The organism is Paenibacillus sp. J31R122 (genome assembly GCF_056269185.1).
This window is the reverse complement of sequence record NZ_JBWDNM010000002.1, coordinates 1-57,671: the sequence shown is the minus strand read 5'-3', so window position 1 is coordinate 57,671 and position 57,671 is coordinate 1. Positions and strand designations below refer to the sequence as shown.

Annotated in this window: 59 protein-coding genes (1 of these 59 running past the window's edge); 5 read left to right on the top strand and 54 right to left on the bottom strand. The window is 44.9% G+C overall.

What is annotated here, in order from left to right; genetic code table 11:
* The 23 genes from AC0YN7_RS03350 to sucC form a co-directional block, all read right to left on the bottom strand.
* Positions 1-93 carry the 5' end (the start) of a flagellar basal body-associated FliL family protein gene (locus AC0YN7_RS03350; protein ID WP_475808544.1) on the bottom strand. 375 nt of this gene lie to the left of the window's left edge, so 93 of the gene's 468 nt are visible here — the first part of the coding sequence; its start codon is at positions 91-93; its stop codon lies beyond the left edge, outside the window.
* On the bottom strand, positions 90-317 hold the full coding sequence (locus AC0YN7_RS03345) for a flagellar FlbD family protein (protein ID WP_475808543.1): 228 nt from the start codon (positions 315-317) through the stop codon (positions 90-92). Before AC0YN7_RS03345 ends, AC0YN7_RS03350 begins: the two co-directional genes overlap by 4 nt.
* A gap of 57 nt (positions 318-374) precedes the next feature.
* Positions 375-1,193: a flagellar basal body rod protein FlgG gene (gene flgG / locus AC0YN7_RS03340; RefSeq protein ID WP_475808542.1), complete on the bottom strand. Its 819-nt coding sequence runs from the start codon at positions 1,191-1,193 to the stop codon at positions 375-377.
* A gap of 134 nt (positions 1,194-1,327) precedes the next feature.
* Positions 1,328-1,705: a TIGR02530 family flagellar biosynthesis protein gene (locus AC0YN7_RS03335; RefSeq protein ID WP_475808541.1), complete on the bottom strand. Its 378-nt coding sequence runs from the start codon at positions 1,703-1,705 to the stop codon at positions 1,328-1,330.
* Entirely contained in the window at positions 1,702-2,226 is a 525-nt protein-coding gene (locus AC0YN7_RS03330) for a flagellar hook capping FlgD N-terminal domain-containing protein (protein ID WP_475808540.1), read from the bottom strand. Before AC0YN7_RS03330 ends, AC0YN7_RS03335 begins: the two co-directional genes overlap by 4 nt.
* Positions 2,227-2,267: 41 nt before the next feature.
* Positions 2,268-3,623, bottom strand: coding sequence for a flagellar hook-length control protein FliK (locus AC0YN7_RS03325; RefSeq protein ID WP_475808539.1), 1,356 nt, complete (start codon positions 3,621-3,623; stop codon positions 2,268-2,270).
* Positions 3,624-3,672: 49 nt separating this feature from the next.
* The gene (locus tag AC0YN7_RS03320) at positions 3,673-4,584 is read right to left on the bottom strand and encodes a MotE family protein (RefSeq protein ID WP_475808538.1); all 912 of its coding nucleotides are present in this window, start codon (positions 4,582-4,584) and stop codon (positions 3,673-3,675) included.
* Between the two features lie 31 nt (positions 4,585-4,615).
* Positions 4,616-5,062, bottom strand: coding sequence for a flagellar export protein FliJ (gene fliJ / locus AC0YN7_RS03315; protein ID WP_475808537.1), 447 nt, complete (start codon positions 5,060-5,062; stop codon positions 4,616-4,618).
* An 8-nt stretch (positions 5,063-5,070) separates the two neighbouring features.
* Positions 5,071-6,390: a flagellar protein export ATPase FliI gene (fliI, locus tag AC0YN7_RS03310; protein ID WP_475809094.1), complete on the bottom strand. Its 1,320-nt coding sequence runs from the start codon at positions 6,388-6,390 to the stop codon at positions 5,071-5,073.
* The gene (locus tag AC0YN7_RS03305; protein ID WP_475808536.1) at positions 6,383-7,225 is read right to left on the bottom strand and encodes a FliH/SctL family protein; all 843 of its coding nucleotides are present in this window, start codon (positions 7,223-7,225) and stop codon (positions 6,383-6,385) included. Before AC0YN7_RS03305 ends, fliI begins: the two co-directional genes overlap by 8 nt.
* Complete coding sequence (gene fliG, locus AC0YN7_RS03300) at positions 7,218-8,231, bottom strand: flagellar motor switch protein FliG (protein WP_475808535.1); 1,014 nt, start codon at positions 8,229-8,231, stop codon at positions 7,218-7,220. The genes AC0YN7_RS03305 and fliG overlap by 8 nt, the downstream gene beginning before the upstream one ends.
* Positions 8,232-8,241: 10 nt before the next feature.
* Entirely contained in the window at positions 8,242-9,810 is a 1,569-nt protein-coding gene (gene fliF / locus AC0YN7_RS03295) for a flagellar basal-body MS-ring/collar protein FliF (RefSeq protein ID WP_475808534.1), read from the bottom strand.
* Positions 9,811-9,853: 43 nt separating this feature from the next.
* Positions 9,854-10,156 carry a flagellar hook-basal body complex protein FliE gene (fliE, locus tag AC0YN7_RS03290; RefSeq protein ID WP_475808533.1) on the bottom strand — a complete coding sequence of 101 codons (303 nt, stop codon included), beginning with the start codon at positions 10,154-10,156 and terminating at the stop codon, positions 9,854-9,856.
* A 22-nt stretch (positions 10,157-10,178) separates the two neighbouring features.
* Positions 10,179-10,628, bottom strand: coding sequence for a flagellar basal body rod protein FlgC (gene flgC / locus AC0YN7_RS03285; protein ID WP_475808532.1), 450 nt, complete (start codon positions 10,626-10,628; stop codon positions 10,179-10,181).
* A 3-nt stretch (positions 10,629-10,631) separates the two neighbouring features.
* The gene (flgB, locus tag AC0YN7_RS03280; RefSeq protein ID WP_475808531.1) at positions 10,632-11,048 is read right to left on the bottom strand and encodes a flagellar basal body rod protein FlgB; all 417 of its coding nucleotides are present in this window, start codon (positions 11,046-11,048) and stop codon (positions 10,632-10,634) included.
* A 218-nt stretch (positions 11,049-11,266) separates the two neighbouring features.
* Positions 11,267-12,037, bottom strand: a complete 771-nt coding sequence (codY, locus tag AC0YN7_RS03275) for a GTP-sensing pleiotropic transcriptional regulator CodY (protein ID WP_475808530.1) — start codon at positions 12,035-12,037, stop codon at positions 11,267-11,269.
* 26 nt (positions 12,038-12,063) lie between these two features.
* Positions 12,064-13,464, bottom strand: a complete 1,401-nt coding sequence (gene hslU / locus AC0YN7_RS03270) for an ATP-dependent protease ATPase subunit HslU (RefSeq protein WP_475808529.1) — start codon at positions 13,462-13,464, stop codon at positions 12,064-12,066.
* Between the two features lie 80 nt (positions 13,465-13,544).
* On the bottom strand, positions 13,545-14,090 hold the full coding sequence (gene hslV, locus AC0YN7_RS03265; protein WP_475808528.1) for an ATP-dependent protease subunit HslV: 546 nt from the start codon (positions 14,088-14,090) through the stop codon (positions 13,545-13,547).
* A gap of 86 nt (positions 14,091-14,176) precedes the next feature.
* Entirely contained in the window at positions 14,177-15,511 is a 1,335-nt protein-coding gene (gene trmFO / locus AC0YN7_RS03260; RefSeq protein ID WP_475808527.1) for an FADH(2)-oxidizing methylenetetrahydrofolate--tRNA-(uracil(54)-C(5))-methyltransferase TrmFO, read from the bottom strand.
* 1,106 nt (positions 15,512-16,617) lie between these two features.
* Positions 16,618-18,723: a type I DNA topoisomerase gene (gene topA, locus AC0YN7_RS03255; protein ID WP_475808526.1), complete on the bottom strand. Its 2,106-nt coding sequence runs from the start codon at positions 18,721-18,723 to the stop codon at positions 16,618-16,620.
* Positions 18,724-18,751: 28 nt separating this feature from the next.
* Positions 18,752-19,885 (bottom strand): DNA-processing protein DprA, encoded by a 1,134-nt coding sequence (gene dprA / locus AC0YN7_RS03250; protein ID WP_475808525.1) that lies wholly within the window; start codon positions 19,883-19,885, stop codon positions 18,752-18,754.
* 273 nt (positions 19,886-20,158) lie between these two features.
* Complete coding sequence (gene sucD / locus AC0YN7_RS03245) at positions 20,159-21,094, bottom strand: succinate--CoA ligase subunit alpha (RefSeq protein WP_475808524.1); 936 nt, start codon at positions 21,092-21,094, stop codon at positions 20,159-20,161.
* A gap of 59 nt (positions 21,095-21,153) precedes the next feature.
* Positions 21,154-22,314 carry an ADP-forming succinate--CoA ligase subunit beta gene (sucC, locus tag AC0YN7_RS03240; protein WP_475808523.1) on the bottom strand — a complete coding sequence of 387 codons (1,161 nt, stop codon included), beginning with the start codon at positions 22,312-22,314 and terminating at the stop codon, positions 21,154-21,156.
* A gap of 348 nt (positions 22,315-22,662) precedes the next feature.
* Between sucC and AC0YN7_RS03235 the strand changes: the two genes are divergently transcribed.
* On the top strand, positions 22,663-24,237 hold the full coding sequence (locus AC0YN7_RS03235; RefSeq protein WP_475808522.1) for a YifB family Mg chelatase-like AAA ATPase: 1,575 nt from the start codon (positions 22,663-22,665) through the stop codon (positions 24,235-24,237).
* An 82-nt stretch (positions 24,238-24,319) separates the two neighbouring features.
* Here the strand turns inward: AC0YN7_RS03235 and AC0YN7_RS03230 are convergent, their stop codons facing one another.
* The 8 genes from AC0YN7_RS03230 to rplS form a co-directional block, all read right to left on the bottom strand.
* Complete coding sequence (locus AC0YN7_RS03230) at positions 24,320-25,099, bottom strand: nucleotidyltransferase domain-containing protein (protein ID WP_475808521.1); 780 nt, start codon at positions 25,097-25,099, stop codon at positions 24,320-24,322.
* A gap of 191 nt (positions 25,100-25,290) precedes the next feature.
* Positions 25,291-25,713, bottom strand: coding sequence for a YraN family protein (locus AC0YN7_RS03225; RefSeq protein WP_475808520.1), 423 nt, complete (start codon positions 25,711-25,713; stop codon positions 25,291-25,293).
* Positions 25,703-26,014, bottom strand: a complete 312-nt coding sequence (locus tag AC0YN7_RS03220; RefSeq protein WP_475808519.1) for an EscU/YscU/HrcU family type III secretion system export apparatus switch protein — start codon at positions 26,012-26,014, stop codon at positions 25,703-25,705. Before AC0YN7_RS03220 ends, AC0YN7_RS03225 begins: the two co-directional genes overlap by 11 nt.
* Positions 26,011-27,948, bottom strand: a complete 1,938-nt coding sequence (locus AC0YN7_RS03215; protein ID WP_475808518.1) for a hypothetical protein — start codon at positions 27,946-27,948, stop codon at positions 26,011-26,013. The genes AC0YN7_RS03220 and AC0YN7_RS03215 overlap by 4 nt, the downstream gene beginning before the upstream one ends.
* Before the next feature lie 268 nt (positions 27,949-28,216).
* Entirely contained in the window at positions 28,217-28,858 is a 642-nt protein-coding gene (locus tag AC0YN7_RS03210) for a ribonuclease HII (RefSeq protein WP_475808517.1), read from the bottom strand.
* 10 nt (positions 28,859-28,868) lie between these two features.
* Positions 28,869-29,744 (bottom strand): ribosome biogenesis GTPase YlqF, encoded by an 876-nt coding sequence (gene ylqF, locus AC0YN7_RS03205; protein WP_475808516.1) that lies wholly within the window; start codon positions 29,742-29,744, stop codon positions 28,869-28,871.
* Positions 29,745-29,757: 13 nt separating this feature from the next.
* Entirely contained in the window at positions 29,758-30,381 is a 624-nt protein-coding gene (gene lepB, locus AC0YN7_RS03200) for a signal peptidase I (RefSeq protein WP_475809093.1), read from the bottom strand.
* A 225-nt stretch (positions 30,382-30,606) separates the two neighbouring features.
* A complete protein-coding gene (gene rplS / locus AC0YN7_RS03195) occupies positions 30,607-30,948 on the bottom strand; it encodes a 50S ribosomal protein L19 (RefSeq protein ID WP_475808515.1) in 342 nt (113 codons plus the stop codon).
* A 203-nt stretch (positions 30,949-31,151) separates the two neighbouring features.
* On the opposite strand from rplS, the gene AC0YN7_RS03190 reads away from it, so the two are divergent.
* A complete protein-coding gene (locus tag AC0YN7_RS03190; protein ID WP_475808514.1) occupies positions 31,152-32,588 on the top strand; it encodes a CAP-associated domain-containing protein in 1,437 nt (478 codons plus the stop codon).
* A 354-nt stretch (positions 32,589-32,942) separates the two neighbouring features.
* Here the strand turns inward: AC0YN7_RS03190 and trmD are convergent, their stop codons facing one another.
* From trmD to AC0YN7_RS03100, 18 genes are all read right to left on the bottom strand, one after another.
* A complete protein-coding gene (gene trmD / locus AC0YN7_RS03185; RefSeq protein WP_475808513.1) occupies positions 32,943-33,692 on the bottom strand; it encodes a tRNA (guanosine(37)-N1)-methyltransferase TrmD in 750 nt (249 codons plus the stop codon).
* A gap of 3 nt (positions 33,693-33,695) precedes the next feature.
* On the bottom strand, positions 33,696-34,220 hold the full coding sequence (rimM, locus tag AC0YN7_RS03180; RefSeq protein ID WP_475808512.1) for a ribosome maturation factor RimM: 525 nt from the start codon (positions 34,218-34,220) through the stop codon (positions 33,696-33,698).
* Between the two features lie 134 nt (positions 34,221-34,354).
* Complete coding sequence (locus AC0YN7_RS03175; RefSeq protein WP_053375695.1) at positions 34,355-34,585, bottom strand: KH domain-containing protein; 231 nt, start codon at positions 34,583-34,585, stop codon at positions 34,355-34,357.
* Between the two features lie 25 nt (positions 34,586-34,610).
* A complete protein-coding gene (gene rpsP / locus AC0YN7_RS03170) occupies positions 34,611-34,883 on the bottom strand; it encodes a 30S ribosomal protein S16 (protein WP_053375694.1) in 273 nt (90 codons plus the stop codon).
* A 33-nt stretch (positions 34,884-34,916) separates the two neighbouring features.
* Positions 34,917-36,293 carry a signal recognition particle protein gene (gene ffh / locus AC0YN7_RS03165; RefSeq protein WP_475808511.1) on the bottom strand — a complete coding sequence of 459 codons (1,377 nt, stop codon included), beginning with the start codon at positions 36,291-36,293 and terminating at the stop codon, positions 34,917-34,919.
* 17 nt (positions 36,294-36,310) lie between these two features.
* Positions 36,311-36,682 (bottom strand): YlxM family DNA-binding protein, encoded by a 372-nt coding sequence (ylxM, locus tag AC0YN7_RS03160; RefSeq protein ID WP_475808510.1) that lies wholly within the window; start codon positions 36,680-36,682, stop codon positions 36,311-36,313.
* Between the two features lie 176 nt (positions 36,683-36,858).
* Complete coding sequence (gene ftsY, locus AC0YN7_RS03155) at positions 36,859-37,860, bottom strand: signal recognition particle-docking protein FtsY (RefSeq protein ID WP_475808509.1); 1,002 nt, start codon at positions 37,858-37,860, stop codon at positions 36,859-36,861.
* Positions 37,861-37,903: 43 nt separating this feature from the next.
* Positions 37,904-41,479, bottom strand: a complete 3,576-nt coding sequence (smc, locus tag AC0YN7_RS03150) for a chromosome segregation protein SMC (protein ID WP_475808508.1) — start codon at positions 41,477-41,479, stop codon at positions 37,904-37,906.
* A 134-nt stretch (positions 41,480-41,613) separates the two neighbouring features.
* Positions 41,614-42,318 (bottom strand): ribonuclease III, encoded by a 705-nt coding sequence (gene rnc, locus AC0YN7_RS03145; RefSeq protein ID WP_475808507.1) that lies wholly within the window; start codon positions 42,316-42,318, stop codon positions 41,614-41,616.
* Positions 42,308-43,549, bottom strand: a complete 1,242-nt coding sequence (gene fabF, locus AC0YN7_RS03140) for a beta-ketoacyl-ACP synthase II (RefSeq protein ID WP_475808506.1) — start codon at positions 43,547-43,549, stop codon at positions 42,308-42,310. Before fabF ends, rnc begins: the two co-directional genes overlap by 11 nt.
* A gap of 150 nt (positions 43,550-43,699) precedes the next feature.
* Positions 43,700-43,933, bottom strand: a complete 234-nt coding sequence (locus tag AC0YN7_RS03135) for an acyl carrier protein (protein ID WP_102712222.1) — start codon at positions 43,931-43,933, stop codon at positions 43,700-43,702.
* Positions 43,934-44,021: 88 nt separating this feature from the next.
* On the bottom strand, positions 44,022-44,771 hold the full coding sequence (fabG, locus tag AC0YN7_RS03130) for a 3-oxoacyl-[acyl-carrier-protein] reductase (protein ID WP_475808505.1): 750 nt from the start codon (positions 44,769-44,771) through the stop codon (positions 44,022-44,024).
* Between the two features lie 28 nt (positions 44,772-44,799).
* A complete protein-coding gene (fabD, locus tag AC0YN7_RS03125; RefSeq protein ID WP_475808504.1) occupies positions 44,800-45,723 on the bottom strand; it encodes an ACP S-malonyltransferase in 924 nt (307 codons plus the stop codon).
* Positions 45,724-45,816: 93 nt separating this feature from the next.
* Positions 45,817-46,803 carry a beta-ketoacyl-ACP synthase III gene (locus AC0YN7_RS03120; protein WP_475808503.1) on the bottom strand — a complete coding sequence of 329 codons (987 nt, stop codon included), beginning with the start codon at positions 46,801-46,803 and terminating at the stop codon, positions 45,817-45,819.
* Between the two features lie 9 nt (positions 46,804-46,812).
* Positions 46,813-47,802 carry a phosphate acyltransferase PlsX gene (gene plsX, locus AC0YN7_RS03115; RefSeq protein ID WP_475808502.1) on the bottom strand — a complete coding sequence of 330 codons (990 nt, stop codon included), beginning with the start codon at positions 47,800-47,802 and terminating at the stop codon, positions 46,813-46,815.
* Positions 47,786-48,382, bottom strand: a complete 597-nt coding sequence (fapR, locus tag AC0YN7_RS03110; RefSeq protein WP_475809092.1) for a transcription factor FapR — start codon at positions 48,380-48,382, stop codon at positions 47,786-47,788. The genes plsX and fapR overlap by 17 nt, the downstream gene beginning before the upstream one ends.
* A 219-nt stretch (positions 48,383-48,601) precedes the next feature.
* A complete protein-coding gene (gene rpmF / locus AC0YN7_RS03105; protein WP_475808501.1) occupies positions 48,602-48,775 on the bottom strand; it encodes a 50S ribosomal protein L32 in 174 nt (57 codons plus the stop codon).
* Between the two features lie 38 nt (positions 48,776-48,813).
* Positions 48,814-49,338, bottom strand: a complete 525-nt coding sequence (locus AC0YN7_RS03100; protein WP_475808500.1) for a YceD family protein — start codon at positions 49,336-49,338, stop codon at positions 48,814-48,816.
* A 160-nt stretch (positions 49,339-49,498) separates the two neighbouring features.
* On the opposite strand from AC0YN7_RS03100, the gene AC0YN7_RS03095 reads away from it, so the two are divergent.
* The gene (locus tag AC0YN7_RS03095; RefSeq protein ID WP_475808499.1) at positions 49,499-50,746 is read left to right on the top strand and encodes a nucleotidyltransferase; all 1,248 of its coding nucleotides are present in this window, start codon (positions 49,499-49,501) and stop codon (positions 50,744-50,746) included.
* A 41-nt stretch (positions 50,747-50,787) separates the two neighbouring features.
* Here the strand turns inward: AC0YN7_RS03095 and AC0YN7_RS03090 are convergent, their stop codons facing one another.
* Positions 50,788-51,837 carry a S16 family serine protease gene (locus tag AC0YN7_RS03090; RefSeq protein WP_475808498.1) on the bottom strand — a complete coding sequence of 350 codons (1,050 nt, stop codon included), beginning with the start codon at positions 51,835-51,837 and terminating at the stop codon, positions 50,788-50,790.
* A gap of 196 nt (positions 51,838-52,033) precedes the next feature.
* Between AC0YN7_RS03090 and AC0YN7_RS03085 the strand changes: the two genes are divergently transcribed.
* Complete coding sequence (locus AC0YN7_RS03085; protein WP_475808497.1) at positions 52,034-53,263, top strand: nucleoside recognition domain-containing protein; 1,230 nt, start codon at positions 52,034-52,036, stop codon at positions 53,261-53,263.
* Positions 53,264-53,308: 45 nt separating this feature from the next.
* On the opposite strand, the gene coaD is transcribed toward AC0YN7_RS03085, so the two are convergent.
* From coaD to AC0YN7_RS03070, 3 genes are all read right to left on the bottom strand, one after another.
* Positions 53,309-53,812: a pantetheine-phosphate adenylyltransferase gene (gene coaD / locus AC0YN7_RS03080; protein ID WP_475808496.1), complete on the bottom strand. Its 504-nt coding sequence runs from the start codon at positions 53,810-53,812 to the stop codon at positions 53,309-53,311.
* The gene (gene rsmD, locus AC0YN7_RS03075) at positions 53,799-54,392 is read right to left on the bottom strand and encodes a 16S rRNA (guanine(966)-N(2))-methyltransferase RsmD (protein WP_475808495.1); all 594 of its coding nucleotides are present in this window, start codon (positions 54,390-54,392) and stop codon (positions 53,799-53,801) included. The genes coaD and rsmD overlap by 14 nt, the downstream gene beginning before the upstream one ends.
* A 125-nt stretch (positions 54,393-54,517) precedes the next feature.
* Positions 54,518-54,643: a hypothetical protein gene (locus AC0YN7_RS03070; protein ID WP_475808494.1), complete on the bottom strand. Its 126-nt coding sequence runs from the start codon at positions 54,641-54,643 to the stop codon at positions 54,518-54,520.
* Between the two features lie 596 nt (positions 54,644-55,239).
* On the opposite strand from AC0YN7_RS03070, the gene AC0YN7_RS03065 reads away from it, so the two are divergent.
* Positions 55,240-57,003 (top strand): multicopper oxidase family protein, encoded by a 1,764-nt coding sequence (locus AC0YN7_RS03065; protein ID WP_475808493.1) that lies wholly within the window; start codon positions 55,240-55,242, stop codon positions 57,001-57,003.
* A 221-nt stretch (positions 57,004-57,224) separates the two neighbouring features.
* Here the strand turns inward: AC0YN7_RS03065 and AC0YN7_RS03060 are convergent, their stop codons facing one another.
* Positions 57,225-57,407, bottom strand: a complete 183-nt coding sequence (locus tag AC0YN7_RS03060) for a hypothetical protein (RefSeq protein WP_475808492.1) — start codon at positions 57,405-57,407, stop codon at positions 57,225-57,227.
* Positions 57,408-57,671 lie beyond the last annotated feature (264 nt).

Genomic DNA, 57,671 nt, shown 5'->3' with positions numbered 1-57,671 from the left:
ATTAAAGATTGATTTGAATAAAATAATAGAAACAATCGCGATTAAGGTTATGGCTAACAAAATAGTTATTAACCAAGGCATCATTCTTTTCATCTCGATGGACCCTCCGTTTGTTCATTCATCTGGGCCGCCGCAATAAGGCCAATCGTACGAAGAAACTGCTCGTTAAGCAACAACAGTTCAGCTGTCTTTTCTTTAACAACCAGCTTCTTTCCTGTCGTAAGCGTTATAACCGTATCTGCTGCTTCCTCTACCATTTCAATCAAAAGGGCATTAATTGTTACTTTTGTTCCGTTTAAACGCGTTACCGTTATCATCAGTTACCCCCTCACACCTTGGGGAGGCTAGCAAGCCTCCCATTGGTTAAGACTTATCTATCGTTTTAAGTTAACAACCTCTTGTAAAATTTCATCTGATGTCGTAATGATACGAGAATTCGCTTGAAATCCACGTTGTGCTACGATCATTTCTGTGAATTCTGCTGTCAGATCAACGTTCGACATTTCAAGCTGACCAGATATGATTGCACCAGTACCAAGTTCAGGATCACCAGCGAAAGTCATAAAGTCTTCAATTAATGCATCAGGATTTGCATTCGCTGTAACGCGGTACATATTGCCTCCGAGCTTCTCCAATCCGCTAGGATTAACAACTTTAACAATACCTAATTGCGCGATTGCTTCCGTTCCATCAGCTGTTACACCCATAATGGTACCGTCTTGGCCTATGGAGAATGCAGTCACTGCTTCATCTAGGACGATTGGTTCGCCATCTACAGATAGAACAAAATAACCATCACCAGTTACTAGCTGTCTATTGGCATCCAATGTAAAATTACCAGCGCGAGTAATTAGAATTTCAGCCTCTTCATTGGCTCTTACTGCGAAAAAACCATCGCCATCGATACGTAAATCTGTCGGTTGGTTGGTTGTCATCGCGCTGCCTGCCGTATGAACTGTATCTATGGAACCAATCGATACACCCAATCCGATTTGCTTCGCGTTAACGCCCCCACGTTCACCTTCTGCAGGAGCTGTCACACCGGCAACCGTCTGACTAAGAATATCTTTGAACATAACGCGGCCTGCTTTAAAGCCTACTGTATTTACGTTTGCGATGTTGTTACCAATTACATCAAGCTTTGTCTGAAAACCACGCATACCTGAAACGCCCGAATACATCGATCTTAGCATTGATCTTGTTCCTCCTTAAAAGTTTTGTGTAGCAAAACTTACTTCGAAAGCAAAACTTACTTCGTAAGCTTCGCAACCTAGATGTTAGCTGCTTCAGTCGGTCGGCAGCCTAAGGCCTCCAATTAGGTCCAGCCTTACGATAAAATGATTGCACTGTCGATTTGAGTAAATAGATTGCTTTGCATTTGTCCGCCATCCATAGCCGTCACAACCGTACGGCTTGGCACGTTGACAATCATCGCAATATCTCGAAATACAATTAACGAGTCCTGTGCTCCCTTAGATGCCGCCTTCTCGACTGCGTCCATTATTTTCGTCAACGATTCAGGCTGGAGCTTAATTCCGCGTTGCTGCATCCGTAATTCAGCATGATGACTGAACTTAAGCACTTTAGCGTCCAGCATATCTCGGAATTCATTCGATTGAGGCACGCGGCCTGCAGTTGATTTTGCTGCTTGAAGCGGTGTAGACTTTACCGGAAATAAATGACCAATCTTCACTCTGTCACTCACGGTGTCTCAGCCCCTTCCTCAGAATCGTTTGAATTTGAGGAATCCGTATCGGTTTCACTATCATTTCCATCTGACGATGATCCGTCACCTTCACCAGACCCCGCCTTCGTTTCCGATATAGAGGTCACATAATCAAGCGCTATTTCTTCCGCTCCTACTGAAGCATATAATACGCCTTCTTTTGAAAGGATCGAATCAACTACCCCTGTTGCTTTAACAATTTCTCCAGCTTCATTATACTCATTCCACTCAATCGTTTTACCGATCAAGCTTGAAGCTGAACCTATATTTTGACGCATTAATTGAAGCTCAGTCGACATATTCATAAGTTGCTCTACGGATGTAAATTGAGCCATTTGGGCAATGAATTCTTTGTCCTGTAGCGGTTGCATAGGATCCTGATTACGCAGCTGTGTTACAAGGATGCTAAGAAACTGATCTTTCCCTAGCGTATCTGTCTTCTTAGCAGCTGCGGCTTGAACATTGGATACATTATAGTTTGGCCATACTACGCTTGCCATTTCTGTTCACCTCCATTCTTACGAATAAAATGGATGATCGATTAAGCCTTCACATTTATAGCTCTACCATATCCAAGGCCCTGTACTGCAGCTTGCTCAACCAACTCCGTTTCAAATACGGTTTCATTTGATCTTTCAGTACCTGTAGACGATTGCTGGTTAGTAAATTTCTGCTGACCGTTGCCTTGACCTGGGTGCTGTTGTGAAAGACCTGTTGCTAGTTGTCCTTGTGACACTTCAAGCTTATCAACCATTAAGCCTTGTGCTTGCAAAGCAGCTCTCAGCTGAGACATCTGGTTATCCAGCATGTCTTTTGCCATCGCTGTATCCGTTTGGAAAATAGCTGTTAATAATCCATTTTGCATCGTAATACGTACGTCAACCTGGCCTAAATGCTCAGGGAACAGCATAATCTTCGCCTCAGAGACTCCGTTTAATGTAGTCAAATCAAACTTCTGAACAATCATCCCCGTCATCGAGTTAGCAAACTCATCCGCAAAAACATAGGAGGTTGCTGTCTTAGATACTAAAGGAGCAAGTCCACGTGTAGTATCAGATGTATTTGCTGTCAAGTGTGCTAAAGCTAGATCATCAGGAAGCATTGGCTGTGAATCTGCCTCTGCAGTTAACTCACCGCTAGCGGCTGTAGCAGATATGTATGCTGGGTGAATGACTTGCTGTGATAGTCTCTGTAGCATTGAGCTAACCTCTGCTTGCGGTACAGATTGTGCAACAAACATTTGTTGCGCGATCGGCGCAGACTTCACTTCAGATTTCAGAGCGACGGCTGAATCACCTTCCAAAAGAGCTGCTAAAGCTTGCAGCTGTTGCCCAATAAGTGCCATGGGCTCCTTTTGCTGAACATGCTTCACAGTTCCTTGCTGAAGCAATGCTTGAAGATGTAGCAGCGTATCTTGCAAGCTGCTCTTCACGCTGGTTGCCGAAACATCCGTTTCCACAGCGAAGCTGCCATCTTCGCTAACTGCAACCTTAGTAGGTTGTTGAATAGCTGCAACTGGAACACCCATTAGAGAAAGTAAAGCTAACATTTGATCGAGAGCTGCTTCAAGCTCAACAATATTCTGTTCATCAGCTGCTTGCAGCTTCTCTTCTTCTATTGCCGGAGTTTCTAATTGCTCTATTAAACCGTCAATGATAGACATTAATTCAGATAAAGTTGGCGCAACGATTGTTCCTTCGACTGCACTCAAAATTGGCTGAGCGACATTCATCACCAATGAAGCTGATTGAGCTGACTCTGTCGTTACGGAAGTCTCATTGTTTATTTGTTGCACAAGAGCTTTTTGAAAAACAACACCGTCAGCACTTTTGCTTTGTTGGCTGCTGCTAGCTGACTGCGCTTGGCCAGACACGGCTTGCGGAATCATCATTTCCATTTTTTCACCTCCTTTCAAATCTAAGATTCAGAAGGATTCTTTAAAAAAACTAGTTGCCAGGCATCAGCTTAGTTACAAGCTGTGCTGTTGTTGTTTCATTAAGTGCAGCCATTTCAGCAATAATCGTTGAACGAGTATTGTTGTCTACTCCGTTTAAAATTCGAAGCACCTTGCTTGGACTGACATCCACCATTTTGATTAACAGCTCAGCTGCGCTTTTGGGATCCATTGCTGTAAATGTTGCACTTAATTGCTCCTGATCTAGTTGTGAAGATGCCGCTTTAGTATCTTTTGGTTTTTGACTGTCCAATCTAGCTTGCAAAGCTGAAATCTGCAAATCCTTGGCTGTCACATTATCCTTGAGCATCATTGCCGCGTCAGCTGCCGTTTGTGGATTCATCTTTTCCATAATTCGAACCCTGTCATCTGCGCGCATCGAGGAGAATACAAGAACCATTTCCTCAAGCGTCATACTCTGTAAGATAGGCGCTGCCTTACTTGGCGTTATTTTAGAGAACATACTTGCCAATTCTTGAATTTTCGCTTGATATTGCTCATCCTCAAGCAACTGCTCATCATTGACTCTCTTTAACTGAGCATTATCGCTCTCCAAATCCTTATACGCTTGCTCTAATGATGCCTTTGTTTGTGTTGCCTGAGCCAGTTCATTCTCGACAGCTGTTAATTTCGTTTGCAGATCCGCTATCTTTGCTGACATGTTTTCGGCTTTCAGCTTTTCATCGCTATTCAAAGTTGTTGCAACCTTTGGCTCGGGAAGTACGTCTCTTAGAAAAGGGACAGAATTTCCAACTTCAAACAATTTGTTACGAAAGTCCATATTAAACAATGTAAACAGTACACCCAGCAACACGATCGTAAACAAAATAGGTGTCATCAAAAACATAATTCTTTCCAACATGCTGTAGCTTTGCTTTTCCATTTCAGGACCCGCCAATTTCATTCACTCCCTCTAGCCGGCGTCACACATCACTTTATGGGGTTGGTATCATGAAACGGACGGTAGCCAACTCATCTAGATCATTTTGCTCTTTGATTTGTAACGCGTACCGGAACCGTTCGAGTGCATGGTCCTTTGTTTTAAGCCATACCTTCTCGTCTTTCATCTTGTCAGAAAGCTTTAATCTGCTTTGCTCAACCGCCTTTTGTGCATGCTTCACATCAGTCAATTTGTTTGTAATACATGCTAATAAGTAATCCAAGTATTGTTGGATGACCTGAAGCTCGGACAGCGATACAGCAGATTGAGAGGCTTCAAGCAGCTTTTGCTCCCAATCTTGACGTGTTGCTTCTAATTGCTTTAACGACTGTTCTTCTGCAGAAAGTGTTCCAATAGCTGAGGTAAGAATCCATTCAGCTTGGCTCTTTTCACTTCCTTTTAAATCAACGATCTTTTGAAAGGTATATCGAAATGAATTCACTAAACGGATCAACTCCTGTAGAAATCAGTAATTAATCGTTGCTGCGCTTCCTCTAAACTAACCTTTTCTGTCGTTTTTTGCTTCGTGTAGGTTTGAATAGAATCAATATATTCTAGCGCCAAATCAATTTCTTTATTAGAACCTCTTTGGTACGCCCCTATATTGATGAGGTCTTCCGAATCTTTATATATAGACATAAGTTTTTTCAACTCATTAGCCGCATCCTGTTGCTCTTCCGTTACAATTTCTTTCATTACCCTGCTTACGGAAGCCAAAACATCGATTGCTGGAAAATGTCCTTTATGCGCTAATTGTCTACTCAATACGATATGACCGTCTAAAATACCGCGGACAGCGTCCGCAATAGGCTCATTCATATCGTCACCGTCAACTAAGACGGTATAAAAAGCAGTAATCGAACCTGTTGGTCCGGTTCCTGCTCGCTCAAGCAGTTTAGGCAATGCAGCGAATACGGATGGTGTATAACCACGAGTAGCTGGCGGCTCACCAATTGCGAGACCAACCTCTCGTAATGCCATTGCATAACGAGTCACAGAATCCATCATCAGCATAACGTTGAGTCCACGATCGCGAAAATATTCTGCAATCGTAGTAGCAATCAAAGCGCCTTTCATTCGAATTAACGCAGGCTGATCTGATGTAGCTACGATGACAACTGAACGTGCTAAGCCTTCCGGGCCAAGATCCTTCTCGATGAATTCAAGAACTTCTCTGCCTCGTTCACCGATAAGTGCGATAACGTTCACGTCTGCTGATGTATTACGAGCAATCATACCTAACAAAGTGCTTTTGCCAACACCGGAGCCAGCGAAAATACCAACCCGTTGACCTTGACCAACTGTAAGCAAACCGTCAATCGCGCGTACTCCAATCCCTAGTGGCTCGACTACGCGAGGTCGCTTCAATGGATTACTCGGCTCATTGTGAGTAGAGTAATGCGGCATACGACTAGGTAAAAAAGATCCATCAAGCGGATTTCCAAGACCGTCCAGCACCTTGCCAAGCAATTCAGAGCCAACCTGCACCGTTAGCGGCTTACCTGTTCCTACAACGTCACAGCCCGGACTAATGGAATGAAGATCGCCTAATGGCATTAAAATTACTTTATTCTCTCGAAATCCGACAACTTCAGCTTTCAAAGGCTTTAAGCCCTTTGATGGATAAATGTGACACACATCTCCAATGCTGGCGTCAGGACCTTCGGATTCGACTGTTAAACCGATAACCTGAATTACTTTTCCATTAATTCTTACTGGGTCCAATGGTTGCAGATGTTCGATATACTTCTGGGAATCAAGCCTATTCATTTTCATCCGTTTGACCTCGCTCTTCGTCACTATGATGAGCCAAGTTGATTAATTCACGTTTAATCTCGGATAACTGAGTGTCGATACGAGCATCAATACTGCCATAAGCCGAACGAATAACACAGCCATTATCTTGTACAGTAGAATCTGGAAGGATTTGAAGCTCTGCTTGTGAATCTATTGCAGAATGAAGCTCTTCTCTTGCAGCTTGGACAAATGTTAGTTGTCCTGGAGCCACACACAGTGTAATGACACCTTGTTCTCTTCGTCTTGATAATGATTTACGAATGAGCTCAATAGCCATTTCTGGTGCTAAAGTTAGCTGTTGACCAATTATTTTCTCAGCAATCGCACAACTCAGCTCCACAAGGAAAGGTTCTGCTTCCTGTATAATTTGTTCACGCGTATCATACGCGGATTTCAGAACAACTGACGCTTCATTAAGTCTTTGTTCCCATTGTTCCTTTAATTGAACTTCAGATTGAGCAGCTCCTTCGGAATAACCAAGCTCATAGCCAGCTTGTCTCGAAGCTTCAGAAGCAGCCTCATCATCGGCACGCTTTTGCAGCCACCAGACTTCAATCTCTTGTTCAGCATCTAGAAGCTTTTGCTCACTTGACTGCGCTGCTTCACGTAATACCTCTTCTGCAAACGACTGTGCATCACTTAAGATTTGATCTCGTAATGATATGGTTTCTTCATCGGGCAGCTTATCTTCATCATCATTTTGCACTTCGACAATAGAATCTACTTGGTCGTTACGATGTTGTAGAATAACTAGTTGCTTCAACTGTTCGACTGAAATCACGCTCGAAGATTTTATCAAATTAGACAATGATATCGTCTCCTCCACCGCGTGCGATGATGATTTCACCTGACTCTTCTAGCCTGCGAATAGTAGCAACGATTCGTGTTTGCGCTTCTTCAACATCACGCAACCGAACAGGTCCCATGAATTCCATTTCTTCTTTGAACGACTCGGCCATACGTTTCGACATATTGCGGAAAATCGCTTCACGAACCTCTTCACTTGCCACTTTAAGCGCAAGCTGCAGATCCGCATTTTCGATATCGCGAATGATTCGTTGAATGGAACGATTGTCGATATTGACAATATCCTCGAATACAAACATCCGTTTCTTGATTTCTTCCGCAAGCTCCGGATCTTGAATTTCGAGCGCATCTAGAATGGTCCGTTCCGTACCTCGGTCGACACCATTCAAAATATGAACGATAGAATCGATACCGCCTGCATTCGTATAATCCTGTGTAACCGTTGCTGAAAGCTTCTGCTCAAGCACTCTCTCAACCTGTGAAATGACTTCAGGGGATGTGCTGTCCATTAGAGCAATTCTTCTTGCAACATCAGCCTGTTTATCTTGCGGCAATGATGACAGAATTTGTGATGACTGCTCCGATTGCAAATAAGAAAGAACAAGTGCAATTGTCTGTGAGTTCTCGTTTTGAATAAAGTTCAAAATTTGTGTTGGTTCGGCCTTTCTAGCAAAATCGAAAGGTCTTACTTGTAAATTAGCTGTTAAACGATTAATGACTTCGAGAGCCTTCTGTTCTCCAAGCGCTTTCTCCAAAATGTCTTTCGCGTAAGTTATACCGCCTTGCGTAATATATTCTTGAGCTAAACAAATTTGATGAAACTCACTTAAAATAGTTTCTCGATCTGAGCTGTCAACCTTACGAACATTCGCAATCTCTAAAGTCAGTTGTTCAATCTCTTCTTCACGCAAGTGCTTGAAAATTTGAGCTGATACTTCTGGTCCAAGTGTAATGAGTAAAATTGCAGCCTTCTGACGACCAGTTATTCCTTGCAATAACTTTGACAATTGAACACCTCTATTCATCCACAAGCCAGGTACGGAGGAGGTTAACGAATTCATCCGGCTTACGTTTGGCTAGTGTTTCAAGATTTTTGCGGACTTGACTGTCATTATTGACACTTTCCAGATCAAGCGTCGGATATTCGACAACTGCAGGTGCAGCTAATTCCATTTCGACTTCTGATGCATTCTTACGTTTGCGAGCAAGCATGAAGATTAGTCCGGCGATAAGCGCAAGTGCCGCAATGCCGATTCCAATAACCCATGGCATTGATAAACCGTTTGTTTGTTTTGCTGCGCTGCCTTCTGCAAAGGCTTGGGCGATGATCGAAACTTTCTTCTCGATCAATACATCGTCATTGACATCTTGACCTGATTCGGCAAGTTGCGCTCTAACGAGAGAGATCAAGTACGATTTTACTGCTTTACTTTGATCTTCATTCAATTTATCTTGCTCGACACCAATACTGATAGAAAGATCCTTAACCGCAAACGGTCCTGATTCAATCTTATTATTAATGCGATTGACATCATAATTACGTATTTGGGAACTTGTTTCAGCTGAATTTTCACCTGTCGAGGCTGCTTCGTAACCAGGTACATCAGTCTCTCCTGTACCTGCTACGCCGCCAGCTTGACCAGATTGGCCTGTCGAAGCGCTATTTTTGATATCTTCACTTATAATAATTCCGTTATTATTGTTGTTTGGCAATGGCGTTACGAGCATTTCCTCTGATTGTTTCTTATCAAAGTTTAAACTGCTTGCTACGCTGATAACCAGATTGTTCGTACCCACTATAGGGCCGAGAAATTGCTGGATGTTATTTTTCAACTCAGTTTCGTATTTACGTTGAATTTGAAATTGAGCTTCTATTGCATCCGAGCTTCCGACAGCAGCTCCACCAGTATCAGAAGAAAGAAGCTCTCCTTGTGGGCTTGAAATTGTAATGTCGGGAATAGCCAAGTCAGGTACTGCAGTTTTGACTAGGTTATAATAGCCATCAATTTCTTTCTGACTAGGACGATAGCCTGCCGCGAAATTCAACATGATGGAGGCAGATGCGCGCTTTGCGTCTTCAACAGTAAGAAATACACTTTCTTCTGGTAAATTCACTAGTACATTAGAGCTTTCCACACCCTGCATTCCATTCAGCAACTGCTGAATCTCACCGTTTAAGGCATTTAAATATTTAACGTTAAATTCATTCTCAGTTGTTCCAAAGGATGAAGAATTTGAAGTAAATGACTCAAACCCGATCGAACCATTTTGAACAAGTCCCTGTGAACCTACATCAACTTTTATGCGGGATGCTTCCGCACTAGGAACAGAAATGCTTTTACCATTTGGACTTAGCTGATAAGGAATACCCGTGCTGTCAAGATGCTGCATAATGGCAGCTGCATCCGTTGAGTCTAGATTTTGAAAAGCAATCTCGTAATCGGTTCTCGTAAATACGATAGTTAACAACACAATTGTTAACAGTAATCCGACAATCGAAGCCCCCAACCATATTTTTTGTCTTCTGCCCATCTGGCTCCAAAATTGCGTAAGCCTTGCTCGATATTGGGCGATTCTCTCGTTCACAATTTCACCTCACCCAAATGCTATGCTTTTATTAAAAGTATGTTTAAATCTGCATCCGCATAATTTCTTGGTATGCTTCAACGACTTTATTGCGGACTTGTGAAGTTAGCTGCAAGCTCAGATGCGCTTTCTCTGAGGCGATCAGCACTTGTGATACATCAACCTCACCCATTAAGTATTTGTCATTCATTTTATGTACATTTTGTTCTTGTGCACTAACACTCTCAATCGCATTCTGCAAAAACTGACCGAATGATTGTGTCATCTCTGCCGGAGTAGCTTGCTGAACGGGCTTTGTTTCAATTGCTTTAGTCGCAATCTGACCGAGCGACATCGGTTGTATCATTAAAATCCCCCCTTATCCTCGATTATTTACCGATTTCCAAAGCTTTGACAAACATTGATTTTGAAGCGTTAATTGCAGTTACATTCGCTTCATAAGATCGAGTTGCCGCAATCATATCTACCATTTCCTTAGCTATGTCTACATTCGGCATATGCACATATCCATTGACATCAGCATCTGAATGCGTTGGATTATAAACAAGCTTATTCGGAGTTTGGTCTTCCGTGATTCTAGTTACCTTAACTCCTTGTGCAGACTTGTTGTTTCCGAGCTGTTGTGATAAAACGCTCGAAAATGACTGCTGCATGGGTTCCATTACGACCATCTTCCGTTTGTAAGGCTGAAATTGTCCATTTACGTAGCTAGCGCGTGTAGTTTCCGCATTCGCTATGTTTGATGAAATAACATCCATCCTCAAACGTTGAGCTGATAAGGCGGAAGCGCTAATATCAAATCCTGTTGATAATTTCACCGATTAGCCTCTCCCTTCAATCCCAGTTCGCATCATTTTGACATCATGATTGATTTGCTGGATATAAAAGTTATAGCTTAATTGATTTTTGGCTAGCAACGACATTTCACGATCAATATCGACATTATTCTTGTTGTTGTTCATCGAAGTTGTCTCGTCTGTAATTACTTGCGCCATTGGTGTTGCGGATGTTCCTGCTCCAATCGGGATATGCTTTTGGTTAGTTCTTTTTCCTACAAGCTGTCCTTGCTGATTACTTCCCATCGTTTGTTCCAACAATTCCTCAAATAACACTTCAGATCGCTTAAAATGCGGCGTATCACCATTTGCCACATTGTTTGAAATGACGCGTTGCCGCATCTCGGCTGCTTGAACTGCTCTTTCCATCCTTCCAAATGCAGCGCCACCCAACAAATTCACGTAGTTTCACCACTTTCACTTAGATGATTACATTTCTAATTATTCAACAGATTTACACTCATTCCTGCTTTGTTCGACATTAAATATTAAAAAAATGAGACAGTTGTGTCGATTTATGCCGACCTAATAATAGTCGACATTTTACTAAATTATTACAATGAGAAAAAAGCCCTATCTTTAAAAAAAGATAGGGCGGAAATGGTCTGTAAGACCTATTTTTAGGATTTAACCTTTTCGAGCTCCTGCAGAAGCTGGTGATTTAAGATCCGAATGTACGTGCCTTTCATTCCCAATGATCTCGTTTCAATGACACCCGCACTCTCCAGCTTTCTCAGCGCATTTACGATTACCGAACGCGTAATTCCTACTCTATCAGCGATTTTCGACGCTACAAGCAAGCCTTCCTTACCACTCAGTTCTTCAAAAATATGCTCCACCGCTTCTAATTCACTGAAAGAAAGTGACCCTACAGCCACTGCAACGACAGCTCGGCTTCGAACCTCTTGCTCAATCTCCTCAGTTCTCTCTCGCAAAATTTCCATCCCGACAATGGTGGAACCATACTCCGCAAGAACTAGATCATCATCATCAAAGACTCCGGACAAGCGTGTAAGGACCAATGTACCTAAGCGGTCCCCGCCACCAATAATTGGTACTACAGTCATAATTTCCTGATCGCCCAATCTTGGAAACGTCTCATAAACACCTGCATCCGGCTTTACATTTGTCATTGATTCATGCATATCTAGAAAACGAGCATTTATTTCTTTTGTAAATCGCAGCTCATCTACAGAAAGCGTACGAATAAAATCATGATCATAAACATCGACAGCGGCACAACCGAGTATTTTCCCTTTGCGGCTAACGACGAATACATTAGTCTGAATGGTTGTGCATAGCACTTCAGCCATTTCTCTAAAGCTAAGCGCTTTGCCTGCGGCACGCTGCAGCAATCGATTCAACGTTCTTGTTTTTGTAAGTAAAGTCATTTTAATGCCTCCCGAAACTCATAAAACTACAGTATATATTGACTCAAATCCCGATTTTGCGCAATACTTCCCAGCTTTTCCCGGACATATTCAGGTGTAATGATCATTTTATCCAAGGAGAGCTCTGGCGCTTCAAAAGATAAGTCCTCCAGCAGCTTTTCTAAAATCGTATGAAGTCTGCGGGCACCAATATTTTCAGTATTTCGATTTACGTCTGCCGCAATCGATGCCAGCTCATGAATAGCTTCATCAGAAAATTCAATTTCAATGCCTTCTGTTTCCAGAAGCGCAGCATATTGCTTAGTGAGCGCGTTTTTCGGTTCTTTTAAAATGCTAACGAAATCTTCTAGGCTTAGGCTCGTAAGTTCTACACGAATCGGAAAACGACCTTGTAATTCCGGAATTAAATCCGAAGGTTTTGCAATGTGAAAAGCGCCTGCCGCAATAAACAAAACATAGTCCGTTTTAACCGGGCCATACTTTGTCATGACAGTCGAACCCTCCACAATTGGCAAAATGTCCCGTTGCACGCCTTCACGTGATACATCCGGTCCTGATCCGCGAGAAGGTGTGGCGATTTTATCGATCTCATCTATGAATATAATGCCGGATTGCTCCGCGCGAGTAATCGATTCTGAAATGACATCATCCATGTCTATCAGCTTATTCGCTTCCTCTTGTATCAATACTTTACGAGCTTCCTTAATCGGAAGCTTACGCTTTTTATGCTTCTTCGGCATTAGTTGGCCAAATAGCTCTTGCATATTCATACCCATACCTTCGGGTCCTTGACCTGCAAGCATATCCATCATGTTCGGTGAAGAATCCTCAACCTCAATTTCGATAATCTCATTCTCAAGCTTACCTGCAGCTAGCTGTTCCTTAATTTGTGAACGCTTCTGATACATAGAGGCATCTACCTCAGGCTCATCCTTTTCATCACTTTCTTGCTGCTGATTACCAAACAACATCTCGAAAGGATTTTTTTGAGACTTAGTCTTTACTGCAGACGGAACGAGAAGCGTCACAATCCGATCGTTAGCAAGCTTCTCGGCTTTGTCCTTGACCTTCTCCGTCTTCTCCGTCTTTACCATTCGAATCGCGGTTTCAATCAAATCCCGCACCATTGATTCTACATCACGGCCAACATAGCCCACTTCTGTAAACTTAGTAGCCTCAAGCTTGACGAATGGTGCTTTCACGAGCTTAGCAAGACGGCGCGCAATTTCCGTTTTACCAACACCGGTTGGGCCAATCATCAAAATATTTTTTGGAACAATTTCATCACGAAGCGTCTCATCAAGCAAGCTTCTCCGATAACGATTACGAAGCGCAATTGCAACCGAACGTTTCGCCGGTTTCTGACCTACAATATACTTATCGAGCTCCGCCACGATTTGACGCGGTGTCAATGCATCATTTCCCATTTTAAAATCCCCTCCGCTATTTACTCATATATATCGCTATTCAAAGCTCGGCATACTAGACAATATGTGCTGTTATCGATTTATTCGATTTCTTCAACGATAATATTATTGTTTGTGAATACACAAATTTCCGAAGCAATTTCAAGTGATGCGCGCGCCATATCTTTAGCTTCCATTTCAGGAGCATGACGCTTAAGTGCTCTGGCCGCTGACAGCGCGAAGCTGCCGCCCGAACCAATAGCTAATATTCCGTCATCAGGTTCAATAATTTCACCATTACCTGAAATAAGCAGCAAACCGCTTTTGTCCATTACAAGCATCATAGCCTCAAGCCTGCGAAGAACACGGTCCGAACGCCATTCCTTGGCGAGCTCGACCGCGGAACGCTGCAAATTACCATGATGCTCCTCAAGCTTTGCCTCAAACTTCTCAAACAATGTAATCGCGTCTGCAACTGAACCAGCAAAACCAGAAACCACTTGTCCACGATACAATCTTCTTACTTTTTTAGCTGTATGCTTCATAACCATGCTGTTTCCGAAGGTCACCTGTCCATCTCCGGCTATCGCACCCTTCCCGTTATGTCTTACAGCACAAATTGTAGTCGCGTGAAATTGCATCTCCATCACTTTGCCTCCTCTATTTTATTGGATAAATGGGGAAACTTGACCCATCGTGAGCAATAAACAGCTTTTTTATTCGAAACGAATACTTACTCTACGGACAAATGGAGCAAATGTTCCTTTTTAAATTGATCAATACTTTCCAACGCGCGATTCGCAATCGCTTCATTTTTCTCTTTCTTGCTGCGCATTCTTTTCTCTAACGGCGGGAATAATCCAAAATTAGCATTCATCGGTTGAAAATGCTTAAAGTCTGCAGTTGTTATATATTGTGCCATGCTGCCTAATGTTGTTTGTTCCGGCAATGTGAGCGGTTCGAGATCTAGAGCCAGTCTCGCAGCGTTAATACCGGCAATAAGGCCTGATGCAGCTGATTCTACATAACCCTCAACCCCAGTCATTTGACCGGCAAAGAAGAGCGTCTCGCGATTTCTCAACTGGTAGGTAGGCTTCAAAAGTGTTGGAGAGTTAATGAACGTATTGCGGTGCATTACGCCAAACCGAACGAATTCCGCATTTTCTAGCCCCGGAATTAACGAGAAAACACGTTTTTGTTCACCCCATTTGAGATGGGTCTGAAAACCAACCATATTATATAGAGTACCTGCTGCATTATCTTGACGCAATTGAATAACAGCGTGTGGCAGCTCTCCGTTATGAGGATTAATTAAACCTACAGGCTTCATAGGACCGAACAATGCAGTTTGCTTGCCTCGGCTTGCCATGACCTCAATTGGCATGCAGCCTTCGAAGTAAACCTCTTTTTCGAATTCCTTCAGCTCAGCTGTTTCAGCTGTAATGAGCACCTCATGAAAAATATCATATTCCTCTTCCGTCATAGGGCAGTTCAAATAAGCAGCTTCTCCCTTATCATAACGTGAAGCAAGATATACCTTATTCATATCGATGGAATCTTTATCTATGATAGGTGCTGCCGCATCATAGAAATAAAAATATTCTTCTCCAAGCAGCTCACGTATTTGTGAGGACAATCCCGGCGCGGTTAGAGGGCCTGTCGCAATGACAACAATGCCGTCTGACGGAATTTCTGTCACTTCCTCGTTACGCACCTCTACAAGCGGGTGCTCATGCAGTCTGCGGGTTACTTCTCCCGAAAAGCCGTCTCTGTCAACAGCAAGAGCTCCGCCAGCTGGTACAGCGTGTTGATCGGCACAGCTTAAAATAAGTGAATCTAATTGTCGCATCTCTTCTTTCAAAACACCTACAGCGTTAGCTAATCCATTTGCGCGCAAACTGTTGCTGCAAACTAGCTCCGCAAATTGATTTGTATGGTGGGCCGGCGTTTTGGTTACCGGGCGCATTTCATATAGTACGACTGGAACGCCTTGAGAAGCGATTTGCCATGCCGCCTCACTTCCTGCTAAGCCTGCTCCGATGACTGTTACTTTTTGTGGTTGTGACAAATTAGCCAATCCCTTCGATAATGTTATGTTATTATTCTACCCAAACCCTACATAGGGCTTCTACCTAGACCTTCAAAGGCTTCTACCCAAACCTTCAAAGGCTTCTACCTAGACCTTCAAAGGCTTCTACCTGGACCTTCAAAGGCTTCTACCCCAACCTTCAAAGGCTTTTCGAACCCACCCAAACCCTCCCTTCCAAGGGAGGGCCCCGAGGGTTGCACCCTCTGGACACCTGCAATTGGACTAACGATCGAGTTATAGAGTTCGCTGTGAGTTACCTTTTGTATTGGATCGCTATCGTCCCTGCGGGACACGCTTTATTTTGGTGTGATTTACTTTATTTAGTTCGTACTAACTTACTTTCGAGTGTACTAGCTTTAATTTGGTGTGACCTACATTATTTAGTTCGTACTAACTTACTTTCGAGTGTACTAACTTTAATTTGGTGTGTTCTAACTTTCATTAGCTCATTCTGCATTTAACAACTGATCAGTACAAAGTAAGTCCATTCCATATAGCGGATTAGCGGCTTCTTCATCCTTTTAGTGGATAAGCACCAAGCACGATCTATTGGGAAAACTTCATTAGTTTCACATATTGAAATTAAATGGGTGATGTGAGGTCTGAGATATGAATTAGTGTTATTGAATGAACTTAATCACTAGGTTGGCCAGAGGATAGCACCATTTCGACAGATTAGCTTTATATTCTGAAACTAATATGTCACTATTCCCATTCTTCGTCCCATTAGTTTCACATTCTGAACTAATTTAATTTACAACCACAATCCGACTGCTGAAAAAATATCTTTTTCGAGACTGACATAGATACCCTGTATGGATCTCAATTGATCAATCACCATACAATCACCATTCGTGCCATCCGACCAAATGTTAATATCCCAATTAGTTTGAATGTTCAGTCCATTTGATACTTAAACCCTCCCTTGTTCGGGAGGGTGACTATGAGCTTGTTTGGAAATCATCTTGATTAGATGATTTCACAGGCTCGTATAACAACGGTGTCCTCCCTAGTCAGGGAGGACGGTGTGTTGCAGTTGAAGTTGTCTAGCTTTATTTTAGATTAGTGATGTTCAGCAGAAGTGATTATCCGTTCTCAAACTCTGGATCTTCATCCTCTGTAACTTCTATAGAGTAATCACAAGCCGTACAATTGAGCTTGGCTCCGCTGCGGTTACGCTTCTCAACAAGCATCGCGTTGCAAACTGGACAAGGCTTTCCTGTCGGTTTGTCCCATGAGACATAATCGCAGCCTGGATATTGATCGCAACCATAGAATACACGTCCTTTTTTGCTGCGACGCTCAATGATTTTTCCTTCCGCGCATTTAGGGCATGTAACACCGATATCCTTCACAATTGGTTTCGTGTTGCGGCATTCCGGAAACCCAGAGCATGCCAGAAATTTACCGAACCTGCCCATTTTGTAGACCAAATGATTTCCGCATTTCTCACAGATCTCATCGGATACTTCGTCTTTAATTTCAATTTCCTTCATTTCTTCTTCGGCAACTTCCAACCGCTTCTCAAATGTTTCGTAAAAATTCGCAAGCACCTTTACCCAATCTTCAGTGCCTTCCTCTACATGGTCGAGATTTCCTTCCATGTTGGCGGTAAACTCAGCATCCAAAATTTCAGGAAAAAACTCTTCCATAAGCTGAATAACAAGGTCACCCAGTTCTGTAGGAATGAATTTCTTCTCTTCCATAGCTATATATCCGCGTTTCTGTATGGTCTCTAGAGTTGGAGCATACGTACTTGGACGTCCTATACCCAGCTCTTCTAGTGTCTTCACCAGTCTAGCTTCCGTAAACCGCGGTGGCGGCTGCGTAAAGTGCTGCTTAGGATCAACCGATTCAGATGTAATAACATCTCCTGCAGCCAATGGCGGCAAAAACTTATGCTCTTCTACAGTTCCGTCATCATTACCCTCTACATACACCTTCATGAACCCGGCAAACTTCACTTTTGACCCTACTGCTCTAAATATAGTATCTCCTGCCTGCATATCTACCGTCATCGTATCAAGGACGGCTGACTGCATTTGGCTCGAAATGAATCTCTCCCAAATGAGCTTATACAAACGCAATTGATCTCGACTAGCAAACGGCTTCATCGATTCTGGATCACGCAAAATGGAAGTTGGACGAATCGCTTCATGCGCGTCCTGTGCATGACTATTTTTCTTCGAGTATACTCGCGGCTGTTCAGGCACAAAAGCTGCGCCGTACTTTTCCGCAATGTATTCCCTTGCTTCATCCTGAGCAATAGGTGATATACGAGTTGAATCAGTTCTCATATATGTAATTAAGCCGACAGTACCTTCTTTGCCAAGCTCAATGCCCTCATAGAGCTGCTGAGCGACTGACATCGTTTTGGATGCTCGAAAGCCAAGCTTCCTCGCTGCTTCCTGCTGCAAAGAACTCGTGATAAACGGCGGAGAAGGGTTCCGTAAACGCTCTTTCTCTCTTACATCGGACACTGTGAATTGATTGCCCTTCATAGCGCTTAGAACATCCTGTACATCCGCTTCCTTGCCTAACTCACGTTTCTCCCCGTTGACTGAATAATACTTCGCATCGAACGGAATGCCTGTGTGGCTAAGCTTCGCCGTAATTGACCAATATTCTTCAGGTTCAAATGCGTCAATTTCGTTTTCTCTATCAATGATAAGCTTTACAGCTACAGATTGCACACGGCCAGCAGATAAGCCCTTTTTCACTTTTTTCCAAAGCAATGGACTTATTTTGTATCCGACTAAGCGATCCAATATGCGCCTTGCTTGCTGTGCATTGACTAAATCCATATTGATTTTGCGCGGTGTTTTAAATGCATCCTTTACCGCTTGCTTCGTTATTTCATTAAAAACAACCCGACATGATTCTGTTTCATTCAGCTCCAAATAGTGGGCTAAATGCCAAGCAATTGCTTCTCCTTCGCGATCCGGATCGGCTGCTAGATAAACATGTTTCACTTTTTTGCTTGCATCCTTCAATTCCTTCAGAATGCTGCCTTTACCGCGAATCGTTATATATTTTGGATTGAAATCCTTATCAACTTCGACGCCGATCTGGCTTTTGGGCAAATCGCGAATATGTCCCATTGATGCTTTAACGATATATTTGCTTCCTAAATATTTTCCAATCGTTTTAGCTTTGGCGGGTGATTCCACGATTACTAATGAATCTGCCATGCGAGGCGCCTCCTCTCTTTACTGCAGGTTACAATGCGATGTATATGGACCCGGGCTGCAGTTCAATTTTCCGTTTTATACATAAATTTAGCAGAAGTGCGTTCAATTGTCCAAACGGAATAGCTGACAGCTCGTGCAATTCATTTATAGAAAGCGGTTGATCCTGTAAAAAAGCAATTAATTTAAGCTCATCAAGTGTCAGTTGTGTAGATGAGTTGCTGTTCGATGCGTCCAGCGCTTCCTCCCTACGTCTATGAACGGCAATTGCTGCAGGCAACCATTCTAGCTCAACAATAATATCCTTAACACCGCTGATCAGCTTCGCTTCACCGCGTTTAATCAGCTCGTTCGGGCCCTCACTCTTCGGAGAAGAGATCGGTCCGGGAATGGCGAATATTTCACGCGACATATCGGAGGCATGCTTCGCTGTTATGAGCGATCCACTGCGAATAGCTCCCTCAACGACAACCGTACCAACGGATAATGCCGCAATTATTCGGTTGCGCTGTGGGAATTGACCTGGGTGCAGAGGCGTACCGATTGGAGTCTCTGAAACAAGCAAGCCATGCTCAGCTATTTTGCGGAATAGCGATTCATTCTCCGGTGGATAGCATTTATCAATTGGTGTTGGAAGCACAGCTATCGTGCCCCCCGCTCCATTTAATGAAGCTTCATGCGCTTTGCTGTCCACTCCACGTGCCAATCCGCTTACAACCGTTAAACCAGCTGCGGACAACTCCTCAGCTAATGCAGCGGCGCAATGCCTGCCATACGCTGTTGGCACTCGTGTTCCAACAACGGCAATAGCTGGGCGCTGGAGAAGCTCTATCCTTCCCCGTGCATATAACACCCACGGAGGCTGAGCGATCTCCCGTAATATAGGAGGGTAGCTCGCATCAAACGGCGTAAGCGCTACAGCGCCCGCGTCAGCGACTGCAGGAGAAGGATCTTCCGTCAGTATCCATGGACAACGCTCGTAGCGCTGAGCTGCTGCGAGAGCCTGATTACGCTTTAAGCCAATCCCTAGTAAATCTTCTATACCCCATGATTGTTTATTCCAAAATTGATGCTGTACAGCTTTCTGAATCGCGTGCCAGCCTATCCCTGGAATTTCATGAAAAGCAATGACCATTTTCCGGCGAACGTCTTTATTATTGTGCATATTATCCAACCCCTTCTTCGATAGGGCTGGCTTGCATTCTTATCTATTGTGCGTTACACAGCACTAGATTGCAAGTCAACCGATAAAATAATGGCATACAAGCGTAAATGGCAGCTCCGACCTCTTCGGCAAAAGCAATCTTTTTGAGGAGATATATAAGCACATTTACAAGTGATCACTTGTAAATGTGCTTATATATTAATAAAAAAAAGCAACCCTCCAACTCCCGATATCGGGTCGTTGAAAGGTTGCTTACCTTTAGAGATCTATATATTATTTTTTATGCGTAATACATTTTTCTAGCAAGCCTTGCTCTTCCAATACGCTCACAAGCGTCGAGCCCATTTCGGAAGGCGTAGGTGCTACTTTAATGCCGCATGCTTCTAGGGTAGCGATTTTCTCAGCTGCTGTACCTTTACCGCCAGAAATGATCGCGCCAGCATGTCCCATCCGTTTGCCCGGAGGCGCTGTAGCGCCGCCGATAAATCCAACAACCGGCTTCTTCATGTTCGCTTTGATCCACTCTGCAGCTTCTTCCTCAGCTGTTCCACCGATTTCACCAATCATGATGACCGCATAGGTATCCGGATCTTCATTGAATAGGTTCAAAATGTCGATGAACTCAGAACCTTTAACAGGGTCGCCGCCAATACCTACAGCAGACGATTGTCCAATTCCGCGAGTTGTCAACTGATGTACCGCTTCATACGTCAAAGTTCCCGAGCGAGAAATAACGCCTACATGGCCTTTTGTATGAATGTAACCAGGCATAATTCCGATTTTGCACTCTTCTGGTGTAATAACGCCCGGGCAGTTAGGTCCGATAAGAACGGTTTTGCTGCCGTCCATATAACGTTTTACTTTAACCATGTCAAGTACAGGAATGCCTTCTGTAATACAAATAACGAGATCAAGCTCAGCGTCAACAGCTTCCATGATCGCATCCGCAGCAAAAGCTGGCGGTACATAGATAACCGATGCATTAGCACCAGTAGCAGCTACAGCTTGAGCAACAGTATTAAATACAGGAAGAGAAACGAGAGTTCCGTTGTCTAGCGTAATGTCAACGTTCGTTCCACCTTTACCAGGTGTTACACCGCCTACCATTTGCGTACCGTATTCCAATCCGCCTTTGGTATGGAATAAGCCAGTAGCGCCGGTAATGCCCTGTGTAATTACTTTTGTATCTTTATTGACCAAAATACTCACTCTTAACTCACATCCCCTGAATGAATTCGTATGCGGCCTTTGCCACACAGCAAGTTATCTTATTTCACGAGAGCGACAATCTTCTGAGCGCCGTCCGCCATGGAATCCGCAGCCACGATGTTCAATCCCGATTCTTTCAAAATGTTTTTACCAAGCTCGACGTTTGTACCTTCTAGACGCACAACTAGCGGACGATCAAGACCGACTTGCTTCGCTGCTTCAACAACACCGTTAGCAATAACGTCGCAACGCATAATACCGCCGAAAATGTTAACGAAAATTCCTTTAACCTTCTCATCGGACAAAATGATTTTGAACGCTTCAGTAACCTTCTCTGCTGTTGCACCGCCCCCTACATCTAGGAAGTTAGCAGGGTCTCCGCCGTAGTACTTGATAATATCCATAGTCGCCATAGCTAGGCCAGCGCCGTTTACCAAGCAACCGATGTTGCCGTCAAGAGCGATGTAGCTTAGATCGTATTTTGATGCTTCAATTTCCTTAGCATCTTCCTCTTCCAGATCACGAAGCTCTACGATATCTTTGTGACGGTAAAGCGCATTGGAATCGAAGTTAAGTTTCGCATCAAGCGCAATAACTTGTCCATCGCCAGTAACAACCAATGGATTGATTTCTGCAATCGAAGCATCCTTCTCTACAAATGCTGTGTAGAGGGAGATCATAAACTTAACTGTTTTGTTCACAAGCTCATTCGGAATGTTAATCGCATAAGCCAATTTACGAGCTTGGAAAGCTTGCAAGCCTACTGCTGGATCAACAATCTCTTTGAAAATTTTCTCCGGGGAATGTTCAGCAACTTCTTCAATCTCAGTGCCGCCCTCTTCCGAAGCCATCATAACAACGCGACCCGTACCGCGGTCTAACACAACGCCGATATAATATTCTTTCTTAATATCGCAGCCTTGTTCAATAAGAAGACGTTTAACTTCTTTGCCTTCTGGACCTGTTTGGTGTGTTACGAGCACTTTGCCAAGAATTTCACTAGCGTATGCACGCACCTCATCGATACTTTTCGCTACTTTAACTCCGCCCGCTTTACCCCGGCCGCCTGCGTGAATTTGTGCTTTCACGACAACGACTGGTGTTCCGAGCGCTTTAGCCGCTTCAACAGCTTCGTCGACTGTGAAGGCTACTTTACCTTCAGGTACGACTACACCATACTGTTTAAGGACCGCTTTCCCTTGATACTCATGGATATTCATTGTTGAAATCCTCCATTTCACAGACTGAAATCAGTCATATGTACACAAACCTCTATTATCATAGCATCTTTCCCCAATGGTTACCTCATTTTCACCAATAAAGAATTCGTCCTTTTTGATATGGATTTCATCTCAATTTGAGATCAAACCTTTTTAATCAATCGAAAATAGACAAACCTCGCCATTTAGTATGACCTAATATGTGCAGCCATACGCTTATTTTTTTAATTTTTTTTATAGATTGACAATTTTATAAGAAGTACACTATGATATTTTCAAATTCATAAAAAATGGAACGGAATGGTAAGGAAGCACCTTCATTCGAAAGATGGGGGTGCTTTTTTTGTTATGTTCAATTTAATTCAAAGCGCGAGTGTATACGGAGTCGATGGTAAAAGCATATGTGTAGAAGTTGATATAACTAGCGGATTACCTCAGGTTAATATCGTCGGCCTCCCGGATCCTGCAGTACGTGAATCCGTGGAACGCGTTAGAGCGGCGCTTAAAAATAGCGGCTTTACTTTCCCCATGGATCGTATAACGGTAAATCTGGCACCTGCTGACCTGCGCAAAGAGGGGACCGCCTTTGATTTAGCGATTGCCGCTGGTATTCTAACTGCCAGCGGGCAAATTAGCGCTGCATCCTTTGATCGAACGCTGCTTATCGGCGAGCTTTCCCTTAACGGCAGCATACGGCCTGTAGCCGGAGTATTAGCTATGATCGAACAAGCAAAGCATTCTGGTATAAGTCGCGTACTTCTGCCAATAGAAAACGTTGCAGAGGCTGCCTGGATATCCGATATGGAACTTTTTGCATTAACACACTTGAAGGACCTTGATCTACATAAAAATAATCAAATCGGCTGGGATCATATTCGACATGATCGTATGAACAGTGTTCGGTCTAATACGATTGAAAATAAAAACTCAACACACGAACTCCATACAGAGCATGGTGATTACGGTGATGTCGTTGGCCAGCATCAAGCAAAACGCGCAATGCTAATTGCTGCAGCTGGGAAACATAATATTTTGCTTAGTGGACCACCAGGCACAGGAAAGACGATGATGATACGTCGCTTGCCAGGTATCCTTCCGTTATTGAACGAGCAGGAAGCATTAGAGGTAACAAAGATTTATAGTGTAGCAGGCAAGCTTTCGGAAGACAGCCAAGGCCTAATCACTCATCCGCCATTTCGCGCACCTCACCACACAATCTCAACCGGCGGGTTGATTGGAGGAGGCTCCATTCCAAAGCCAGGGGAAGTTACACTTGCACATAGGGGCGTCCTATTTCTTGATGAACTGCCGGAATTCCCAAGACATGTGTTAGAGGTATTAAGACAACCGCTCGAGGACCGGATCGTTACGATCTCAAGGTCCAAAGCTGTTTTTCAGTTTCCCGCCAACCTAATGCTGGCCGCTTCATTCAATCCATGCCCCTGCGGCTATTATGGACATGAGTATGGAGAGAAAAGGTGTATCTGCAGCGTTTCGAACATTAGCAGATACCGATCCAAAATATCGGGTCCGTTGTTAGACCGCATCGACCTCCAGCTTGAGGTGCCGCGTCCGATTTCCTTTGACAATGTCAAAGCTGGTCCTTCTCTTACATCGGCTCAAATGCGACAAATGGTTCTCGCCGCGAGAAAATTTCAACAGGAGCGAGTCGCTCAGCACGGGATATTAAACTGTGGGGATTTAACGGGTGCGGCTCTACGTAAAACGGTTAATCTTAAGCGTGACGCGGTCAACTTGCTAGAAAATGCGTTTGATGCGCTAGGAATAAGCATGAGAGCCTATGATCGTATTCTCAAGCTGGCTCGAACCATTGCCGATGTAGAAGCAAGCGAAGCTGTAGAAGCTCAGCATATCGCGGAGGCTATACAATATCGAAGATTAGACAATCAATTGCCTAACTGACGAACAAGCCAGATATCACTTTCTGTGTACGAAAAGAAGAGCCGCTTGGCGAATTCATGATTCAACAAGTGGCTCTTAAGAGTTAAAGTCTCACGTCCCAAACCTTTTTTAAGTAATATCTAAATGTTTCATCTAGTGCTGTTGTAGGATCTTCTAATTCGCGGACATAAGAGCTCGCATACTCAGTTAGACGCAATATTTCGCTATCGATAAATTCATTAATAACATCAACACGCTTCTCCAGATTCAATTCCACACCATCCATCTTTCTTCTTAACAATTCATCAATTTCTAATTTCAAATGAGGATCATCTACTCCATCAGATACTAATTCATGAAACGAAATAGGTGGATTTGTATCGTATTTTTCAATCCATTTACATGCTAATATGGGTCGGAGAACGTAGAAGTATTTTTTAATTTTAACTAGATCAGCTTGCAGGTATTCTCTAAAATTTCCCTTAGCCATACTAAGATAGTGGTGCAGTGAAGCTTTAGGAGAGAACACTTTTTGTCTGATTTCCAACATCTCGTCTTTGAAGCCGTATGCCTCATAATAAATAATTTCCGAAACCAACCATTCGAGCAGCGGCGGGTTAGATTTTCTAAACAATTTCAAAGCCTTTCTAATATCCCACCCGTTTATATCCAACCTGTCATCAATGGGAACTTCTATAACATCTCTTCCCTCATCAATAGATAAGTACCAATTTGGTTGATTAATATATACGAAACGCACATCATAATCACTATCTTGAGAAGGAAAACCCCAGGCGCGGCTGCCTGACTCAACGGCAAAAAGTATTTTAACATGATGTACGTATTCGATCTCCTTAAGCTTATCTAAAATAATATCCTTCATATTTCCCCCTCGTTTCATGTTGGATCTATTTGGGCTTCAAAAAATTCCATTTTAAACGTCTCCCTATAGAATTGACGCTTTTGAATAGGAGTAAGTTGTGCTTGAATAAAAAAGCATACCTTTTGCGGTACGCTTATTTTTAAGCCTATTAATATATGCACTGTTTAAGCTTTATGAATTGCTGAAATTCATCAAAATGCACCCTCGTAATGTTTGCATGCAATCACTGAGCCGCTTTGCTCCATTATTACAGCAACTACATCAAACCGTATCGGACGATCTAAAAGCTTCATGGTTTTCAAATATACTTGCGAGGTTTCTCTTACCTGCTGCTGCTTTCGCCGATCGACGGATTCTGCTGCAGTTCCAAACCTGCTACTGTGCTTTCGAGTTCGTACCTCTACAAAAATAAGTCTGCCCGCATGCTCCGCTACTATGTCTAACTCACCACTGCGGCATCTCCAGTTGCGTGTCAGAATGGCGTAACCGGCCTCAAGCAAAAAACGGCTCGCTTCATCTTCCCCTAGCTTGCCTGTCTCCTGCCTTGAATTTCGCTTTGATGGAGAGTTTTGATTTTTTATTTCATCGTTATCAGACCGCTCATCATTGATCAATATTTAAATCCCTCGCTTTTCGATCAGAACGATATACGAAGCTTAAAATTTCGGCAACTAATGTATACAGTTCAGCAGGTATTTCCTGATCAATATCCAATTTTGAAAGCACCTCAACAAGCGATGAATCTTCCTGTACAGGTATTCCACTTTCTATTGCTTTCTCAAGTATTAAATCTGCGGTATGTCCTTTGCCTTTTGCGATTAAGACAGGAGCGGTCCGATCACCAGGCTCGTATTTTAATGCTACCGCTTTTTTCATACGGCTTGGCTGAGGTTTATTATAAGGTTCGCTGCTCATATTCGGAAATCGACTCCTTTGTAGCGCGTAGATGAAAACTGAGACAAATCAGGCGGATGCGGTATCTTCGCTGCGCTCACAGCCTCCGCAGTCTGCTCATTCGCTTTCGGTAATGGCGTCGTCCGTAATGAAGACAGCTGATAACCTGCTTGAGATAAGCTTTCTGTTATTTCTAATCGGGAGGATTCCGCAAGCGCAGAAATGGCGGGATGGTCATTCCATAAATTCAAGCTTACAATTTTGTCCATCACATGAACATCTACCATCGTATCACCGAGCGTATTCATCGACAGATTAAACAATAAGCGGCAATTCGACGCGTCTAACTCCCCCTTACGTCCCCGTCGCGTTTGAATATGTACCGAAGCTGTTTGATTGCCATCCTCATTATGCAATGGAATAAACATCGTCACATGTGTAAGCACTGAGCTGTTTCTCTCAGGTGTGAGCAACAGCTGCTGACCTGTTATTTGTTGAACAAGCTGCTGGGCTGTATCCTTCATAGCTGGCGGAATATCATCTGATGACACTAAGGATAATAAAGCGCTTTTTAGCGATTCATGCTGCTGCAGCTGCTTGGATGCATCTAGTGTTGCGTTGCTATCCGCCAACGCTGCTGGAGTCAATGCCATGAAAAGTACACGCTCAGCCATTTGGCGAGAATCCGTCACGCGGCCTGCTTGCTGATTATCTGCTTGAGCTGTCTCAGCTTTTCCAACTGCCGCTCCTTGACCCTCTGCCAAATCAGCTGCAGGCGAGGCAATATTAACTGGCGGCACTGTTGCGCCAGTATTAGTTCGAGCCCCCACAGCTGGATCTGCTTTGGCAGCTTGCGCCGATTGAGTGCTTGCTTCCTGCAGCGGCTGTGAGTCCGCTTGGAATGCTTTTGAGAGCTGCAGCTCATAGTCCACGCCAAGCCACTTCATCATTTGACCTATCCAGTTAGGCGAGTTTCCTGCAGTCCTCGCTGTTTGAGTTGAAGCCGCATCGGCTGCCTCGGTTGCCGTTCCCTGTGCTTGAACAGTTGCTGATGCTGATGATGCTCCAGCTGCAGCTGACAGAGCAGCCCGTGCGGCTTGCGCTGATCCCGCAGTGCCTTCTGGCAGCGCCGTCTGCACCGCTTGCCCAGCCGCTAAACCACCAAGCGGCGCTGGCATTGCCCCAGCGCCTGCTCCCGCGACACCCGCCGCCGCTCCGCTCATTGGCGACGGAGCACCCGCCGCTGCTGCTGCGCCGCGCAGCAAAGCCGCACCCTCCGCTAGCAGCGCTTGTACACGCGCTGCCGCAAGCGGCAACGGCTTCGCCTCGCCGCCGCCCTCTGACGCCGTAGAAACGCCGTCAGAGGCGCCTGCAGTTGCCGCAAGCTGACGCTGCAGCGTATCAAGCAGTTCGTGCGCGCTTCGCCCGAACATGACTTGCTGCAGTGCACCTACAATCGCGCCCGTCAGCGGTAATCCTCGCTTAAACGCCGCCGCTGACGCCTGCATCCATTGCTCGGTATCCGCGCCGGCAGGCATCGCAGCTGCTGCTTGCTGAAACTGCTGAGCAATATCACGGTTAAGGATCACACCTTCTTTACGCAAATCCTTTACAATCTCAACCGCCCATTTCTGATCGGGCAAAACCAGCTGCTTCGCCCATTCCTTAAAGGTGTCCTCCGGCAACCCCGCAGCTCCCGGCTCGATTGCCTTCAGCATAACAATTGCACCGTTTGAATCCGGCTGCACTTGCAGAATAGCTGACTGACCCGCTTGAAGTGGCACCTCTAGCTTAGCCCGTACCTGTACACCATTAATTTGGACGATGGCCTCATTATTTTCCAATACCTGCATGACCACGCCGCGCACCACCTGCCCAGTCTTCAGCTCCATCGCTCGTGAATCGCTTCCAGAAGCTTCTCCTAGCAGGCTCCTCATCATTTGACTAATATTCATCTATGTCTTCGCCTCCGTCGCCTCAGCGCCCGTATACCATGTCTCAACATGCAAGCTTATTTATCCATAATCCGAATCCGCACTGGAATCATTCAAAGCTATAAAGCTTATATCGGCTGAACAGAGTCTCCCCTTAAGCTTCATTCCTAATTAATCTTACATCCACAAAAAAACGCTCCTTTAATGCGCAAGGCAATTCAATGCCATGCACATTCAAAAGAGCGTCAAAAGCCTTCCAAAAGAAGGATAAGTTAGACTTTTAGATAAATCAAACGAATTGCAGCTGCTCAGCCGTAAACAAGTTACCCAAAAATGATTTTCGGTGCATCGGGCTTGGCCCATTTTCCAACAACCGCTCTCGGTGCAGCTTAGTAGCGTAACCTTTGTGAATAGCGATGCCGTAGTCCGGATACAGCTGCTCCCACTCATTAGCGCAAAGACGATCACGAGTCACCTTGGCCACAATCGATGCAGCCGCAATGGATTGGCTCGTTGCATCCCCTTTTATAATCGAGAGCTGAGGCTGCGACACATCTACCTTTTCCGCATCAACCAGCAAATAATCGGCTTTAACTTGCAAATCTTCAACCGCAAGCTTCATTGCTAATCTAGCTGCTTGCTTGATATTTATGCGATCGACCGTCGCAGCGTCAACACGAGCAACCGACCAAGCCAAGCATTGCTCCAAAATAATGTCATACAGCTGATCTCGCTTTTTCTCGGACAGCTTTTTCGAATCATTCACACCTTCGATGACAACATGCGGAGGCATAATGACGGCGCCAGCCACGACATCCCCGAACAAGCACCCGCGCCCAACCTCATCAACACCTGCAATCGCCGTAAAACCATCTGTCCATAACGACTGTTCATATTGCAGCACGTTACGTTCCCCCGATCTTAAATCCATTCCTGTCCCCTTATTTGACTATATAAGGCGGTGCTTCCAACGTGATGCGTCCAAGCTTGCCTGAACGTAGATCACGTAAAATAATACCTGACGTTTTCTCCAAATCGACTCTTCCACCGCTGATCAAGCAGCCTCTGCGACGGCCGATTTCTTCCATAACACGTACGATTTCTTCATTGTCATCCAAAGACTTTGGCGGGCTATCCAGCTCGTAACGTTCTTTAATTGTCGGCCAATAGCGTTCAACCAGCTCGCGCATCGCGAAAAAAGCAATATCATCCACATTCAAAATCTGTTCTCTAATTGCTCCAGTCATAGCAAGCCGGTAACCGACAAGCGGATCTTCAAATTTTGGCCACAAAATACCAGGTGTATCAAGCAGCTCCATTTCACCGCCTATTTTAATCCATTGCTGTCCCTTCGTTACACCAGGCCGATCCCCGGTTAAAGCAATGTTACGTCCTGCGAGCCTGTTAATGAGCGTGGATTTCCCAACGTTCGGAATGCCGACAATAATACCACGCATTGCGCGCGGATTGATGCCTCTAGAAATTTGACGAGATATTTTCTCATGCAAAATTTCTTTCGACTTTACTGTAATGTCACCAACTCTAGTTCCTGTATTTGAATCAAGCGCTATACATTCATGACCTTCATTTCGGAAATAAGCGATCCATTGCTCCGTTGTTAGTGAGTCTGCCAAATCGGATTTATTCAATACAATTAGGCGCGGCTTGCCCCCTAAAATTTCCTCGATCATTGGATTGCGGCTCGAAAGCGGAACACGCGCATCTAGCAGCTCGATGGCTATGTCGATCAGCTTCAATTTATCTTGTATTTCTCGTCTTGCCCTGGTCATATGACCTGGGAACCATTGAATGGTCATTACTTCACCTCATTTACTTCCAATGCTTAATAAACTCTAGTTTGTTCAATGGCCAAAAAATAATGTCAGCTCGTCCAACTAATTCTTCATCCTTAACAAAACCAATATAACGGCTGTCAGAGCTGTCTCCACGATTATCCCCAAGCGCGAAAATCGTGTCCTCTGGCACTACCATTTCACTAACCGCTTCATTAGGGAAGTTGTATTGAGAGCCCACTCCATTGTAAAGCTCACCTTTGGCATGAGCCTCTTCGATAGCTTCCTTTATATAAGGCTCCTCGATTTTCTGATCGTTGATAAACAGATCATCACCTTCGACTCTGATCTTATCACCCGGCAAGCCAATAACCCGCTTAATAAACTTTCTGCCTTGCTCCGGCACGTCAAACACGACAACCTCGCCAAACTTCGGCTCACGGATATTATATATAATTTTGTTAACAATGAGTCTTTCGCCATTTTCAAAATTCGGCTGCATCGATCTTCCGTCCACAATAAACGGGGAAAATAAAAACGTGCGAATGAGAAAGACGAGCGCAACCGCAATAACTAAAGCCTTAACCCATTCTACGGTTTCTTTATAGGCTCCGCCTTGCTTTCGAGAACCAGATGAACGGGATAAGGTTCCCTCCGAAATGGGTTGCTGGTTGTCCACATTCGTTTGTGTATGCTTCGATTCATTGCCATTCTCAGTGGTTGGTTCGTTATTCCGCTGTTGTGAATCCACTCTGTTCGCCTCTTCCCAATTGCTGTAATATGTACAGTTATATAAGCAAGTTCATAAGTGAAAACTTATAATCACTTATATATTCAGAAATACGAAAAGGAGCTTGTTTGCGCAAGCCCCTCTTGTCGTTTGATCTTAACGAATTTCTTTAATTCTTGCTGCTTTACCGCGAAGTTCGCGAAGGTAGTACAATTTCGCACGACGAACTTTACCACGACGAGCAACTTCTAGTTTCTCGATCTTAGGCGAGTTAAGAGGATAAGTTCTTTCCACTCCAACACCATAAGAAATTTTACGTACTGTAAATGTTTCGCTGATTCCGCCGCCGTGACGTTTAATAACAACGCCTTCGAACAATTGGATCCGCTCACGAGTTCCCTCGATAACTTTTACGTGAACTTTAAGCGTGTCACCAGGACGAAAGTTCGGTAGATCTGTGCGCAGGTTTTCTTGCGCGATTGTTTGCAAAAGATTCATTGGATTCACTCCTTCCACCATAGACGTTCTTATAGCTCACCGAATTCCAGTGAATTGGTTCATCACTAATAGCGGACCGCCCGATTAATACGAACAACATTAGAAATTTTACCACAATAGGCGCTACAATACAATACGTTTGTTAAATAGTCTTTTCCTGTATACTTAAAAAGCCATACGTTGACAAGAAAGGTTGTGAATCTTTGTGTAATTTAAAACAAATCGTACCCTTTGCCCAATTGGTTAAAAAACGCTATTTTTCTATGATAGCACTGTTCCTGTCCACATTTATTTTTACGATTGCTGACCCCATCCATGCGGTTGCTCAGCCATTAGCCTTTCGCGACACATCAGGACATTGGGCGCAATCATACATATCATGGGCCGTTGAAGAACATCTAGCGCAGGGCTATAGCGATGGAACATTCCAACCAAATCGACTTATTAATGAAGCAGAGTTTTTAGCGATGCTACTTCGAGCATATAGCTTAGAGCCTTCTTCCACTTCAAAAGCAGAGGCATGGTACGCGATATATTACGATTTTGCAAATAAGCTGAACTGGCCACTGACTTACGTTAATGATACAAAATCGTTTCGACGTGGACAAGCAGCCTTGCTTATGGCTTCCGCAGCAAACGGACGTTCATACACAGAAAAAGGCGCCATCCAATGGCTGCTTGAAGAGCATATTTCCAATGGACGTACCTCAGCTACTGTAATTGGATTTGAACCCGACGGTAAGCTCACGCGCGCCGAAGCACTAACTTTTTTTTATAATCTAAAGCTTCATTCACAATCACTGTCCTCAACAAAGCTGCCGCAAAATAACACTGTATTAGCTCATATCACTATAAATGATTCCGTACAAAAGGTAGAGCTGCTGCTTGGCAAGCCTTCGCGTATCGATCCCAGCGAACAAGCATTCTTATGGTATGTATATAAGAAGGACTATGGTGAATTCATGATGTTTGGCATTTTGAACGACCGCGTGACAGCTCTCTTCTCCAATGACGATGTCAATTGGGAAATGATTAACGGCGTCAAAATCGGTCAAACGCTTTCTAATGCCAAAAAGATGATAGACCCGCTTAGCAAACCGAAGCAACAAGACGATTATTATACCTATACGGACGATAATGCGAATACCACATTATTTCTTGACAATCATGACAGCAACAAAATAATCGGAATTCTCCAAATGAATCATACTGCTCTCAAAGATAAGCCAATAACGTATTCTGCCAAGCAACAATCTCCTTTTGAACAGCAATTATTCGATTTAACGAACGCCGAGCGTGCACAACGTAAGATCCCTTTGCTAAAATGGGACAAGCTCGCTGCTGCATCTGCCCGTGCTCACAGCTCAAACATGCAGTCTCATAACTTCTTTAGCCACCTCAATCCCGATGGCTTGTCGCCTTTCGACCGAATGAAGGCTGAAGGAATCAAATACAAAGCAGCCGCTGAAAACATCGCAGCTGGTTATGTAAACAGCATCTACGCTCACTACGGCTGGATGAATTCCTTTGACGGACATCGAGAAGCTTTGCTCAATAGCAAGCTAGAAAAAATCGGAACCGGAGTAGCTTTTGGCGGTGACTATAAGATTTATTATACCCAAAACTTCTATACGTCATAATTATAATGGATGTTGTAATAAAGTTTTCTCAATGTTTACATTATTGCGGGACAGCTAGGACAACAAGATCAGTCAGGATAGCCAGGTCAGCCTAAGGGTAGCTTCCGAAACACTAGCCCATTTTTATCGACAAAGAGGCTAAAATCGCTGTCTGTGCGATTACAGCCTTCTTTTTTAACTAATTTCTAAACTTTATGCTTTTTACTCAGACAATCGTTTACCGCAAGACCTGTTAACAAAAAAGAAGCTGTAAGCTTCGTTTAAGCTCTTACAGCTTCTTATTCGGCTAGATACTAGTCTGTAAGCTCGATTTTCGAACTTATAGCTCGTTAATCGTTCATTTCACTTGCCTCACTACTCTGGATGCTCACTCTGCTTCCTCGCCATGCCAGCCAGCCACTTCCGTTCCTTATCGGTTAGCTCTGCATCCATAAGAAGGTCTGGACGGCGCTGCAGTGTCCGCAGCAAGGATTGCTCACGGCGCCAAACCCCGATATTAGCATGATGCCCGGAAATGAGTACGTCCGGCACTTCCCAGCCACGAAATTCCGCTGGACGCGTATAATGCGGATGCTCCAAGAGTCCGGTGCTGTAAGAATCGGTAACCGCTGATGTTTCATTACCAAGTACGCCTGGTAACAGCCTTACCACACTATCAATAACGGTCATTGCAGGAATTTCGCCGCCAGTAAGCACATAATCGCCGATCGAAAGCTCGTCCGTTACAAGGTGCTCGCGAATCCGTTCATCATAGCCTTCGTAATGTCCGCATATGAGCACGAGATGCTGCTCCTTGGCAAGCTCTTCCGCCTTCTGCTGAGTAAATGGAGCTCCCTGTGGGCACATCAGTATAACGCGAGGACGTACATCTACCTCTGACATGAGCTGATCGACTGCCGCAAATACCGGCTCCGGCTTAAGCACCATTCCCCCGCCGCCCCCATATGGGTAGTCATCAACCGTATTATGTTTGTTATTGGAATACGCGCGGAAATTGATAGCCTGCAGATCTACAATTCCTTTTTCCTTCGCTTTCCCGAGAATGCTAGCGTTAAACACACCGTCGAACATTTCTGGAAAAAGCGTCAGCACATCTATTTTCATTTGTTAGATCAACCCTTCCATCAAACGCACCGTAACTGTTTTCTCTTTAACATTAACATTGATTAAGATCTCATCAATTACGGGCAGCAGCAGCTGCTTGCCTGCGCTTTTTGGACGATCGACAACCCACACATCGTTGGCGCCGGGGCTAAGAATTTCAGATATGACCCCTAGCTCTTCGCCTTCCTCTGTCACTACACGGCAGCCAATAATTTCATGGTAATAATATTCGCCTTCATCAAGAGGAGCCATATCAGCTTCCGATACTTTAAGTACCCAGCCTTTGTATTTCTCGACCACGTTAATATCGTTGAAGCCTTCTATTTTGAGTATATATACATTTTTTTGAGCGCGAGAGCTAACAATTTTTATTTCCATAGATGTGCCATTCTCTTCATTCAACATGAGGAGCTTCTTGCCCGGTGCGAACCTTTCATCAGCGAAATCCGTTTGTGAAAGTATTTTAAGCTCTCCCCTGATACCGTGCGTATTAACAATTTTCCCGACCGTAAACCATTTTCCGTTCATTGCAACCAGCCCTTCGTATGTGTATATCCGTATTATACACGCAAAAACGGCTTCGTTCCACGTTGGAGAACGAAGCCGATTTACAAGAAAAAAGCTAGGATAAAAATATCCTAACCTTTCACTCGTTGCACGTATTACGACATAATATCGACAATAACGCGCTTTTGCGATTTAACGGAAGCAGAAGTCACGACCGTTCGCATTGCTTTCGCAATGCGTCCCTGTTTACCGATGATTTTACCGATATCCTCGGGGTGAACCGAAAGCTCGTATATCGTGCCTCGGTCATCATCCTTTACATTAATTTGCACTTGATCGGGATGATCGACCAAAGCCTTCGCTATGACAAGAATCAATTCTTTCATCTCAAGGCCCTCCGCTGTTCAACAGTTATTTCTGTTGCTTAAGCTCATGGAACTTCTTCAATACACCAGCTTTGGAAAGCAAGTCACGAACGGTATCAGAAGCTTGCGCTCCTGTTTGCAACCATTTTAACGCTTTCTCTTCGTCAATCTTAACTTGAGCCGGTTGTGCAACCGGGTTATAAGTACCGATTTCTTCGATAAAACGTCCGTCACGTGGTGAACGGGAGTCCGAAACAACTACACGGTAGAAAGGAGCTTTGTGAGCACCAATTCTTTTCAAACGAATACGTACTGCCATGAAAATTCACCTCCTTCAAAGAGTAAACAGCTGTTAAAACGGGAATTTCATATTTTTTCCGAGCAAACCTTTAAGGCCCTTCTTGCCGCCCTTCGGTCCTTTCGGCCCCATCATCGATGAGAATTGCTTCATCATCTTCTTCATATCGTCGAACTGCTTGATCAGTCTATTGACCTCAACAATCGTTGTACCGCTTCCGGCTGCAACGCGTTTGCGACGACTGTGATTAAGAAGCTCTGGCTTCTGCTTCTCAGCTTTCGTCATGGAACGAACGATCGCTTCAATACGGCCAATCTGCTTCTCATCAACCTTCATATCCTTCATGCCCTTCATCTTGTTCATTCCGGGCAGCATATCCATAATTTGATCAAGTGGACCGAGCTTTCTAACCTGCTCCATCTGGTCAAGGAAGTCATCAAATGTAAACTCTGCGGTACGCATCTTGCGTTCCATCTCGGCAGCTTTATCAGCATCAATGTTCGACTGCGCCTTCTCAATAAGTGAAAGCATGTCGCCCATCCCGAGAATCCGAGAAGCCATACGCTCAGGATGGAAAGGCTCCAAGGAGTCAATCTTCTCACCCATCGCAGCAAACTTAATGGGACAACCTGTAACTGCTTTAACCGAAAGCGCCGCGCCCCCGCGAGTATCTCCGTCGAGCTTCGTCAGCACAACTCCTGTTAACTCAAGCTGCTCATGGAAACTCTTTGCAACGTTGACCGCATCTTGTCCTGTCATAGCATCGACTACTAGCAATACCTCATCTGGGTTTGTTAGCTTATGAATTTGCTTAAGCTCTTCCATCAGCTCTTCATCGATATGCAGTCGACCTGCTGTATCGATGATGACGTAATCGTTACCGTTGTCCTTGGCATGCTGGACTCCTGCTCGCGCAATCTCAACCGGCGATGTTTTGTCTCCTAAGGAGAATACCGGTGCATTAATTTGCTCACCTAGCACTTGCAGCTGCTTGATCGCAGCAGGGCGATAAATATCACATGCGATAAGGAGCGGCTTGTGATTACCCTTCTGAAGAAGCTTAGCCAGCTTACCGGTTGTCGTAGTCTTACCTGCACCTTGCAAACCTGCCATCATTATTATGGTTGGCGGCTTGTTTGCCTTCGCCAGCTTGCTTTGTGTTCCACCCATTAGCTCGGTGAGCTCTTTGTTTACGATATCGATGACGACCATGCCAGGCGTAAAGCTCTTCGTTACTTCCAGACCGATTGCCCGTTCCTTTACTTTTGCGATAAAGTCTTTGACGACTTTAAAGTTAACGTCCGCCTCTAGAAGCGCCAGTCGAACCTCACGCATTGCTTCACTAACATCATCCTCGGACACCTTACCTTTGCCCTTCAGCTTGCTGAATACATTTTGAAGCCTAGAAGATAAGCTTTCAAATGCTGCCATGTACCGTCACCTCCATTCTAATTATTTATGTCTGCTGCTCTAAATTGTGTGATAACACTCATTAGCGCTTCCTTATCCTGCTCAGCAATAGGAAGCTCATTTACATTGTTTACGAGCTCGGCGGTTAATTGCAACAGCGACTCGTGTCTAACAAGTAAGTTAAGTTTGCTTTCATAGCCTTCAAGCACCTGTTCAGCTCGCTTTATATGCTCATATACAGCTTGTCGGCTGATAGTAAATTCCGCAGCAATCTCACCAAGTGAGAAATCATCGTGAAAATACAATTTAAGGAATGTCCGCTGCTTATCTGTTAACAACGGTTCATAAAAGTCGAACAACAAATTGATTCGGGTTGTCTTAGATAAGGCATCTGGTTCATTAACTTTCATCCCCATCGCCCCTCCTGTAAATTTCACTTTGTTATACTCACCCCGTCAAGGGATAAGCCTTTACACCTGACAACGTCTTTTATCATACAGGACAATATAGGCAGCTGTCAAGCTTTTCACCTTGTCACCCGAATCAAATGTTTGGAATCGCGTAAAAAACCTCTTCGAAGCGCTTATTAAGTGTTAGATTCCGTCTCTTCATCTTCTCGCTGAATCAATCCAGCGAATAGCGCATGTATAAATTGCTCAGAGTCGAATTGCTGCAAATCCCCCATCTTTTCCCCGAGACCAACCAGTTTAACCGGCAAGCTCAGTTCATTACGAATCGCAATGACTATACCGCCTTTTGCTGTGCCGTCCAGCTTAGTCAGCACAAGACCTGTAACGCCGCTCTTCTCTCCGAACAGCTTCGCTTGACTAAGCGCATTTTGACCCGTTGTCGCATCAAGGACAAGCAGCACTTCATGAGGGGCATCCGGCAGCTCTCTCTGAATAACGCGGAAAATTTTGTTCAGCTCTTCCATCAGATTGGATTTGTTTTGTAGCCTTCCAGCCGTATCACAAAGCAGTACATCAACACCCCGCTGCTTAGCAGCCTGCACGGCATCAAACATAACCGCTGCTGGATCCGAGCCCGACTGCTGCTTGATCACATCCACGCCTACGCGCTGGCCCCAAACCTCCAACTGCTCGATCGCACCAGCACGAAACGTATCGCCTGCCGCCATAAGTACGCTTTTACCCTCACTCTTAAACTTATGGGCAAGCTTACCGATTGTTGTTGTTTTACCTACACCGTTGACACCAACAAACAATATAACCGTTATCCCACTGGAAGCCATCCGCAGACCGGAGTGGTCATCACCCTTCATGAGCTCAATAAGCTTCTCAGATAAAACTGGCTGCAAATCGGCTGCGTCCTCGATTTTACGCTTTTTCACTTCAACACGCAGCTCATCGATTAGCTGCATGACCGTATTTACGCCAACATCCGCACCAATTAAAATTTCCTCGAGCTCTTCGTAAAATTGCTCATCGATTTTTTTGCGGCGCGTAATAAGCTCTTCTACTTTCTCGACAAACGCTGTCCGAGTCTTCGTCAAGCCCTCTTTGAAAATATTGGTCACCGCTTCTGTCTTTGTAGCGATGCTCTCCTTCAGCCTCTTAAAAAAACTCATCGTTTCAACTCCTCCATCCTCACATTAACAGCTCATTCTCTATTTAGGCGGATACTGAATCCTCTTCCTCTAATCGGACGGATACCAGCTTAGACACGCCGCCTTCCTCCATCGTAACTCCATAGAGTACGTCAGCCTCTTCCATCGTCCCTTTGCGATGTGTTACTACGATAAACTGCGTAAGCTCTGAGAATTCTCGCAAATATTGAGCAAAACGCGAGACATTAGCTTCATCGAGAGCTGCCTCTACCTCATCCAGCACACAGAACGGAACCGGCTTCACCTGCAGTATTGCAAACAGCAGCGCAATTGCCGTTAGCGCACGTTCTCCGCCTGATAACAGCTGCAGGTTTTGCAGTTTCTTGCCTGGCGGCTGAGCTAAAATATCGATACCCGTATCAAGCACCCGATCAGGCTCTACTAATATAAGGTCAGCACGACCACCACCGAAGAGCTTAGCGAATACAACAACAAAATGACCGCGAATGGCTTCGAACGTAGTTTTGAAGCGCTTCGACATTTCATCATCCATTTCACGAATAACCTGGTAAAGCGTCGTTTTGGCCTCTATGAGATCGTCCTTCTGAGTTGATAAAAATTCAAATCGTTCCTTAACTCGATCGTATTCATCGATAGCGCCTAAATTGACCTCTCCAAGAGCGGTAATCTTACGTTTCAGATCGCGAACCTCATTCTGAGTGCCAAGAACATCCTCTGGAATCGGATAATGTTCCTTCGCCAGCTCGAAGCTGAGTTCATATTCTTCACTCAGCTTGCGAAGCATATTATCGAGCTCCACATCAAACCTATTTGCAGCAATTTCGGTCTGTCGCATTTGCTCCTCAACTGATCGCAGCTCAGCTCGCTGCTCCTTCGTCTCACTTTCGCCTTGATCCAGCTCAAGAACGCGCTGTGCTCTCGCTGCACGCCTCAGGTCCGTCTGCTCCGCACACTCCTGCTTCTTCAAGCGCAGGTGGTTGAGCTGTTCAATTTGCCGAACAGTCTCTTCATTATGACGAGCCAGCTCTTCCTCCTGCTGGGCAGCCATCGAGCGAAGCCCTGAAATCTCTTGCTTTGCTCGTTGAATATCGGTACGCACACGTGCTGATTGATCTTCGAACGAAAGCTTCTCTTGATCCGTTTTCGCAGCGGCTATTTTAATATCAGTCAATTGAACCTGCAGCTCTTCCTTCGCAGATTCACTAGCTTTGCGCCGATCTTCCGCAAGTCGGATCGCTTCTTGCAGTCTTGCTTCATCCAATACAAGCTGTGCTAGCCGAAGCTCGGCTGCACTCGCTGCCGCCTGCACATCCTTTTGCTCGGTTTGATGCGTGTCCCGATCCGCTGAATACAACTGACGCTGCTCATCCAGATGCTTAGCCTCGTTGTGAAGTTGCTGCAGCTCCGCGCGAATTTGTTGCTCCTCAATCCGGCTTTGCTCGCCTTTTGATCTCAGCTCCTCGATATTATGCGTACGAATCGATTGTTCTTTACGCAAATCACTTAGCTTGTCTCGCAGCTGCTCCACCATTTTACGCGCGTCGGCAATTTCGGTATCGAGAGCGTCGATCTGGCGTTGACGTCCAAGTAAGCTTGCGCCCTTCTTCTGCAAGCTTCCTCCTGTCATCGATCCTCCTGCATTAACGACATCGCCTTCTAGTGTTACGACGCGATATCTGTATTGACACTTGGAGGCTATCCGGTTAGCTTGCTCAAGAGTTTCTGCAAGCAACACGTTTCCAAGCAGACTCTGCACTATGGCCTGATAACGCGAGTCAGAGCCTACTAAATCTGCGGCGACGCCAACAAATCCTTCAACACCTTCAGCAGTACGCTTGTCATGCTCCGGCACCTGTCTGCTCCGAATAACATCCAGCGGCAAAAAAGTAGCTCGGCCAAGCTGGCGCTGCTTCAAAAACCCGATTGCCGTTCGAGCAGACTTCTCATCTTCCATTACGATATGCTGCAATGCCCCGCCCAACGCCGTTTCAACTGCCATTTCAATACGTTCTGGAACTCGAATCAGCTCAGCAACCGCACCATGTACACCACTTATGCCGCCATTTCCACGTCTGGATGCCTTAAGCACTTCCTTAACGCCTTGCATGAAGCCATCAAGCGCATCTTGCATTTCCTTCATCGTGTCACGTCGTGAAATGTGGCTGTCGAGCTTTTGCTCCCACTTTCGTATCGCAATTGTAACTTCATCTAAGCCTTGCGTAATCTTTTTCGTTAGCTCTGACTCCGTTAAAGTGAGATTTCTAGCTTCTTCAAGTCGAGCAAGTGTTGCTTCAAGAGCTTTCGCCAGCTCGGAACGTCTATTATCTAGACGTGTCTGCTGCTCCAGCCACTTTGTTTCATCCTCGCTGATTCGTTCCATGCGACGCTGCAGCGTTTCCTGCTGCTGAGCAGCGTATCTGATCTCATTGCGATGCTGAGCCATTGAGCTAAGCACTTCAAGCAGCTCACCCTTTAATGTCTCTTCCGCATCAGCGACCGTTCCACCTGCAACTCCAAGCAAATTCGATTCCTCTTCAGCAAGCTTCGAACGCAGATCAGCGAGCTGCAGCTCCAGCGCAGCCGCGCGGCTGCGGAACTCTGCTTCTTCCTTCGTAAGCATACTAATACGAGCATCTTGAGCGGCAATCGATTCCTCTAGCTGTTTCTTGTTCTGATCCAGATTGCGCTTGCGCTCCTTGAGTACCTCACCATAGCCTTCGCTTTTCTCAAAGTCCTCGCTAATTTGCAGCATCGACTCGTGCAGCTGATCCAATTCAAGCTCAATCTCTCTGAGCTGCATACGATCCTTCTCCAAATGAGCATCGTGCTTGCTTACCACGCTGGATAGCTGGAGCTGCTCTTGTTGCAGACGCTCCAGTTTAGTGTTTGCCTCCGACCATGAGCTGTGAACCTGTTCAATGTTATGTACATACATCGAAATTTCTTTTGTTTTCAATTGTTCCTTAAGCTCTTTAAAGTAAATAGCCTTCTCTGATTGCTTACGCAAAGGCCCAACCTGGTCCTCTAGCTCCGATACTAAATCGTGAATCCGAAGCAGATTTTGCTCTGTTTCATCCATCTTTCTTTGGGCTTCACGTTTACGCGATTTAAACTTAACAATTCCAGACGCTTCCTCAAAAATTCCGCGTCGGTCTTCCGATCGCGTACTTAAAATCTCTTCGATCCGACCTTGTCCGATTATGGAATATGCCTCTTTGCCTATACCTGTATCCATGAACAGCTCGGTTATATCTTTCAGTCTACATGGCTGTTTATTAATTAAATATTCACTTTCTCCGCTTCGGTGCACACGGCGAGTTACCGTCACCTCGTTATATTCAAGCGGCAGTGCGCCGTCGGAATTATCGAGCGATAACGAAACCTCACTATAATTTACAGCTTTCCGTGCGTCACTCCCGGCAAAAATAATATCTTCCATCTTGCCGCCGCGCAAGCTCTTGGCGCTTTGCTCACCGAGCACCCAGCGAATGCCGTCAGAAATATTACTTTTACCGCTGCCATTCGGCCCTACCACCGCTGTAATTCCGGTTACAAATTCCATTTCGGTTTTGTCGGCGAATGATTTAAAGCCTGATAATTCAATCCGTTTCAGAAACATGACTTGGTTTTCACCTCACCCCTCATTGTACCACAACTGACCAGCTCTGATAACCAGTTAGTCCCTTCAATTCGACAAAAAAAGAGAGCGCTCCCTTCAGTCTAATAGACCTCCAGAAACACTCTCTCTTATGGTCATACCTGTTCCTGCGACAACGCCAGCCATGCCTCAGCCGCTGCTCGTTGCTCCGCTTCCTTCTTCGTCCTCCCGGCACCAACGCCGAAGCGCTCTTCACCGAGATATACTTCTACGACGAACTCGCGATCATGAGCAGGTCCACGTTCTTCAATAATACGATACTCTACCATGCCAAGACCGTGATGCTGCGAACGTTCTTGCAGCCTGGATTTCGAATCTTTAACCAATAAGCCATAATCATTAGATTCTACAAAAGGGAACATATGCTCACCTAGGAAGGATCTTGTTCGATCAATACCTGCATCCAAGAAAATAGCGCCGACAAATGATTCAAACAGATCCGCCAGTAAAGCTTGACGCTGCCTTCCGCCTAGCTGTTCCTCACCGCGACCGAGCAGCACATGTGATCCAAGATCCAGCCGTTCTGCGAATTGGGCTAGAGACGGCTCACAGACAATGGATGCACGCATCCTTGTGAGCTCACCCTCCGGCCGTGTTGGATATACAGAGAACAAATATTCAGATACTAACAGCTGCAGCACTGCATCTCCTAGAAATTCCAAGCGCTCATTATCTTGGGCTGAACCACGTTTGTGTTCATTTACGTAGGAAGTATGAGTGAAAGCTTGCTTCAGCAGCTTTGTCTTTTTGAAGCTGAGCTGCAGCCGTTGCTGCAGCTCATGAAAGGGATCATGCTTCATATACTTTCATCACGATCGTCGCGTTATGACCGCCAAAACCAAACGAATTGGACATCGCAACTTGCACGTTCGCTTTACGAGGTTTATTAGGGACATAATCCAAGTCACATTCTGGATCTGGATTGTCCAAATTAATTGTTGGAGCGATAATACCGTTTTTGAGCGTCAACCCGATAATAACCGCTTCCACACCGCCTGCTGCACCTAACAAATGGCCAGTCATAGACTTTGTCGAGCTTACCGCGACTTTATAAGCGTGATCTCCGAACGCTTTCTTAATGGCAGACGTTTCCGATCTGTCACCAACAGGCGTTGAAGTACCGTGTGCATTGATATAGTCGATATCAGTCGGCTCTAGGCCTGCATCCTTAAGCGCCTTCGTCATACAACGCGCAGCACCATCTGGATCCGGTTCCGTCATGTGATGAGCATCACCGCTCATGCCATATCCAATCACTTCCGCATAAATCTTTGCTCCGCGAGCAAGAGCGTGCTCTAACGATTCAAGCACCAATACTCCTGCACCTTCACCCATAACGAAACCGTCACGACCGCTGTCAAACGGACGACTCGCTTTCTCCGGCTCATCGTTGCGCACAGACATCGCACGCATTGAGCAAAAACCAGCCATGCCCGTCGGTCTAATTGTAGCTTCCGCACCGCCGCAAATCATCACGTCAGCATCGCCGCGCTTAATCAATTTGAACGAATCACCGATGGAATGCGTTCCAGTCGCACAAGCGGTAACCGCTGTACTATTCGGACCCTTCGCACCTGTAAGCATAGATACTTGACCAGAAGCCATATTCGCGATCATCATCGGAATAAAAAAAGGACTTACGCGTTTCGGGCCCTTCTCAAGGAGGATGTTATGCTGATCTTCCCACGTGCCAAGTCCGCCTATACCCGAACCGATCATAACGCCGACGCGTTCAGCATCTGCATTTATACCAATTTGCAAAGCTGCGTCTTTAACCGCAATCTGGCTTGCAACTGCTGCAAATTGTACGAAACGATCCATTCTGCGAGCTTCTTTTTTATCCAGGTTATAATCTTCCGGATTGAAATCTTTGATCTCAGCAGCAATTCGCGTCGGATATTCCGAAAAGTCGAATGCCTCAGCTACAGAGACTCCAGACTTCCCTTCCAACAAATTATTCCAAAATTGCTCCAAGTCGGAGCCCAATGATGTCATAACTCCCATGCCTGTAACGACAACTCTTTGTTCCATTCCATTCACCTCTAAGGACAGCAATGTAGATGACCATACTGCATCATCTTTTATTTATATAAAAGCACTTAAGCTTAAGCTCACCCAAAATTTTGAAAACGATTAACATGGAGAGAAGTCCCGTTTGTAAAAAACGGGACTCGTCCTTCATTACGTATGAGATTGTATGTATTTAACAACTTCTCCCACAGTGGTGATAGTCTCTGCATCTTCATCAGAGATTTCCATATCAAACTCGTCTTCTAGCTCCATGACCAATTCAACGACATCAAGAGAGTCAGCGCCGAGGTCATCTTTAAATGAAGCTTCAATTGTAACTTCCGCTTCGTCTACGCCTAGTCGGTCGATGACGATACGTTTTACGCGATCTACTACTTCGGACATCCGGTTCACCTCCTCCATGGTATTATACGAGAATTAAAGATAAATTGCCATACGTAACCGTTTAATTCATTCATGATGAATTATTTTGTTACATATACATCCCGCCGTCTACATGAATCGTTTGACCGGTCATGTACGCGGCAGCATCAGATGCGAGAAAACGAACCGCATTCGCGATGTCGCTCGGATCACCGAGACGGGCAAGTGGAATTTGTCCAGACAATGCTTCACGCATGTCTTCCGGAAGTTTCTCCGTCATTTCAGTCTGAATAAATCCTGGAGCAACACAGTTAACGGTAATTCCACGTGAAGACAGCTCGCGTGCGCTTGCTTTCGTTAATCCGATAACTCCCGCTTTTGCTGCAACATAATTGGCCTGTCCTGGATTTCCCAACACGCCAACTACGGATGAAATGTTAATGATTCGGCCTGAACGCTGCTTCATCATCGAACGAGTGACCGCTTTTATGCCATTGAAGACACCTTTAAGGTTCGTTTCAATAACTTGGTCAAACTCGTCTTCCTTCATACGCATGATAAGATTATCCCTTGTAATGCCCGCATTATTCACTAAAATGTCAATCGCTCCAAATTGATCAATGACTTCCTTCACCATCGACTCAAATTCTACGACTTTTCCGACATTCGCTTGAATAATGATTGCGCGCCGTCCAAGAGCTTCTACGGCTTGCGCCGTTTCAGCCGCGGCCTCCTTGCTGCCTGAGTAATTAATGGCAACATCGGCACCTGCCTCGGCCAAAGCAATTGCAATTGCTCTTCCGATACCTCTTGAGGCTCCGGTTACGAGCGCTTTCTTCCCTTCCAAGCTGGCGAACATGATATCCCCTCCAAAATAGGTAATTCACCTATAGTGATTCTAACGCAGAAATACTGTTTATGGAAATTACTCGAACACTTTTGTCAATCTTCTTAATTAGCCCAGCGAGTACTGTTCCTGAGCCAACTTCCACAAATGTATCTACACCTTGCTCGATTAAATAGCGAACGCTGTCTTCCCACAATACTGGTGAGTACACTTGCTCTACCAGCAAGCTGCGAATATCGCCTGCAGCAGTTACTGGACGAGCTGTTGCGTTTGCCACGACAGGTACAGCAGCATCTTGCATCGCAATGCCAGCCAAAGTTTCTTCAAGATTTTGTGCAGCAGACTTCATAAGCGATGAGTGGAAAGGTCCACTAACCTCAAGCGGAATAACACGTTTAGCTCCAGCCTCTTCTTTCCCGCGTTCTACAACTGCTTGAACACCAGCAGTTGTACCTGAAACAACGATTTGACCAGGACAGTTTACATTTGCAAGCTCAACAACTGAACCTTCAGCCGTAATTACAGCACATAGTGCCGCTAACGTATCACGATCAGCACTGAGCACCGCTGCCATAGCACCTTGTCCACTTGGAACAGCTTGCTCCATAAATTGTCCGCGCGCGCGAACAGTTCTAACCGCATCTTGGAAGGAGATTACTCCTGCTGCTACTAGAGCGCTATATTCGCCGAGACTGTGACCCGCTACATAATCAGGCTTCAGACCGCGTCCTTCAAGTGCCTGAAGCATTGCAACACTTACCGTAAGAAGTGCAGGCTGCGTGTTTGCCGTTTGCTTCAACTTATCGTCTGGACCCTCAAAAATTAAGCTGCTCAAAGAAAATTGCAGTGCTTCATCTGCCTGATCAAAAATAGCACGTGAACTTTCATATGAATCATATATATCTTTGCCCATGCCTACGGCCTGAGCGCCTTGCCCTGGAAAAACAAAAGCCGTTTTGCTCAAAGATATTCCCCTCTCCAAAGAGTTTGCGAATGCAAACTCACTTCGTAAGCATAAACCTAAGTTTGCGAATGCAAATTCACTTCAGAAGTATGCTTACCATACGATAACTGATGCTCCCCATGTTAGACCGCCGCCAAAGCCCACAAGCATCAATGTATCGCCTTCGTTCACACGTCCTTGTTCAACCGCCTCAGCCAGTGCTACCGGAATAGATGCAGCTGACATATTTCCGTATTTATCCAAGTTAATCATTGCCTTATCTTCCGATAGGTTCAATCTGTTCAGAGCCGATTGAATAATGCGGATATTCGCTTGATGCGGTACGAGCAAATCAATGTCTTCTTTTGTCAATTCCGCCTTCGCCAGTGCTTCCTCAGCCGCACTGCCCATAATCCGAACCGCGAATTTGAACACGTCGTTGCCGGCCATATGAATGAAGTGCTGCTTCGATGAAATGCTATCTGCTGTTGCAGGAACGCGTGACCCGCCTCCACATACTTTGAGAAGATCCCCGCCGCTGCCATCCGCGCCAAGCTCGAATGAGCGGAAACCTCTGCCTTCCTCCACTTGACCAAGGACAACAGCTCCAGCGCCGTCTCCGAACAAGATACATGTATTGCGATCAGTATAATCAGTAATACGCGATAACGTCTCTGCTCCAACAACTAACACATGTTTATACATGCCGGATGCAATCATGCTCGAACCCGTTGCCAGTCCGTAAATGAAACCTGAGCATGCAGCTGATAAATCAAACGCTGCAGCCTTCTTTGCGCCAAGCTTATCCTGCAGCAAGCATGCTGTCGACGGGAAATACATATCCGGAGTTACGGTAGCAACAATAATGAGATCAATATCTTCGACAGTCAGGCCTGCTGCCTCTATCGCTTTCCGTGACGCATGGTACGCAAGATCAGATGTTGCTTCCGACGAAGATGCAATCCGGCGTTCTTTAATGCCAGTTCGCGTAACGATCCATTCATCGTTCGTTTCCACCATTTTTTCTAATTCTTTGTTAGATAAAATATGTTCAGGAACGTATTTCCCTGTTCCAATAATCCCTACAGGATGTAAACCCATTTTACTCACTCACTTCCCGTTGATTTCAGCTGCAATTGATTCAATTAATTGACCTTGAATCGCAACACGAGCTTGTCGCACCGCATTTTTAACGGCGAGTGCATCGGAAGAGCCGTGACACTTCACGACGAGGCCGTTTAGTCCAAGCAAGGGCGCTCCGCCATGCTCCTTGTAATCCATTTTTTTCTTCAAGATTCGCAACTTCGGCATCATGATTGCTGCAGCTAATTTCGTCATCATAGATGAACTAAAGGATTCCTTAAGCGAGGAGAAGATAGTTCCCGCCGCGCCTTCAAATGACTTCAACATAATATTACCGGCAAAGCCGTCACATATAAGCACATCGCAATTGCGTGTCAAAACGTCACGAGCCTCAACATTGCCCACGAAATTAATCGGCGCGTGCTGAAGTAATTCATAAGCCGCTTTCGTCACTTCATTTCCCTTTTTCACTTCGGTGCCAACATTGAGCAATCCGACGCGGGGGTTTTTCATTCCATGCACCTTTGCACGGTAAATGCTGCCCATAATCGCATATTGCAGCAAATGCTCCGGCTTTGCATCCATGTTGGCACCCAAATCGAGGGCAAGAATACCGATATCGTCTATCGTTGGCATCATTGGCGCAAGCGCCGGTCTTTCAATGCCGTCCATACGTCCGACAATTAGCAAACCAGTGGTCATCAGCGCTCCTGTATTACCTGCGGACAGCATCGCGTCCGCTTGCTTTTCGCGAACCAACTGTCCTGCTACAACCATAGACGCGCCTTTTTTTCGACGCACAGCCTTAACTGGCTCATCATCAGGCCCAATAACCTCATCCGCATGGCAAATGGTTATATTGGTCGGCTTTCCCCCTTTCATCTGCGCTTCAATAGTAGCTGTGTCGCCAACAAGCAGCAATTCAGTATCCGGCCACTGCAATGCGGCATCCATTGCTCCTTGTACAATTAAGCTTGGAGCATGGTCCCCGCCCATTGCATCAATAGCGATCCGCATGTTCGTCTCCTCCTCCAGCATCTGTATCTTTAGCGGATCGGTAAATAACAAAGTTACCCTGAAACACCATTTCATCCCCCACATACGTAAACAGCTCTACCTTCGCTTTGCTTCGTTCTCCCGAAATCGAACGAACATAAGCTTTGGCTATACATTTCTCACCCAGCTTGACCGGGCGAATAAACCTTATATCTGCTGTTACGGTAAGCGCAATTTCATCGTCTATAACTGCAACAGCAAGTGAATTCGCTTGTGCAAACACATGATGTCCTCGAGCAATGCCTGTCCTCGAGAAGACATGTTCTTCTCGAATTTCAAACACCGAGATGCCGCTTTTATCTAATTCTAAATCAATGATATCACCTATCACTTCATGGAGCGGCAGTGATCGGACGGAATCATAAGACCGTTCAGCCATCAGCTTCAGACGCTCTCTTAGCTCAGGTATGCCAAGCTCCATCCGGTCAAGCCGAATCGTCTGGATGCTTACCTTCAACAGACGCGTGAGCTCCCTATCGGTTATAAAGGGATTTTCGTCAATAAACCTCGCAAGCTGCTGATGTCGCTGTCGTTTAGGCATTCGTTCGATTTTCGGCACCACCTTCTATGTATAGTGACTAATGTATATTATAATCATACCTCGTTATTCGGAACCGCCAATATGATTAGTATGCGCTTGTTAGTAGATATTATCACCTGGTACTAAATTAGTATATAAAAAAATACGCCATGGCGCAATAAACCATAAAAAAAATAGCACCTCACCACATGATGAAGTGCTATCGCTGAGATCAATGCATTATTGTGCAATGATTTCTTTTGTCTTGTAATATCCACAAACTTTGCATACGTGGTGAGCCATTTTCAGCTCTCCGCATTGCTCACATTTCACCATGCCTGGTACTGCAAGTTTAAAATGTGTACGACGTTTATCACGGCGAGTCTTGGATGTTCTACGTTGAGGTACTGCCATATTTCCCACCTCCTTCACAAAATCAATCGGTAAATCGCTTATTCCTTAAATAGATCCTTTAGCGCTTCAAAACGGTAATCAGTCTTCTCCGTTGGGCAGCTGCATTTGTGCTCATTTAAGTTTTCTCCACATGTTTGACAAAGACCTTTACAATCATGTTTGCAAAGCGGGGCAAATGGAATAAATAACTGAAGCGCTTCTTCCACATAAGGCCTCAAGTCCAATCTGTCCGCATCTACTTCAATGAAATCACTCTCTTCCTCTTCTTCCAAGTCCTCATCACGAACTTCGTCAGACGAAGCACGCTTAAACACTTCTGAGAATCGAATGACCGTATGCTCTTTAACCGGATCCAGACAACGTACGCATGCTAGTTCCAAGTCAGCGACAAGCTTGCCGTCAACCTCAATGAATCCTTCATGCCCAGTTACCTGTAACGATACTTGGAGCGGTCCTGCACGATAAACATCTTGGCGTCCTTTAAAAAGGTCACTAACATCTAACTGTTCGTCAACTGTAGTTTTTAACCCTTTGGACATCGTTTCCTGAATATGAAACTCCATTATATCACCCCAAACAAACAAAGTTTATTATATCTATCAGACTACCGTTTTGTCAACATTTTCGCGCTGTTATTCCGTAGTCTGCCACAGCTCGTGATTGAACCGCATCTCTGTGCTATAGTAAAACAACCAACTTATAACAAAGAGAGGACTTGGAAAAATGCGCACCGTTGGACTCATCGTCGAATACAACCCGTTTCATAACGGTCATCTTTATCATTTACAACAATCGCGCAAAATAACGGGAGCGGACTCGGTAGTCGCCGTTATGAGTGGTCATTTCCTGCAAAGAGGCGAGCCTGCTCTGCTCGACAAATGGTCGAGAACGAAAACAGCCCTTGAGGGCGGCTGTGACCTTGTAATCGAATTGCCCGTTGCCTACGCCACTCAAGCCGCCGAATGGTTTGCATACGGCGCCGTTTCCTTGCTAGAGGCGACAGGTGTTGTAGATTCCTTATGCTTCGGCACAGAAAGCGGTGAACTGGACCCGTTGCTCTTTGCTGCAGAATTGATCGCTCACGAGCCTCCAGCCTTCAAAGCTCATCTAAAACAGCTTCTACAGACGGGTATCAGCTATCCTAGCGCTTACAGCAGCGCCATATCGATCTATTTAGCGGAGCAAGGACACTCTTCCGCATCGTGTTTCCAGTTTGCTTTACCCAATCACACGCTTGCGCTTCACTACTTACTGGCAATGAAGCGTATCGGCAGTGATATAGAGCCTTTTACAATTGTACGTGAAAAATCACAATACAATCAAGATACCGTGTCCGACAGCCAAATTGCAAGCGCAACTGCTATTCGCAAGCTTCTGCTAGATCAACGTACACTTGAACCCGTACGCCCTTATATCCCACATTCTACCTATTGTACATTGGAAGCAGAATGGTCTGCCGGTCACTGTCCGATAAGCTGGAATCATTACATAAACCCATTGCTGCATTCAATAATTACTCGTTCTACAGACGATCTAGCAAGCCTTCACGAAATTACGGAAGGGTTAGAGCACCGCATTCGCAATTGTCTGCCTAAGCTTGCTTCCACACATTTTGATGACTTGCTTGAAGCGCTAAAAACGAAACGGTACACACGTACCAAGCTGCAGCGATCATTACTCTCTATCCTGCTCGGACATACAAAATCCGATTTTACAGGGGACAAGCTTGCTTCAGGCGTTGAATATATAAGAGTACTAGGATTTACGAACAAAGGCAAGCAATTACTTCGTCGTATGCGAGAAACAGCGAAGCTGCCCGTACTCCTTAGCGCGGCAAGAACGCCCAAGACCTATCGATACTTAGATCTAGATGTGCAAGCAACCGGCGTTTATATGCTCGGTATGTCAAGCGGTACATCTCCGCAATCGTTGTATCGAGATTTTACAGATAAGCCCATATCCATTAATTGAGGTATGATGACGGAATTTAGCAGCAGGTAACACTTTTTTTGCTATAGATTGGTAGATAAAAAGGCTTCAATGCTTTTCATTGCATCATCCAACGAATGTACACTTACAACTTGCATTGCGGTGCCTAGTGCATCCGCCTTCGCTTTCGCATCCCTATAATTGTCAGAGGGCACCAAAAATAATTGTGCGCCCTCTTTGCTTGCAATGACGACTTTCTGCTTAATTCCCCCTATTGCACCTACTTCTCCATCAACAGTTATTGTTCCAGTAGCGGCAATAGCAGCACCGCCTGTTAAATCACCCTCGGTCAGCAGATCCAGTGCTTGTAATGCAAATACAAGACCGGCGGAAGGTCCGCCGATATCTTCAGCTGTTATCATCAACCGTTTGCGACTATCGTCCGGCTCTAAGCTGCGTAGCTCTGTCAAGCCTTTTACTCCCAATGCCTTCGGCAGCTCTTCCACTGTTAACGAAGATTGGATGGCATCTCCCGAGATTGTTACAATTTGTTGTTCCCCAACACGTTCAATATCGAATCCAATATGCTCACTTTGCTCCAGCTTTTTTAGCGCCGACAACATATCCCCGATGCTAGTGAACCTTACGCCGCCATTAATTCCAAGAAGCCTGTCACCAGCTTGAAACTTATTGGAAGCACTCTCTTTAGCGGATACATCCGAAATGACAATCGATTGAGTAACGGTCTGGTAGGGCACACCGGCGTACCGATAGGCTGCTTCGATTGCATTATTTTGCGAGCCTTCCATAATTACGCTCAGTCTTTGAACATATTGCTCCTCGGAGAACCCTCGAAACACATCACGCTTCAGGTGAACGTCCAAATTCGTATCCCACATCGACTTTATCGCACCTATAAAATTGGGCTCAGTTAATTTAACCGCAGTAAGCAAAAAAGAGCCCTCTCCGTATATGCCGCCTTCTTCGATGGTCATCATCGGTTCAACAGGCGTAGCAATTCCAGGCTCATAAACTAGATAGGGTGTCGGCGCATACAACAATGCCCACATCAACCCTGCTGTTAATACTACTATAATGGCAGTCCTTTGAAAGTCAGATCGTTTCAATCGCACTCCCTCACTCCCCTTTCTTCATAACCGTATCACAAATCGCTTCCCCTGCTCTTCTAACGATTATGGTCTATACCCTGCGGTATAGACGTATTAATTAATGTAGACTGTCTGTCCATATTAGAGGGAACTTGTGTCTATTTCATATCACATTTATAAAGCTAATTACCGCGTATGCGGAATTAAGGAGTGAACAGCATTGGCCAAAACAGTTCTGCTTGCATGCTTCTCCATTTTGCTTGTCGGAGCGATCATTTTTCAGCCTGATGCTGCTTTCCAATCCTCACTGCAAGGGCTCACCGTTTGGTGGAATATCGTATTTCCGGGTCTATTGCCCTTCCTCGTGCTATTCGAGCTTATTGCCGCCTTCGGTCTCACTCACGCGCTTGGCACACTTCTGCAGCCTTTGATGGGCAAAATGTTCAAACTGCCCGGAGAAGCCGCAATGGCGGTCGTAATGGGCTGGATGGGCGGCTATCCTACTGGCGCTGAAGCTGTAGCTTCATTACGAAAGCGTAATCTCGTCAGTAAGCAGCAAGGTCAGCGTCTGCTTGCTTTAGCTCATATGCCTAATCCGCTGTTTATGCTCGTCGTAATTGGAGCCGGATTTCTGCACAAGCCGATTGTTGGTGCCATGATAGCCGCTTCAGTATGGCTGTCCGCACTATGGCTGATGCTTATGGTTTCCTTATTCAGCAGCGATAAGAGTGCGGTTAGTACCAGTATCAGTCAACAAAGTAGCAATAAAAAACGCCCAAGCTTGCTTTATCGTACCGCCGAAGCACTTCACCTAGGTAGAGAACAGGACGGCCGGAGCTTCGGCAAAGCGCTCGGTGATGCGGTTGCTTCCAGCGTTCAGAAGCTCCTCGTAATTGGTGGCCTTATGATCTTCGCATCGGTTCTCGCCAAGCTTGCCGATCCTTTACTGTCACCATTATTATCTATGATCGGGCTAAACTTTCTCACTCAAGCCTTCTTTGAGGGCCACCTCGGCGCATATGCGGCCGCCGTCTGGGATGCTCCCGGTACCAGCAGTCTGACCAACGCCGCAGCAATAGCCGCTGTACTCGCTTGGAGCGGCTTCAGCGGCATTTTACAAGCTGGATATGCGATTAATGGAACAGACTTAAAGCTGTTGCCATTCGTTGCGACGCGCCTCGCGCATGCCCTGCATGCTTTCTTATTCATGGTTCTACTCTGGAAACCAATGACGGCCTTGCTTCGTCCTTTACTTGCACCTGGCGCAGAACCTGTCTTTGTCTTCACGGATCCACATACTATGAACACTTTAGGAGCTTCTGCGGTAAGAGCGAGTGACATACCGCCCATATGGCAGTATTCAATAGGAAGCTCCGCATTTCTGCTGCTCTTCACTATGATCATTTCATTGATAACAATACCGTTTCGCAGGAGCCGCTCCCCTCAATAGTCAGAAGATTATGTTGGCTGCACTCCGCACGGATCGTACATCTATTTATGGCTGTGGTTTATATTTCTTTTTCAATTGCTCCTCAACCACCGGAGGTACAAGCTCGTGCACATCACCATGGAATTGGGCGATTTCCTTCACAATGCTTGAACTCAAATACGAATATTTAGGATTAGTCATCATAAAAATCGTATCGATTTCATCATCCAGCAAATGATTTGTCGAAGCAAGCTGCAGCTCATATTCAAAGTCGGTTACCGAACGAATCCCTCTAATAATAACGTTTGCTTGCTTTGTTTTCATGAAACGGACAAGCAGATCACGGAAGCTTTCAATCTCGACATTCGGAATGTCACGTGTCACTTCAATGAGCTGCTGTTTACGCTCCTCTACAGAAAATAATGGATTTTTGCTCGTGTTGTTCAACACAGCAACGATTAAACGATCAAATTGCCGTGCAGACCTTCGAATAATGTCCAAATGCCCGTAGGTCACAGGATCAAAGCTCCCTGGGTATACTGCGACGCGCTCTTTATTATTCGTTGACATCGTCTTCACTCCTATCGTGGCTCTCATTGTTGTAGTATTTGTATATGGACACGGCAATATCTCCGTATTTTGCGTATTTAATTTGTTCAAAATATTCCAGTTGCCCCGGATAATGATGTCCAGCATCATGCTCCACAACGATAATCGCCTCTGGCTCCAGCATATCTTCAGCAGCCATTTGTGCAAGTAAATGATCCATCGTCGTCATTTTATAAGGCGGATCAAGAAAAACAAGCCGAAATTTTTGTTTGCGCTTCGCTAGCGCTTTCAATGCGCGCTCGGCATCATTGCGATATATTTCCGCAGCACTGCCCATTTTTGCCGTATGAACATTTTCACGAATGATGTCTATACTTATTTTCTCACGATCAATAAACACTATTCGCTCAATGCCTCTGCTCCATGCTTCTATGCCTAACCCACCCGTACCTGCGAATAGGTCAAGTGCTGTACCTCCGTCAAAATAAGGACCAATCATACTGAATATAGCTTCTTTTACTTTATCCGTAGTAGGCCTCGTATTCATACCCGGCACAGCCTTCAGGATGCGGCCTCTTGCCTCGCCCGCAATGACTCTCACTGAAATTGCCCCTTTCTTTCTCTTCCCGCCTATCGTACCATAGTTTCCCTTTACTAATAAAGTCGAAGCTTGTCTAAAAATATAGGTCAGCTCCGTAATAATCGGCTGTACGAAAATCTTTTATCCTAAATATGTATATTCACAGGCCAATCGGACAAAATAAAATCATCGGCGTTGCAAGATGCCGTAGACAACCGCGGAGAAGGCTTACGTTTCCCCATAAGTTCTTCATCCGGTTTCTCCTCTCCCATGAAAAGGGCGTCCCGAAAGGGACGCCCGATTTGTTGTATAAACCCTTATATATTAAGGGTTTTAATTATTTATTTATGAAACAATAAACTGTTCACCGATTGTCCACCAAAATTTAATTTGATATTGTCTCAAAAATTTACTGCCTCAAGCAATATATTAACTATAGCTTTGTCGGTAAGAATTGAACCACAACAACGGTGTACGATTAAAAAGCTTCATTATAATCTTTTTTTCATCTCATAGAGGAAAACAGCCCACATAGGTCGGCGGGCTTCTTTTTCTGTTAAAGATTTAGATGGAAATGTAATCGGTTACAATTCGGAGGATAAAAATTATTGAGATTTGTAGTAATGATAAAACTAAAATTAATTCGAGCTTGCAAAATATGCAATTGCGCTATCAGGACACGATAATACACATTGATGAGCAGGGCAGGCGCTCCGGTAGCTTGCTTTTTTTATTAAACTAACGGGCAGTATAGTTTAAAAATGTCCATTTAATTTTTATTAAAATAACTTATAACAAAAGGTGGAATTAGATAGGCGTGAAAGACTCCGTTCCTTCATATACATGACACGGAGAGGAGAGGATGAATATGGAACAACCTTTAGATCCTAAAAAGATTCCTAAATACATAAATCAACTCGGAAATACACCGGTATATATGCCTACTGTTCTTAGACAGCCTACGACTGGTCAAGTGATCGGGCATGCATATAGCATTATCGCTAATGAGTTCCAGCAGCAAATCTTACCATCTGGGTTCGGTACAACGAAAGTGTTTGGTTACGGTGGTATGGTCCAGGACCCACACACAGGAAGAGCCGTTTACTATAGAAGTGCACCAGGCCCCACATTTGAAGCCATTCGAGGAATTCCCGCACATGTCCAATGGATTAACCACATAGAAGGTCCCCATTTTCTCCCTGTTGATCCGACACTTGATTGGGCAAATCCAAATTCAGTGTCAGTTCCACTACCACCATTTCCATCATTTCCACCAGGATTTCCCCAAGCACAGAAAACTGTACCGATCGCCCCTCATTTGCACGGCGGAGAGAATCCTTCTTATTATGACGGCTATCCTGATGCGTGGTGGACTGCAGATGGAAAGACTGGTATGGCGTTCACAACGAATACCTACATATTCCCCAATATACAGCAGCCTACAACCCTTTGGTATCATGATCATACGATGGGAATCACTCGGTTGAACAATTACGCGGGACTTACAGGATTATATGTGATCCGTGAGATGAATGACCCTATTGCCCCATTTCTTCCCAGCAGAGTGAATGAGATAACACTAAACATTCAGGACCGATCTTTTCATAAGGATGGCTCTCTTTACTATGATCGTTTGGGGGCTAACCCAAGTATTCATCCTTACGTACCACCAGGTTTTTTTGGAAACACGATAATGGTAAATGGAAAGGTATGGCCGAACCTAAATGTCAAGCCTCAACAATATCGTTTTCGTGTTCTGAATGGTTCAAACGCACGTTTTTATCATTTACAGCTTTCCAATCAACAGAAATTTATCCAGATTGGCAGCGACGGAGGATATTTGCCTCAACCTGCAGAACTTTCTTCACTAATGATTGCACCGGCAGAACGAGCAGATATCCTTATTGATTTCTCATCTTTAGCTCCTGGTACGACCGTTATATTAAGGAATACTGCTAACGCCCCGTTCCCAGATGGAGCAACGGCAGACCCGGAAACCGTTGGTCAAATTATGCAATTTACAGTCATAAATGATACCGTCTTACCTCCCAAAAAATTGCCCCCTGTTCTGAACAACATTCCGCAATTAAAGCCAATAATAACGAGAACGTTGACTTTATTCGAACAAGAAGGTCCTAATGGCCCCCTCAAAGTTACGTTAGATGGCCAACTGTGGAGAAATCCTGTTTCTGAGCTGCCTCAGGCAGGAACGACAGAAGATTGGCAAGTTGCAAACCTTACCACTGACACGCATCCCATCCATCTCCACCTCATTCAGTTTCTGCTCGTTAGCCGTCAGGAATTTCGATCTGACGATTATCTTAGCGACTGGCAGAAATTAAATGAAACGACAACGCCGGGAACCCCACCGTATTTTGTTAATCCCAAGGTACCGCCGATAGGTCCATATTTGCAAGGTCAACCTATTGCGCCTCCACCGAGTGAGAAAGGCTGGAAGGATACTATACAAATGAATCCAGGAGAAGTAACCACGATAAGAGTTCGGTTTACGTCCCAGGATGGCAGTCCCTTTCCATTCGACCCTAGCATTGGGCCTGGATATGTATGGCACTGTCATATGCTTGAACATGAGGATAATGAAATGATGAGGCCGTTAAAGATATTGCCTTAAAGATCTATAAAAAACAGCAGGGTGCCCCTTTAAGGACTTCAATCTAGAATTAACGGAAGTAGTAGATACAACTAGGCAGTGATTATACGCGTGATTAAGCTAACGGGTAACTATAGTTGAATCGATACGAGAAAAAGGCAGCCAATATCATAGGCTGCCTTTTCCACACTAAAGGGCAGAAAGTTCGTTTATTTTAGGATGAAGTTCAAGAGCTTATTATTTTAGAAGAAGAATGGAAAAAAGAATGGATCGAAATCAAAACGGTCACGACGGTCAAAACGATCAAAACTGTCAAAACTGTCAAAACATTTTGTACGTACTGGTTTCGCGCTTTTTTGTTTAGCTTTATTATTCCTATTTTTGTTTGAGCTTACCCGCACATGTTTTTTGGTGGTGTATTTCATCTATATATCACCTCCTTGTTCTATATAGTATGTCCAATAAGTTGCATTGATTGGACGAGCGTTTATTTGAGAGTAAAATAAACTTCTATACCGCTGGGTAAAGGTTTTTTTAATGAATCAACAGTTGTTCAACTAACGGGACACGATAGCTCAATAACGGATATTTGAATAAAACACCCATTTTTATGAACATGTCTACACACAAAACCTTTTCAGAAGCATATAAACGGCCATACAAGCCAATTTCTTTTTATAGATCGAAGT

Excerpts from the sequence above, each read along its gene's own strand:
- flgG (WP_475808542.1), bottom strand. The coding sequence starts at position 1,193 with ATGCTAAGATCGATGTATTCGGGCGTTTCAGGTATGCGTGGTTTTCAG.
- hslU (WP_475808529.1), bottom strand. The coding sequence starts at position 13,464 with ATGGGAAATGATGCATTGACACCGCGTCAAATCGTGGCGGAGCTCGAT.
- ylxM (WP_475808510.1), bottom strand. The coding sequence starts at position 36,682 with ATGAAAGTTAATGAACCAGATGCCTTATCTAAGACAACCCGAATCAAT.
- coaD (WP_475808496.1), bottom strand. The coding sequence starts at position 53,812 with ATGTCAACGAATAATAAAGAGCGCGTCGCAGTATACCCAGGGAGCTTT.
- AC0YN7_RS03175 (WP_053375695.1), bottom strand. The coding sequence starts at position 34,585 with ATGAAAGAATTGATTCTTGTCATAGCGAAGGCTTTGGTCGATCATCCC.
- fabG (WP_475808505.1), bottom strand. The coding sequence starts at position 44,771 with ATGTTCGCCAGCTTGGAAGGGAAGAAAGCGCTCGTAACCGGAGCCTCA.
- AC0YN7_RS03120 (WP_475808503.1), bottom strand. The coding sequence starts at position 46,803 with ATGGGTTTACATCCTGTAGGGATTATTGGAACAGGGAAATACGTTCCT.
- fliE (WP_475808533.1), bottom strand. The coding sequence starts at position 10,156 with ATGATACAACCGATGTCGCTCGGTCAGATTGCGACTAAAGCAATTGAA.
- AC0YN7_RS03235 (WP_475808522.1), top strand. The coding sequence starts at position 22,663 with ATGTTCAATTTAATTCAAAGCGCGAGTGTATACGGAGTCGATGGTAAA.
- AC0YN7_RS03070 (WP_475808494.1), bottom strand. The coding sequence starts at position 54,643 with ATGGGAGAGGAGAAACCGGATGAAGAACTTATGGGGAAACGTAAGCCT.
- rnc (WP_475808507.1), bottom strand. The coding sequence starts at position 42,318 with ATGAAGCATGATCCCTTTCATGAGCTGCAGCAACGGCTGCAGCTCAGC.
- hslV (WP_475808528.1), bottom strand. The coding sequence starts at position 14,090 with ATGGAGATGCAATTTCACGCGACTACAATTTGTGCTGTAAGACATAAC.
- rimM (WP_475808512.1), bottom strand. The coding sequence starts at position 34,220 with ATGAACGGAAAATGGTTTACGGTCGGGAAAATTGTTAATACGCACGGT.
- ffh (WP_475808511.1), bottom strand. The coding sequence starts at position 36,293 with ATGGCAGCATTTGAAAGCTTATCTTCTAGGCTTCAAAATGTATTCAGC.
- AC0YN7_RS03345 (WP_475808543.1), bottom strand. The coding sequence starts at position 317 with ATGATAACGGTAACGCGTTTAAACGGAACAAAAGTAACAATTAATGCC.
- codY (WP_475808530.1), bottom strand. The coding sequence starts at position 12,037 with ATGACTTTACTTACAAAAACAAGAACGTTGAATCGATTGCTGCAGCGT.
- fabF (WP_475808506.1), bottom strand. The coding sequence starts at position 43,549 with ATGGAACAAAGAGTTGTCGTTACAGGCATGGGAGTTATGACATCATTG.
- smc (WP_475808508.1), bottom strand. The coding sequence starts at position 41,479 with ATGTTTCTGAAACGGATTGAATTATCAGGCTTTAAATCATTCGCCGAC.
- rplS (WP_475808515.1), bottom strand. The coding sequence starts at position 30,948 with ATGAATCTTTTGCAAACAATCGCGCAAGAAAACCTGCGCACAGATCTA.
- plsX (WP_475808502.1), bottom strand. The coding sequence starts at position 47,802 with ATGCGGATCGCTATTGATGCAATGGGCGGGGACCATGCTCCAAGCTTA.
- ylqF (WP_475808516.1), bottom strand. The coding sequence starts at position 29,744 with ATGACCATTCAATGGTTCCCAGGTCATATGACCAGGGCAAGACGAGAA.
- AC0YN7_RS03135 (WP_102712222.1), bottom strand. The coding sequence starts at position 43,933 with ATGTCCGAAGTAGTAGATCGCGTAAAACGTATCGTCATCGACCGACTA.
- AC0YN7_RS03065 (WP_475808493.1), top strand. The coding sequence starts at position 55,240 with ATGGAACAACCTTTAGATCCTAAAAAGATTCCTAAATACATAAATCAA.
- AC0YN7_RS03100 (WP_475808500.1), bottom strand. The coding sequence starts at position 49,338 with ATGGAGTTTCATATTCAGGAAACGATGTCCAAAGGGTTAAAAACTACA.
- fapR (WP_475809092.1), bottom strand. The coding sequence starts at position 48,382 with ATGCCTAAACGACAGCGACATCAGCAGCTTGCGAGGTTTATTGACGAA.
- sucC (WP_475808523.1), bottom strand. The coding sequence starts at position 22,314 with ATGAATATCCATGAGTATCAAGGGAAAGCGGTCCTTAAACAGTATGGT.
- AC0YN7_RS03230 (WP_475808521.1), bottom strand. The coding sequence starts at position 25,099 with ATGAAGGATATTATTTTAGATAAGCTTAAGGAGATCGAATACGTACAT.
- rpsP (WP_053375694.1), bottom strand. The coding sequence starts at position 34,883 with ATGGCAGTACGTATTCGTTTGAAAAGAATTGGTGCTCACAAAGCTCCT.
- AC0YN7_RS03320 (WP_475808538.1), bottom strand. The coding sequence starts at position 4,584 with ATGAAATTGGCGGGTCCTGAAATGGAAAAGCAAAGCTACAGCATGTTG.
- AC0YN7_RS03325 (WP_475808539.1), bottom strand. The coding sequence starts at position 3,623 with ATGGAAATGATGATTCCGCAAGCCGTGTCTGGCCAAGCGCAGTCAGCT.
- AC0YN7_RS03215 (WP_475808518.1), bottom strand. The coding sequence starts at position 27,948 with ATGAATATTAGTCAAATGATGAGGAGCCTGCTAGGAGAAGCTTCTGGA.
- trmD (WP_475808513.1), bottom strand. The coding sequence starts at position 33,692 with ATGAAAATAGATGTGCTGACGCTTTTTCCAGAAATGTTCGACGGTGTG.
- rpmF (WP_475808501.1), bottom strand. The coding sequence starts at position 48,775 with ATGGCAGTACCTCAACGTAGAACATCCAAGACTCGCCGTGATAAACGT.
- AC0YN7_RS03095 (WP_475808499.1), top strand. The coding sequence starts at position 49,499 with ATGCGCACCGTTGGACTCATCGTCGAATACAACCCGTTTCATAACGGT.
- AC0YN7_RS03220 (WP_475808519.1), bottom strand. The coding sequence starts at position 26,014 with ATGAGCAGCGAACCTTATAATAAACCTCAGCCAAGCCGTATGAAAAAA.
- dprA (WP_475808525.1), bottom strand. The coding sequence starts at position 19,885 with ATGCACAATAATAAAGACGTTCGCCGGAAAATGGTCATTGCTTTTCAT.
- AC0YN7_RS03060 (WP_475808492.1), bottom strand. The coding sequence starts at position 57,407 with ATGAAATACACCACCAAAAAACATGTGCGGGTAAGCTCAAACAAAAAT.
- topA (WP_475808526.1), bottom strand. The coding sequence starts at position 18,723 with ATGGCAGATTCATTAGTAATCGTGGAATCACCCGCCAAAGCTAAAACG.
- fliI (WP_475809094.1), bottom strand. The coding sequence starts at position 6,390 with ATGAATAGGCTTGATTCCCAGAAGTATATCGAACATCTGCAACCATTG.
- ftsY (WP_475808509.1), bottom strand. The coding sequence starts at position 37,860 with ATGAGTTTTTTTAAGAGGCTGAAGGAGAGCATCGCTACAAAGACAGAA.
- AC0YN7_RS03210 (WP_475808517.1), bottom strand. The coding sequence starts at position 28,858 with ATGGATTTAAGATCGGGGGAACGTAACGTGCTGCAATATGAACAGTCG.
- AC0YN7_RS03330 (WP_475808540.1), bottom strand. The coding sequence starts at position 2,226 with ATGGCAAGCGTAGTATGGCCAAACTATAATGTATCCAATGTTCAAGCC.